52 protein-coding genes and 2 pseudogenes (2 of these 54 cut by a window edge) are annotated in these 57671 nt (G+C 47.2%); 38 read left to right on the plus strand and 16 right to left on the minus strand.

The window, feature by feature from the left end; all coding sequences use genetic code 11:
- The 4 genes and pseudogenes from EHQ17_RS16560 to EHQ17_RS16570 all read right to left on the minus strand — a co-directional run.
- Positions 1–1191, minus strand: the 5' portion of a protein-coding gene (locus EHQ17_RS16560; protein WP_135589914.1) for an ABC1 kinase family protein. Its footprint begins 531 nt before the window's first position; the window shows 1191 of its 1722 coding nt (coding positions 1–1191); the start codon lies at positions 1189–1191; its stop codon lies off the left edge, out of view.
- 11 nt (positions 1192–1202) lie between these two features.
- Positions 1203–2021, minus strand: a pseudogene (locus EHQ17_RS16565) (Gfo/Idh/MocA family protein); the annotation flags it as partial.
- 164 nt (positions 2022–2185) lie between these two features.
- Positions 2186–2411 (minus strand): annotated as a pseudogene (locus EHQ17_RS20445) (gfo/Idh/MocA family oxidoreductase); the annotation flags it as partial.
- Between the two features lie 404 nt (positions 2412–2815).
- The gene (locus EHQ17_RS16570) at positions 2816–4297 is read right to left on the minus strand and encodes an amidase (protein ID WP_135589912.1); all 1482 of its coding nucleotides are present in this window, start codon (positions 4295–4297) and stop codon (positions 2816–2818) included.
- Between the two features lie 162 nt (positions 4298–4459).
- Here EHQ17_RS16570 and EHQ17_RS16575 point away from each other — a divergent pair, with 162 nt between their 5' ends.
- From EHQ17_RS16575 to EHQ17_RS16585, 3 genes are all read left to right on the plus strand, one after another.
- A complete protein-coding gene (locus EHQ17_RS16575) occupies positions 4460–5431 on the plus strand; it encodes an ankyrin repeat domain-containing protein (RefSeq protein ID WP_135589968.1) in 972 nt (323 codons plus the stop codon).
- Between the two features lie 521 nt (positions 5432–5952).
- The gene (locus EHQ17_RS16580) at positions 5953–7590 is read left to right on the plus strand and encodes an HsdM family class I SAM-dependent methyltransferase (protein ID WP_135589911.1); all 1638 of its coding nucleotides are present in this window, start codon (positions 5953–5955) and stop codon (positions 7588–7590) included.
- Positions 7591–7654: 64 nt separating this feature from the next.
- The gene (locus EHQ17_RS16585; protein WP_135589910.1) at positions 7655–8317 is read left to right on the plus strand and encodes a DUF2461 domain-containing protein; all 663 of its coding nucleotides are present in this window, start codon (positions 7655–7657) and stop codon (positions 8315–8317) included.
- Here the strand turns inward: EHQ17_RS16585 and EHQ17_RS16590 are convergent.
- The 6 genes from EHQ17_RS16590 to EHQ17_RS16615 form a co-directional block, all read right to left on the minus strand.
- Positions 8310–9245: a hypothetical protein gene (locus EHQ17_RS16590; protein ID WP_135589909.1), complete on the minus strand. Its 936-nt coding sequence runs from the start codon at positions 9243–9245 to the stop codon at positions 8310–8312. The genes EHQ17_RS16585 and EHQ17_RS16590 overlap by 8 nt on opposite strands.
- 233 nt (positions 9246–9478) lie before the next feature.
- Positions 9479–11437 carry a CASTOR/POLLUX-related putative ion channel gene (locus EHQ17_RS16595; protein WP_210414557.1) on the minus strand — a complete coding sequence of 653 codons (1959 nt, stop codon included), beginning with the start codon at positions 11435–11437 and terminating at the stop codon, positions 9479–9481.
- A gap of 238 nt (positions 11438–11675) precedes the next feature.
- Positions 11676–12122: a DUF3995 domain-containing protein gene (locus tag EHQ17_RS16600; RefSeq protein ID WP_135589908.1), complete on the minus strand. Its 447-nt coding sequence runs from the start codon at positions 12120–12122 to the stop codon at positions 11676–11678.
- Positions 12119–12574, minus strand: coding sequence for a MarR family winged helix-turn-helix transcriptional regulator (locus EHQ17_RS16605; RefSeq protein ID WP_135589907.1), 456 nt, complete (start codon positions 12572–12574; stop codon positions 12119–12121). The genes EHQ17_RS16600 and EHQ17_RS16605 overlap by 4 nt, the downstream gene beginning before the upstream one ends.
- Before the next feature lie 30 nt (positions 12575–12604).
- On the minus strand, positions 12605–13069 hold the full coding sequence (locus EHQ17_RS16610) for a MaoC family dehydratase (RefSeq protein ID WP_135589906.1): 465 nt from the start codon (positions 13067–13069) through the stop codon (positions 12605–12607).
- 12 nt (positions 13070–13081) lie between these two features.
- Complete coding sequence (locus tag EHQ17_RS16615; RefSeq protein WP_425460721.1) at positions 13082–13741, minus strand: hypothetical protein; 660 nt, start codon at positions 13739–13741, stop codon at positions 13082–13084.
- A 381-nt stretch (positions 13742–14122) separates the two neighbouring features.
- On the opposite strand from EHQ17_RS16615, the gene EHQ17_RS16620 reads away from it, so the two are divergent.
- The 17 genes from EHQ17_RS16620 to EHQ17_RS16700 all read left to right on the plus strand — a co-directional run bounded on the left by EHQ17_RS16620 (position 14123) and on the right by EHQ17_RS16700 (position 30587).
- On the plus strand, positions 14123–14500 hold the full coding sequence (locus EHQ17_RS16620; protein WP_135589905.1) for an NADH-quinone oxidoreductase subunit A: 378 nt from the start codon (positions 14123–14125) through the stop codon (positions 14498–14500).
- Positions 14491–15051, plus strand: a complete 561-nt coding sequence (locus EHQ17_RS16625; RefSeq protein WP_135589904.1) for an NADH-quinone oxidoreductase subunit B — start codon at positions 14491–14493, stop codon at positions 15049–15051. Before EHQ17_RS16620 ends, EHQ17_RS16625 begins: the two co-directional genes overlap by 10 nt.
- Entirely contained in the window at positions 15048–15581 is a 534-nt protein-coding gene (locus tag EHQ17_RS16630; RefSeq protein ID WP_135589903.1) for an NADH-quinone oxidoreductase subunit C, read from the plus strand. The genes EHQ17_RS16625 and EHQ17_RS16630 overlap by 4 nt, the downstream gene beginning before the upstream one ends.
- Before the next feature lie 4 nt (positions 15582–15585).
- Positions 15586–16800 (plus strand): NADH-quinone oxidoreductase subunit D, encoded by a 1215-nt coding sequence (locus EHQ17_RS16635; protein ID WP_135589902.1) that lies wholly within the window; start codon positions 15586–15588, stop codon positions 16798–16800.
- The gene (gene nuoE, locus EHQ17_RS16640) at positions 16797–17276 is read left to right on the plus strand and encodes an NADH-quinone oxidoreductase subunit NuoE (protein WP_135589965.1); all 480 of its coding nucleotides are present in this window, start codon (positions 16797–16799) and stop codon (positions 17274–17276) included. Before EHQ17_RS16635 ends, nuoE begins: the two co-directional genes overlap by 4 nt.
- Positions 17277–17290: 14 nt before the next feature.
- Positions 17291–18628: an NADH-quinone oxidoreductase subunit NuoF gene (gene nuoF, locus EHQ17_RS16645; RefSeq protein WP_135589901.1), complete on the plus strand. Its 1338-nt coding sequence runs from the start codon at positions 17291–17293 to the stop codon at positions 18626–18628.
- On the plus strand, positions 18625–19665 hold the full coding sequence (gene nuoH, locus EHQ17_RS16650) for an NADH-quinone oxidoreductase subunit NuoH (protein ID WP_135589900.1): 1041 nt from the start codon (positions 18625–18627) through the stop codon (positions 19663–19665). The genes nuoF and nuoH overlap by 4 nt, the downstream gene beginning before the upstream one ends.
- A gap of 13 nt (positions 19666–19678) precedes the next feature.
- On the plus strand, positions 19679–20392 hold the full coding sequence (locus EHQ17_RS16655) for an NADH-quinone oxidoreductase subunit J family protein (protein ID WP_135589899.1): 714 nt from the start codon (positions 19679–19681) through the stop codon (positions 20390–20392).
- Complete coding sequence (nuoK, locus tag EHQ17_RS16660; protein WP_135589898.1) at positions 20389–20709, plus strand: NADH-quinone oxidoreductase subunit NuoK; 321 nt, start codon at positions 20389–20391, stop codon at positions 20707–20709. The genes EHQ17_RS16655 and nuoK overlap by 4 nt, the downstream gene beginning before the upstream one ends.
- A gap of 5 nt (positions 20710–20714) precedes the next feature.
- Positions 20715–22658, plus strand: coding sequence for an NADH-quinone oxidoreductase subunit L (gene nuoL, locus EHQ17_RS16665; protein ID WP_167881244.1), 1944 nt, complete (start codon positions 20715–20717; stop codon positions 22656–22658).
- A 1-nt stretch (position 22659) separates the two neighbouring features.
- Positions 22660–24342, plus strand: coding sequence for an NADH-quinone oxidoreductase subunit M (locus EHQ17_RS16670; RefSeq protein WP_135589896.1), 1683 nt, complete (start codon positions 22660–22662; stop codon positions 24340–24342).
- Positions 24339–25811, plus strand: a complete 1473-nt coding sequence (locus tag EHQ17_RS16675) for an NADH-quinone oxidoreductase subunit N (RefSeq protein WP_135589895.1) — start codon at positions 24339–24341, stop codon at positions 25809–25811. The genes EHQ17_RS16670 and EHQ17_RS16675 overlap by 4 nt, the downstream gene beginning before the upstream one ends.
- An 825-nt stretch (positions 25812–26636) precedes the next feature.
- The gene (locus EHQ17_RS16680) at positions 26637–27119 is read left to right on the plus strand and encodes a hypothetical protein (protein ID WP_135589894.1); all 483 of its coding nucleotides are present in this window, start codon (positions 26637–26639) and stop codon (positions 27117–27119) included.
- Between the two features lie 147 nt (positions 27120–27266).
- Positions 27267–27662: a TIGR04452 family lipoprotein gene (locus EHQ17_RS16685; RefSeq protein ID WP_135589893.1), complete on the plus strand. Its 396-nt coding sequence runs from the start codon at positions 27267–27269 to the stop codon at positions 27660–27662.
- Positions 27663–27956: 294 nt separating this feature from the next.
- On the plus strand, positions 27957–28667 hold the full coding sequence (gene srp, locus EHQ17_RS16690; RefSeq protein WP_135589892.1) for a sigma factor SigX-regulated lipoprotein: 711 nt from the start codon (positions 27957–27959) through the stop codon (positions 28665–28667).
- A gap of 158 nt (positions 28668–28825) precedes the next feature.
- A complete protein-coding gene (locus tag EHQ17_RS16695; protein ID WP_135589891.1) occupies positions 28826–29962 on the plus strand; it encodes a nitrilase-related carbon-nitrogen hydrolase in 1137 nt (378 codons plus the stop codon).
- Between the two features lie 49 nt (positions 29963–30011).
- The gene (locus EHQ17_RS16700) at positions 30012–30587 is read left to right on the plus strand and encodes a DUF773 domain-containing protein (RefSeq protein WP_135589890.1); all 576 of its coding nucleotides are present in this window, start codon (positions 30012–30014) and stop codon (positions 30585–30587) included.
- A gap of 79 nt (positions 30588–30666) precedes the next feature.
- Here the strand turns inward: EHQ17_RS16700 and EHQ17_RS16705 are convergent, their stop codons facing one another.
- Positions 30667–31659: an alpha/beta hydrolase gene (locus EHQ17_RS16705; protein WP_135589889.1), complete on the minus strand. Its 993-nt coding sequence runs from the start codon at positions 31657–31659 to the stop codon at positions 30667–30669.
- Positions 31660–32423: 764 nt separating this feature from the next.
- Between EHQ17_RS16705 and EHQ17_RS16710 the strand changes: the two genes are divergently transcribed.
- Complete coding sequence (locus EHQ17_RS16710) at positions 32424–32984, plus strand: DUF2878 family protein (protein ID WP_135590292.1); 561 nt, start codon at positions 32424–32426, stop codon at positions 32982–32984.
- 181 nt (positions 32985–33165) lie between these two features.
- Here EHQ17_RS16710 and thiL read toward each other — a convergent pair whose 3' ends face one another.
- Positions 33166–34092: a thiamine-phosphate kinase gene (gene thiL, locus EHQ17_RS16715; protein WP_167881243.1), complete on the minus strand. Its 927-nt coding sequence runs from the start codon at positions 34090–34092 to the stop codon at positions 33166–33168.
- 41 nt (positions 34093–34133) lie between these two features.
- Between thiL and EHQ17_RS16720 the strand changes: the two genes are divergently transcribed.
- The 6 genes from EHQ17_RS16720 to mpl17 all read left to right on the plus strand — a co-directional run bounded on the left by EHQ17_RS16720 (position 34134) and on the right by mpl17 (position 40248).
- Positions 34134–34763: a YceI family protein gene (locus EHQ17_RS16720; RefSeq protein WP_135590294.1), complete on the plus strand. Its 630-nt coding sequence runs from the start codon at positions 34134–34136 to the stop codon at positions 34761–34763.
- A gap of 560 nt (positions 34764–35323) precedes the next feature.
- On the plus strand, positions 35324–35773 hold the full coding sequence (rplM, locus tag EHQ17_RS16725) for a 50S ribosomal protein L13 (RefSeq protein ID WP_135590295.1): 450 nt from the start codon (positions 35324–35326) through the stop codon (positions 35771–35773).
- A gap of 10 nt (positions 35774–35783) precedes the next feature.
- Positions 35784–36182: a 30S ribosomal protein S9 gene (rpsI, locus tag EHQ17_RS16730; protein ID WP_135590296.1), complete on the plus strand. Its 399-nt coding sequence runs from the start codon at positions 35784–35786 to the stop codon at positions 36180–36182.
- A gap of 87 nt (positions 36183–36269) precedes the next feature.
- On the plus strand, positions 36270–39092 hold the full coding sequence (gene alaS / locus EHQ17_RS16735) for an alanine--tRNA ligase (protein WP_135590297.1): 2823 nt from the start codon (positions 36270–36272) through the stop codon (positions 39090–39092).
- The gene (locus EHQ17_RS16740; protein WP_020986223.1) at positions 39089–39580 is read left to right on the plus strand and encodes a YajQ family cyclic di-GMP-binding protein; all 492 of its coding nucleotides are present in this window, start codon (positions 39089–39091) and stop codon (positions 39578–39580) included. Before alaS ends, EHQ17_RS16740 begins: the two co-directional genes overlap by 4 nt.
- Before the next feature lie 272 nt (positions 39581–39852).
- Positions 39853–40248 (plus strand): cell surface protein MPL17, encoded by a 396-nt coding sequence (gene mpl17 / locus EHQ17_RS16745; protein WP_135590298.1) that lies wholly within the window; start codon positions 39853–39855, stop codon positions 40246–40248.
- A 198-nt stretch (positions 40249–40446) separates the two neighbouring features.
- Here the strand turns inward: mpl17 and EHQ17_RS16750 are convergent, their stop codons facing one another.
- The 3 genes from EHQ17_RS16750 to EHQ17_RS16760 all read right to left on the minus strand — a co-directional run bounded on the left by EHQ17_RS16750 (position 40447) and on the right by EHQ17_RS16760 (position 42285).
- Positions 40447–40974, minus strand: a complete 528-nt coding sequence (locus EHQ17_RS16750; protein WP_135590299.1) for a GNAT family N-acetyltransferase — start codon at positions 40972–40974, stop codon at positions 40447–40449.
- Between the two features lie 85 nt (positions 40975–41059).
- The gene (locus tag EHQ17_RS16755) at positions 41060–41497 is read right to left on the minus strand and encodes a lipoprotein (protein WP_135590300.1); all 438 of its coding nucleotides are present in this window, start codon (positions 41495–41497) and stop codon (positions 41060–41062) included.
- Entirely contained in the window at positions 41494–42285 is a 792-nt protein-coding gene (locus EHQ17_RS16760) for a hypothetical protein (protein ID WP_135590301.1), read from the minus strand. Before EHQ17_RS16760 ends, EHQ17_RS16755 begins: the two co-directional genes overlap by 4 nt.
- 29 nt (positions 42286–42314) lie before the next feature.
- Here EHQ17_RS16760 and EHQ17_RS16765 point away from each other — a divergent pair, with 29 nt between their 5' ends.
- The 8 genes from EHQ17_RS16765 (at position 42315) to EHQ17_RS16800 (ending at position 51132) form a co-directional block, all read left to right on the plus strand.
- Positions 42315–43883, plus strand: coding sequence for a M16 family metallopeptidase (locus EHQ17_RS16765; protein WP_135590302.1), 1569 nt, complete (start codon positions 42315–42317; stop codon positions 43881–43883).
- A gap of 29 nt (positions 43884–43912) precedes the next feature.
- Positions 43913–45349, plus strand: a complete 1437-nt coding sequence (locus tag EHQ17_RS16770) for a M16 family metallopeptidase (RefSeq protein WP_342776143.1) — start codon at positions 43913–43915, stop codon at positions 45347–45349.
- Positions 45350–46177, plus strand: a complete 828-nt coding sequence (locus EHQ17_RS16775) for an MBL fold metallo-hydrolase (RefSeq protein ID WP_135590304.1) — start codon at positions 45350–45352, stop codon at positions 46175–46177.
- Positions 46174–46881: an O-methyltransferase gene (locus EHQ17_RS16780; RefSeq protein ID WP_135590305.1), complete on the plus strand. Its 708-nt coding sequence runs from the start codon at positions 46174–46176 to the stop codon at positions 46879–46881. The genes EHQ17_RS16775 and EHQ17_RS16780 overlap by 4 nt, the downstream gene beginning before the upstream one ends.
- Before the next feature lie 53 nt (positions 46882–46934).
- A complete protein-coding gene (locus EHQ17_RS16785) occupies positions 46935–47708 on the plus strand; it encodes a hypothetical protein (protein WP_135590306.1) in 774 nt (257 codons plus the stop codon).
- A complete protein-coding gene (locus tag EHQ17_RS16790) occupies positions 47708–49117 on the plus strand; it encodes an N-acetylmuramoyl-L-alanine amidase (RefSeq protein WP_135590307.1) in 1410 nt (469 codons plus the stop codon). Before EHQ17_RS16785 ends, EHQ17_RS16790 begins: the two co-directional genes overlap by 1 nt.
- A gap of 497 nt (positions 49118–49614) precedes the next feature.
- Positions 49615–50223, plus strand: coding sequence for a hypothetical protein (locus tag EHQ17_RS16795; protein ID WP_135736214.1), 609 nt, complete (start codon positions 49615–49617; stop codon positions 50221–50223).
- Positions 50224–50394: 171 nt separating this feature from the next.
- Positions 50395–51132, plus strand: coding sequence for a hypothetical protein (locus EHQ17_RS16800; RefSeq protein WP_246057599.1), 738 nt, complete (start codon positions 50395–50397; stop codon positions 51130–51132).
- A gap of 78 nt (positions 51133–51210) precedes the next feature.
- Here EHQ17_RS16800 and EHQ17_RS16805 read toward each other — a convergent pair whose 3' ends face one another.
- Positions 51211–52794 (minus strand): phytoene desaturase family protein, encoded by a 1584-nt coding sequence (locus EHQ17_RS16805; RefSeq protein WP_135590309.1) that lies wholly within the window; start codon positions 52792–52794, stop codon positions 51211–51213.
- 83 nt (positions 52795–52877) lie between these two features.
- On the opposite strand from EHQ17_RS16805, the gene EHQ17_RS16810 reads away from it, so the two are divergent.
- From EHQ17_RS16810 to EHQ17_RS16820, 3 genes are all read left to right on the plus strand, one after another.
- Complete coding sequence (locus EHQ17_RS16810; RefSeq protein ID WP_135590310.1) at positions 52878–53510, plus strand: TetR/AcrR family transcriptional regulator; 633 nt, start codon at positions 52878–52880, stop codon at positions 53508–53510.
- Between the two features lie 97 nt (positions 53511–53607).
- Positions 53608–55995, plus strand: coding sequence for a sigma 54-interacting transcriptional regulator (locus tag EHQ17_RS16815; RefSeq protein WP_135590311.1), 2388 nt, complete (start codon positions 53608–53610; stop codon positions 55993–55995).
- Between the two features lie 359 nt (positions 55996–56354).
- On the plus strand, positions 56355–57671 hold the 5' portion of the coding sequence (locus EHQ17_RS16820; RefSeq protein WP_135590312.1) for a PAS domain-containing sensor histidine kinase. 1371 nt of this gene lie beyond the right edge of the window; only the first 1317 of its 2688 coding nucleotides appear in the window; the start codon lies at positions 56355–56357; the stop codon falls past the right edge of the window.

Consider the following 57671-nt stretch of genomic DNA (forward strand, 5'->3'; position numbering starts at 1 on the left):
GTCCTCTCTCGTATGTATTTGTTCCAGGGAAAGGTTCCGGAAATAATCCGTATCCGATACGAAACGGCCCAACTTTTCGAGGGAATAGCGGACCACTTCCTCGAGTTTATCGCGATCGGCGCTCGAAGATAGGGCTCCGATCTCCTCCAATCCGGTCACGACTCCATAGTAGTCTTTGGCGATTCCCGAAAGAAGGATTTTTTTGAGAGCATACACTCCGCCGGAAGGCATTTCTCCGACCGCCCCGAAATCGATAAAACATAACTTTTCATCGGGAGTATAGATCAGATTTCCCGGATGAGGATCCGCGTGGTAAAATCGATATTGAAAGAGCATCAATACGTAGGCGCGGACCAATAATTCCACGGGTCGGGATTTGGCCTGCCCTTTGAGAACGGGTTGCGCTTTCGTGATTTTTACTCCTTCCACAAACTCGGTGACCAGCACGCTCTTTCCGGAAAATTGTCGGATCACCTTGGGAAATACGTAGTCCGGTTCTTCCGCGAAAAACTGTCGCATTCGATCGTAGGAATCGGCTTCGAGTTGAAGATCGGTTTCCCTCGTGACAAGATGTGTGATTTCGTCGTGAATTTTGCCGTATTCGAATCGAAAGAGATATCGGTTGATCCGTTTGAGAAAGGAGCGTATGTTTTTGAGATCGTTGGCGATGAGTGTTTCGATTCCGGGATACAAAACCTTGATCGCGACTTTTTGTCCTCCGACGGATGCGACGTGGACCTGCGCGGTGGAGGCGCTTGCCTCCGGTACGCTTTGGATGTCCGGAAATACTTTGGTGATTTCCTTTCCGAATTCGGTGCGGAATCGTTCCTCGATTTCGGAAAACGGATGCGGGGGAACTCTGTCCTGCAGTTCTTGTAGGGATTCCGTAAACGAATCCGGAAATACGTGCGATAGATTTCCGAGATATTGTCCGAGTTTGATGTAAACTCCTCCCATGGATAGGAAGAAGTTCCTACAATCTTCGCCTAACGAATGAAAATACGCTTCTTGACGATTCGGTTTTCGGTAGGAAGGGAATACGATTCTTCCTAATTTAAAAAACCAGACTATGGACCAGATTTTTTTCCAAACGAAGGAGCTCGCGTTCCAAAAACGCCAGGAGCTTCCGTGACGTTTGTAAGAAGGAAGGTCCTGAGGTTCGGTTGTTCCTGTCGTGGAAGAAACGAGCATGGTCGGAATTTCTAAACCTCTAGGATTCTTTTTTCGGCTCCTCTCCGGATCTTGTCCAAAAGAACGAGGATTTGCAGATTCTCCTCCATATCTCCCGTAATCGCGGAAGTTTTTCCGGTCATATTCCGAAAGAGTGAATCATAGAGGTTCAAAAACGGATTCGAGCCTGCGGAAGATTTTTCCGAAATCGGAACCGGAGTCAAACTATTAAATCCTTTGTATTTGCGGGAAGGTTTGGATTTCCAAAAAGAAATTCCGTCGTTTCCGACCAAAATCCGGGCGAATTCGGTTTGGATGTCCAACTCGAACTGAAAGTAATTCCGCATTCCTCCCGCCTCCAAGAATACCGTTGTTCCGTCCGGGTAGGTCATCAGAGCCAAGGCTTGTTCTTCCACGGGGGAATTCGGATACGATCTTGTAACCGAACGGATCGATTCCGGCATTCCGAGATACCAAGTCAATAGATCCACGGCGTGTGTTCCGTCGTGGAAGAGCGGGCCGGTTTTGTCCAGAATCGCCCGGCCCGGTGCACGAGCCGATGTGAGGACGGAAGCGCGGATGGTTCGTACCGGACCGTAGGTTTTGTTTTGAATCCATCGGCGAACCCGAGCATACATCGGATGATAGCGGCGCTCGTGATTGACGCGAAGATCGGCGCCGGTGTTACGACAAAGTTCGGCGAGTTTTCGGGCGTGAGAGACCGTATGACAGACCGGTTTTTCCACGAGCAAATGTCGGAACCCGAACCGTATCGCATCGCGGGAAAGTTCGTAGTGGGTTTCGGACGGGGTCGCAATGACGACGAGACAAGAGGGAAGGTCGATTTTATCGGAAAGTTTGTGGGAACTCCCCCGCAGAGACGGAGATTTTTTCCGGAGTTCGTAGGAACTCCCCGTCTCCGGAATCGGAACGGCCACGATTTTATTTTTTGAGTTTTGTGCATCGGGGGAGTTCCTACGTTTTACGTTTCTGTCGGAGGACCGGACTCGCTCGGTCCATTCCCGGAAGTCGGAAAAACATTCCGTTTTCGGAATATTCCAATCTTTGCAAAACCGATCCCGTTTTTCCGGAGAAGGATCGATCGCTCCGATCAGTCGGAACTTTTTTCTTCCCCAAGGAGAGAAGATCGTTCCCGCGTGTGTGCAGGGATGTTTGCGTAACGGGTCCTTTTCGAGCAGAGAGGAAATTCTTCCGAGACCGATCAATAAAACGGGAATCATAGAACGTCCTTCAGAGTCGCGAACTGGAGCGGCGGAAGCAAGAGTTATTTTCGTCTTCCTTTCGAGGAGATCCTACATCCGAATCAAAACCGAATTCCTTCTCTGCGGGGGAGTTCCCACACTTTTCAAAGAACACTCGTGTACCGTTTGCAAAACGAAAGTGACGGCGATTCTTTTTCTCACGCGAAGGATCGTTTCTCCGTAGGATCTCCTTCCGGACGGATCTACGTTCCGAAATCTTCCCGAAAATGGAGATCGGAAAATGGAACCGTTTCACTCAGAATACTATTTTCCGCCCCGAATCGCACATCGCAAAAAAACCACGCGCAAATCGTATACGGAGATCCGACATCCCACGACATCCCACAAACAACGCAGAACAAACCGACTAAAATCGGTTTTCCTTATTTGTGATTGGACCAAGGCGCCGCCTTTTCCAGTTGGGCGCTGAGACGAAAGAGAATGTCCTCCCTTCTTTTTGCAGCGGTGAACTGTAATCCCAAAGGAAGTTGATCCGCGGTTTGGCCGATCGGGATCGAAACCGAAGGTTGGCCCGTAAGATTGGCGAGTTGTGTGAACGGAGTTCTCGAAAGACTTTGTTCTACAAGTTGATCCACCAACCCCGAGGCGAGCAACATTCTCCCCAAACCCAATCGACCGACGATCTGCATCGCGATCGTTTCTCCGACCTTCGGTTCCAGTTCTCCGATTTTTGCGGGAGGCATTGCGGTCGTAGGTGTGAGATAAACGTCGTACGTTTCGTGAAAGGTTTCCATCGCGATCGCCGCCTTGTCCCATTCCTGAAGATTGAGAACGAATTCTCCGGCAGAAACCGTTCTTCCCAAAAGTCCGAGAATCCAAGAAACGGATTCGACGTCTCCCATTCTCGCTTTTCGTCCTAAAATCGCTTCCAGATTTTTGATCTGCGCGGCGACTTCTCCGAAATACATCGTGATAAACGCGCGACCGATCGCCTTACCGTCCACGGGCGCTTCTTTTTCTTCCACTTTGTGACCGAGAGAATGGAGAAGTTTTGCGGTGTGGAGAACCGACTCGATACAATCCGGATGCACCGGCGTTCCGATCGGAGACTGCGTCGAAAATGCGATCCTCAGTTTTCCGGGCGGTTTTTTGATCTCGGAGAGATATCCGGTTTTTGCGTCGAAAGAAAACGCGCCCCCCGATTCGATTCCGGAAAGCGCATCCAAAAACGCCGCGCTATCGCGGACGGTTCTCGTAAGAACGTGATCCACGGACGCTCCTTGCCAATATCTTCCGACATAGGGCCCTACCGGAGTTCTCCCCCGTGTAGGTTTGAGACCGTATAACCCGCAATAGGCGGCCGGAATTCGGATCGATCCTCCTCCATCCGAACCCGTTGCTACGGGAACCATTCCGGAGGCAACCGCGGCCGCCGCTCCTCCGGAAGAACCTCCCGGAGTCCGTTCCAGGTTCCAAGGATTTCGAGTGGGTCCGTGAAATTTCGGCTCGGTGATCCCCATCAGCGCGAATTCCGGCGTGTTCGTCTGACCTAAAAAAATCGTTCCCGCATTGCGCAGACGTTTGACGAATTCGGAATCCTGGGGAGAAATATAATTTCGAAACGCTTTCGACCCGGAAGTCAAAGGAGCACCTTCGATCGCATGGATGAGGTCCTTGACTAACGTAGGAACTCCTCGAAACGGTCCTTCGGGAAGTTTGGATTTCGCGGTTTTTCTCGCTTCGTCGTAAAAACGACTGATGACAGCGTTGAGACCGGGGTTGATGGATTCAATTCGTTCGATCGCGGACTCCACGAGTTCGGAAGGATGAACCGATTTTTTCCGTACAAGCTCCGCTAAGCCGATTGCGTCATAATACGTATATTCTGAAAAGGGGCGAGACATCGTTGCACTCCGAAATCAAAGAGGGAACTCCCTCCCGAACTTCGGGTCAAGATATAAAAAAGGACTTTTTCGGATTCCTGGAAAATCAGGATTGAAAAAATGTGGATCAGGATCCGGAACGGTGATCCGATCCTTAAAGAAAGACGGTCTTACACAACGAAAATGGTTTCCAAACTCAATCTACTCCCATCGATTCTATTCTTTTTTCCCGTCTTTCTGTTCGCCGATCCGGTTTTGGATAGCGAGTTTCTCAGAGCGGTTCAGGAAGGAGATCCTAAAAAAACGGAGATCTTGCTCCAGGCGGGGGCCAACGTGGACGCGGCGGATTCGAGAGGGAAAACCGCGCTGATGATCGCCGATCATCGACCCGAGGTGGCGGAAGTGCTGATTCGCGCAGGGGCCAACGTGAACATCCAGGACAAGGATGGAATTTCCGTTCTTATGGAAAGTTTATCGGGGCTTTTGGATGTGAAGGTTTTGGACATCGACGATCTCGCGGTCCCAAAACGATTGATCGAATCCGGGGCGAAACTGGAATACGTTTCCAAAACCTCGACCTCCGAAAAACCGACCTCGCTTTTGAACCTCGCTATTCGTCATTCCAATCTTGTCCTCGTTCAGTTTCTCGTGAACAATCGTGCCGACGTGAATTTCGACAAGGGAAATCCGGAAGAATTTCCCCTCTTTCTGGCGAGCGGTGCTGGAAATTCCTCCGCAAGTTTTTCGATCGTGGAGTTCCTACTCAAGAATCAGGCCAAACCGGATTATACCAGTCGCCTTCACGAAAAGACGGTGGAAGGTAAAACGATACAAGCCGGAGCCGACAACGCACTCCACTATTTATCCGAAGAGCCCAATCCCGATCTGAGAATCGCCGAACTCCTGGTGAAATCGGGCACCAATCTCAATCACAGAAACGTGGAAGGAATCACTCCTCTGTTACAGGCGATCGTCAGAAAAAGATCGGCTCTGGCCGAAAAACTCCTGGAGCTGGGAGCCGATCCTTCCATCGCGGACGTTCAAGGACGCACTTGTCTGGAAGAGGCCCGCAAACACAAGTTAGACGGATTAGAAAGTCTCATATTAAAACGAATCGGCGGCTCCAAGGACAATTCGGACAAATCCGGGCTTTAAGTTCTTAGCCCCGTATTCTCCGCGTTAGTCGCCGAAAAGGAAACGGAAATTCCTTTCCGATTTCCCATTCCTAATAATTTCCTTTTTTTTAAAAAGACATTCAAGATCAAAGCCCTCTTGCGACGAAGTATACGTTATCGCACGTTGTTTGTTGAAATTATGAAATTTATAAACGGAGAAACTCATATAACATAGGATTATCGCAACATGAGGTCGTCGCGAAAGAATGAACACGTGTACGACGAAGAAGCGGAATATGATTCCTTTTCGGGACTTCGTTTAATCTTATCGTATACGAATCATTTTATAAATTTTAACAAGAGAAGAATATTTCGACAGCAGGTAGTATACTCGAACGTCGCCTAACACGGGTAATTTTCGCTTAATAAATTACTGGTTGTTAGGTTCTCAGGATCTGAAATTTTTGCCATTGAACGGCTGTTAGCTTGTAAGCAATCCGTTCTACATCAGAAAAATCGAATTCGTTGGAACGACGAATGATTCGGATTTGTACGGTATAAATGTCTCAAGAGGCCAATCGAAAAATAAAAAATAAATTTTTAGGTCAGTTTTTTACTCCCGAAAAAGTTGCGGACTTCCTAGTGGATTGGGTTCTTGGAGCGAAACGTCTCGAAGGTTTTTCGGGAGAACGCAAACGTATACTCGATCCCGCGATCGGAAACGGAGTTTTTTTTAAAAGCCTACTTGATAAACGACCCGAGATCGAAGCGGATTGGGTAGGATTCGATTTAGACGTTCAGTGTCTGGAAGCAAGTCGTTCCACTTTGGAAAACGGCATCTCCGCTAAAAGTTCGCTTCAATTTCACGACAGGGATTTTTTGCTCGAAAACTCCGAACAAAAATTCGACGTCATTTTATGCAACCCTCCTTATAGAAAGATCAGCGATAAGGAATATTCTCGCGAATTGAATTTTCGTTTCGGAAGACATTTGGATCGAAGACTTCCGGGAACCGCCAACCTTTACGTTTTTTTTCTTCTGAAATGTTTGGATCTGATCGAGGTCGGTGGAAGAGGGGCCTTTTTGGTTCCGCAGGATTTTTTCAATTCCGGTTACGGAGTATTCATCAAAACGGCGCTACAAAAGTCGGGACTGATTCATTCTTTATTTTTGCTTTCTCCCCAAGACAGTCTCTTTGACGAAGCCGTAACGAGTTCCTGTATTCTTCTTCTGGAGAATTCGGGTAAAACGGGAACATCGGGTTTTTTATGGACGAGGTTGAAACCTGGTTTTTTTTCCGATAAATCGGAAAGGCTTTCCGTTTCGATCGATTCCATAAAAACCGAATGGATCGAATTTCCCGATCCGGAGGCGAAGTGGAGTCCTATCTTTCATCGTCTCGAATCGAGAATGGACGTCGCCCTCGGTGCGGAAAAATCGGAAACGACCGGTCCAAAAATTCCTTTGTTGGAGTTCGGAAAATTCACGCGAGGGATCGCCACGGGAGACAACGATTTCTTTCTTTTCACCGAAACCATGGTCCGCGAAACCGGGATTCCGGAAAAATACTTCAAGCCATGTATTCCAAAATCTCAATATGCAAGAAATAGAATATTCCTTCGATCCGATTGGGAGGAGTTGAGTCGTAAGGGTGCGAAGGTCTGGCTTTTGGACGTTAAAAACGAACTCAATCCGGACGATTCACCCGAACTGCGCAGGTATCTCGAACAAGGGCTGAAACGCGGAGTGAATAGGAGATTTTTGCCTTCCCGAAGAAAAAATTGGTACACCCAGGAAGCGAAGGGCTCTTGTCCGATTCTGGCGTCCAGCTTTCATCGAACCGAAATCAGGATTCTTCGGAATTTCAGCGACGTCGCGCACTTGACCTGCTTTCACGGATTTAATCCCGCGCCCGGGATGGACGAATGGGTCGATCTCGTTTACGCGTATCTGATTTCCTCCCGATCCAAACTCGATCTTGAAACGAGAAGACGCGAATACGCGAGAGGATTGTGGAAAGCCGAGCCGGGAGACTTGAATTCGCTTTTGGTTCCGGACTTTAGAAATCTCCGACCCGAGGTGCGCGAGGAACTGAAAAAATCGGTCGCCGATCTTGGGCGGGCACATTCCAATTCCCTGCACGAACTTCCGATTGTATCCGCGATCGATTCCATCTTCGAACAAACGTTTCCCGTTTGATCTCAGTCAATTTTGACTTGATCGTAAGTGCGGAGAAATCGATGCTTCCCAGTCGAAGGTTGTCATGTTGCAAAAATCCACTCTCGATTTTCTCAAAAAACTGGCCAAGAACAACGATAAGGTTTGGCTCGATTCCCATAAGGATCTTTACACGACCGCTAAAAACGATTTCGAAAACGTCGTTGCGGAATTGATCGTGGGACTTGCAAAAGTTAACCCCGATTTGGCGGGAGTTGATCCTAAAAAATGTATCTTTCGGATCCATCGGGACGTGCGTTTTTCCAAAAATAAGGAGCCGTATAAGACCAATTTCGGAGCGAGTATCGGCTCTTCCGGCAAGGACCTCGGTCGTCCGTTGTTTTACGCGCACGTTCAACCCGGCGGAGAATCCTTTCTCGCCGGCGGTCTTTATATGCCCGATTCGCAGACTTTGCGTAAAGTGCGCGAGTATATATTAGAAGATTCTAAAAAACTAAAGAAGATCGTTTCCGAAAAACGGTTCGCCTCGGAGTTCGGCGGTCTTTCCGATATGAAATTAAAGACGGCTCCCAAAGGTTTCGCTAAAGATCATCCCGATCTGGAGTGGATCCAATTTACGAGTTATATCGTTGAGAAAAAACTGAAGGACGAAGACGTTCTTTCCAAAAATTTCGTCAAAAACGCGGTGGAGTCGTATAAAATTCTACAACCGTTGTTAAACTATCTGAATACGGCGATCCTTAGATAGAATCCGTTCCGTATATTTTGTCGAGATTTTCGAAACCGGAGTGTTTGAGTTTACACGAGGAATACAACAGTAAAATCCGAGCGTATTCGTACGAGTTTACGTCCGTTATACAACGTTCCGTCATTTGTACGTTGTAATTCCAAGCCGCCAAAACGTATCCCGAGTCATGGATCTCTTCCACACAAATGTCCAGCGAGTTTCGAGTGTATTTTGCGTCGGGTTCCAATTTTAGGGCCGTCGTAAAGTTTACCGGAGCCGCTAAGGCGTTCAAAAAACGAAGATTGGCGGCAAAAGCGCGGTCCATTTCCACATAACTCGCTTCTGCCAGAGAAATACGATAACTTTGACCGGGCATTCCTTCGCAACCTATATAAGCGAAATTGAATGTTTCGCTTCCGACCTCCAGTGTTTGCGGGGAATTCGGAGGTAGGTCCGAAAAAAATCCGGAAGGAAAACCGGATCCGTTCGCGCTTTCATCGGTTCCAGTGCTCAGTCTGCAAATCGTTTGTTCGACTTGGTCCGGATCGTTTCTTTCGAATCGGATCGATACGGTTCCTACGGTTGCGTTCGTTCGTATTTGAAATACGTCGATGTCTCCGTTCGCTTCTATGGAACCGGTTATTTCCGCGAAGGGGTTTCGGGAGGGATTGAAATCGAACGTTTGTGGTGTTGCGTAGAGGTCGTTCGGTTCCGTGTCATCCAAACGTTCCGGCGGATTTGTCGCGGTTCCGTATCCCGTATTGCAAGAGGAGTTTTGAACAAGAGACGGAAGTCCGACCGTTTCATAGGTCGAAATGATCCGGATCTCTTCCTGAATTTTTTGAATCGCTTCGTTTCCAAACACGAAATCATTCCCCGTGTTTTTACAATTTAGGATTCCCAAGAAGAGGTAGAAGACGATAAGAGGAGAAGTCTTAGTTGATTTCATATTCGCTTGTTGAACCTGAACCAGTTGTTCTTCGGATTTCTTTCTATGATCGATTTAATATGGTTACAATTCGAAAAACGTAATGTCTTATTATAATTATATGAAGATTGGCGGGATACGGTCAGGGATTCGAACCGATTTTCGATTTTTTTTTTCGAAAAACCGAAAATCGGCGCGCTTTGGTTTACGGATGATTTGTGCCGTGATCGGAGCGAGATCGATCGTTTCCGATTTTACGTTTGATCTTCCGCCAATACGATCAGCGCATCCTCCGCCGTGATTCGGAAGGAATCACCTTTTTCCGGGATGAGATGGACGCCGTATCCGCATTCTTCGTTTTTTTCCTCGGACGCGATACGAATTCCGAAACAGGTTTCTCCCCGTTTGAGCGCGGCTCCGACCAGATCGGCGAAGCTGAGTGTGATCGGTAGATTTTCGAAATATAAGGTGGCCGGTTTAAGATAGATTTCGCTTCCTTCCGGGCTGAATAGATTTTCGTAAACGCGCATAACGTCGGGTTCCTGCGAAACCTGCGCCATCATTTTCGATACGAACTGGTTGGAGATCAGAAAATCCTTTACGCCGGTTTCAAGAACGATTTCCGTATTTTCGGAATTCATGATTTCGGTGATGAGTTGTGTGTTCGGTTGATTGCCGGATTTGAACGCGTATCGTTTGAAATATTGTCTAAAGCGTAATAGTAACGATATCGTCTGTGCGTCCACTTCCTCGATATTCTCCTTTTCTTCGGCGAGGAATATTACGGAATCGTAAGATTCGGGAGCGAGTCGTTTCATCACCGATTCCTGCGAGAGGTCCGCTTGAAAGGAGCGTAACGTGATCTTCGGATATTTTTTCTTAAGTCTGACCATGGAGGATTTGAATTCGTCGTCGATCTGTTTTACGAGAACGTCGATGGTGGATCCGGGGGAAACGAATTTCGCGTATTCTTCCACGATCAGAGGGCTTTTGGAGTTCCAACCTACGATGAGTTGTTTGTCTACCGGGTTGTTCCGTTTTTTCTTCGGCTGAGGAAAGTCTTTGGGCGACGCAACGGCCGAACTTAAATAGCGGATTTTGGAATCGTCTTCCGCGAGCAATACGGCGTCCTCCGAATTTTCCGGTACGTAATCGGAGGAAGGATTGAGCAGAATTTCACCGTCCTCCTTTCTAAATCCGAGAGGGACCGATTCGTTAAACCGAAATGAAATTTCCCGAAAGTTCAGTCCACCCCATCCGGATGTCGGCTTATAAAAGTATATTTCATCCCCTTCGAATCCCACGAGATTGGAATATACGACCGCGAGTCCGGAGGTTCTGGATGTTTGAACCAACAACTTGGAGAGAATCGTTCTTTCGTCCATTACCTGGATCGAATCGGATAATTCCTGCGCGATTCTTCGATTGTCTTCGCTATATAATTCCGCTACGATCGGAGGTAGTTCGCGTTCGGATCCGCCTAACGCGACTAAGGCCATCAAGGTCTTTAAAACCTTGGCGTCGCCGATGTTTCTTCCTTCTTTGGAATCTTCGTCTCCGGACGAATTGAGGACCAATACCGATTTCGCTTTTCCGGCGTTGACTTTTCTCAGTGAGTGTAGGCTGGACGGCGTTCCCGATCTGGTTATGATCTTGGTGGTTTTTCTTTCCTGAAGATTTTCCGCGAGGTAGTCGTCCATTTCCTCCTTATCCTCTTCGGCGAGAATCGTTACGACCGCTCTTGACTCCGACTCGTTGGCTTCTATCAGCTCCTTTACGATTTCCACGACTCGAATTCCGAATCCAAGAATGATCGTATGATCATTTTCTAATACGTCGCTTTTGCCCTTACGTAGATCCTGGATTTTTTGGTCGAATTGATTGGTGATGAACGCGACCAAACTCGAAAAAAGAACCAATCCTAAAAACACGGTGAGTATTCCGGTCGTTTTGTTGAACCAATTGGATTCTCCGTCTTCCGCCACGGCACCCGCGTCGGAGATCTGTAAAAACACCCTCCACAGAAATTCACCCGATCCGTGTACGGATTCGTCCGGGAAAATCAGTCCGCCGATTAGACGAACGATCGATAACAGTAAAAATGCGACCAGAAACAGCGTGATCAAGGCGATGAATACGGAACCTCCTCCTCTGGACATAAAGTTGTCGAAGTGGTAGCGGAGTTTGTCGGAGAATTTTGGATTGGATTTCATGCGTGGAGAATGGAATTTTATCCCTGCAATTTATCAAATGGAAAATAAATTCTTAGTAAAAATTCGAAATGTAGGAACTCCTGAAAAAACTGGGATTCGGGAAAGTTCTCCCGGGTCCGTGTGGGAACTCACACGATTTCGCGTAAAACGGGCGGATGCAGGCCGATGTTATCGGGGAGAATTTCGTGAAAAACGTAGGAGATCCCATCCCGACTTCCTAATATCGTTTCGTTTTCGATTAACGCGTCGATAAAAACAAACAAACGGAAAGAAACAGACACAGGGGGGAATAAAATATAGAGTCCGCTTCCGCAAAATCGGTCCCGGAAACGCTCTTAAAAAAACCGACAAAACGAAAGTCGCCGATCGCTCTCAAAAGAAAAACAAAGGATAAAAAATAAATTCCGTATCGAACGACGTGTTCCGGAATCGGAAGAAACAAGCGCAGTTTCCAGCCGATCGGAAGAACGGAAGCGACAAACAAGAGTAAGGCGACCGCAAGCGTGGAAATTTTTCCGGGAACGAACGCAGGCTTCCCCTTCCACTCGGGAACGGCACGGTTTTTTCCGTAGTTCCCTCCCGCGGCCCAATAAAAATGCAATGAGGAAAGAGAGAAGAGAATCCATCCTCCCGTCCAAGAAGCGATCCAAGAAATCCAATCCCAACGAATCTCCGGTTCGGTCATTGGATCAAATCGGCGTTGGCCCCATCCGGATTTTGATTGTTGTAGAGTTTCACCAAAAGACGGACCAATTCCTTTTTTTCCGTTTCCGAAAATCCCTTATACAAGTTGTTGACCAACGATCGGGAAATTCCGAGCAGAACGGGGCGTACGGTGAATGCTTTTTGAGTCAATTCCAGATGTACGATTCTTTGGTCTTCCGGATCCCGAATCCGTTCTACGTAACCGAGGGACTCCAGTTTATCAACAAGAGCGGTTAACGTGGACTTGTCCCGGTTGATCATCTTGGCGATTTCCTGCATCTGGGCCCGTTTCTTCTTGATCAAAGCGAAAAGAATATCCGCGTGTGTCGTCGAAATGGCACCCAGGCCTTTTTCCTTCAGTTCCGCGTTGAGATGTTTGTGGAACTCGTCTCGAATTCTCGAGACAACATAGATGATCAGTCTAGGACTCATAGTTTACCTAATTTAAAAAGAATTTTTTAATCAGGCAAATTGATACAGGTAGATAACCTCTCCGATTGCGGCCGCTTTTGCGGAACCTTCGGTTTCGAAGGTCATTTTTAGGGTCATCCGTGCGGTTCCTCTCAAGTCCTTTAACTCGATCAGTTCCGCTTTCAGTCTCAATTTGCTTCCTACCTTTACGGGTTCCAGAAACCGGAGTTTCTCCATCCCGTAATTTATCCCCATTTTAATATTCTTTAATTCTAATATTTGTGAAAGTAGATAGGGAGCCATGGATAAAGTAAGATATCCGTGCGCGATGGTTCCTCCGAACGGGGATTCCTTGGCGGCTCTCGCCGGATCCGTATGGATCCACTGATGATCCAAGGTCGCTTCCGCGAATTTGTTCACCTGTTCCTGGGAAATCGTATGATACTCGGAAACACCGATTTCCTTACCCGTATACGCCTCGAGTTCCGCAAAGCTGGATAATACTACCTTTGCCATGACATTCTCCTTTTACTCCGTTTTTTGTATCAATCTGTTTGTCAGCTGTTCGAATATCTCGGATTCCAGAATGGATAAGTCGATGTTGTCTTGATGACCGAACGCTTTTCCCGAAAAGATTCCTTTCCAAAGAATCGATCCGCTGTCCACGTCCATCGCCTTGACGGTCAATTCGAGAATGGAATTCCCCGATGCCGTTCCGTAATCCGTCATTTCCGTGAACACGGCCACTTCGCCTTTGAGTTGTTTGGCGATCTTGATCCCTGTTTCTTCGGTGAAGTTTTTTTCGGTCTCTAATACGTTACGGAACTGCCTTTCCGCATTGTATTTTTCCTGGATATTTCCTCCGTAATTGAGAATCGCCAATTCCAGTTTTTCGAAACTTCTGGATTCGACGAACTTTTTCTGGTCCGCACTTTGTTCTTTCATTAACCAACCGGAACGCACTTGCACCGGAAAGACTACGTGTTTGGATTTTTTTTGAGGAGTGAATCCTCTGCGTACGAAGACGGTTCCTAAGATCGTATTTTTGGAAGTGGAACAATCCGTAAAAACGAAAAACAGAAAAAGAAAAAAGATCCAAATCCGCGGAGAAGAAAAACGAGACGAAGGATTCGTTTTCAGGGAAAAGTAATTTTTAACACAGACCGATAGCAATTCGCTTCCCCTCACGGCTCGATTCCAAGAGAAGTCAGTGCTTCCTTTTGTCCATCCGTTTTTTCGCGGATCGATTTCTAATTTTGAAACAAAAATCGAATATCCCAAAATGGAATAGTTTCTTGTGCGAACCGATTCGAAGTCGTCCGGATGATTCTTACATTTTTGTTTTGAGCGGAAGGAAAGAAAGGTTCTCGACGTCTCGTTCGAGGTATGTTCGAGCGACCTCGTTGAATTAGAAATTTCTGAAATGTCACAAAGCGGATCGAGATACATTCTCCCGTCGTGGAGGTCGTTTTATTGAGAGATCTTCTCAGTCGGAACTCGATCCTGAAGCCTCTTTCGTTCGAATTTCAGGTTGACAGGCTATGTGCGGAACGGAGTCTAATAGGAGCTATGGACAGCGCTCCCGAGCATCTTGGCCCCTTATTAATTCAGTTCTTACTCGGAGTCGGATTCTCCGCTCTGATTCTTACCCTTGCCATACTCATCGGTCCTAAGAAAAAGTCGAAGCCGCAAGACGCATTCGAATGCGGGGTTCAGTACTATGGGGACGCGAGAGGGCTCTTCAACATCAAATTTTATTTGGTCGCGGTGCTTTTTATTCTCTTCGATATCGAAGCCGTCTTTTTGTTTCCCTATGCGGTCAATCTGATCGGATTCAAAAACGCCGGAATCGGTCTTTTTCTCGTCTTCGAGATGTTTGTGTTTGTCCTGACCTTGGTCGTGGGTTTATACTATATCTGGAAGAAAGGAGCGCTGGAATGGGATTGAGCGATTTGAATAGAACTCCGGGCCAAGCCTTGGGAGATATGGTTCAACTGGGAAGCGTGGAATCCGTGATCCAATGGGGGCGGAGCCATTCCCTTTGGCCGTATCCGTTTGCGACCGCTTGTTGCGGAATCGAATACATGAGCACGGCTTGTTCCGACTACGACATCGCCCGCTTCGGAGCCGAACGACCTTCGTTTTCCCCTCGTCAGGCGGATATGATTCTCGTATTGGGAACCATTACCTACAAGATGGCTCCGGTCCTCCGACAAATTTACGATCAGATGGCCGAGCCTAAATTCGTAATCAGCGTCGGAGCCTGTGCTTCTTCCGGGGGAATGTTTCACACCTACGGAGTGTTGCAGGGTGTGGACCGGATTCTTCCCGTGGACGTGTATGTACCGGGCTGCCCGCCGAGACCGGAAGCGATTTTGGACGCGCTCGTCAAACTCCAGGAAAAACTCAAAACCCAGGGTTTGGAAGCGAGACGTCAGGAAGTGATGCAAAAGATCCAGGAATTAAACGAAAGAAATAAACCCCTGGTCGTACGATGAAAGAAGAAGTAGAACGGTTTCTCAAAGAAAAATTTTCCCACTTTTTGGATGCGCCGGAAGAGACGGTCTCCAACGTCCCGGTGATCTATATTAAAGCCGAAGGGGTCGTGCCCGTGTTGACTGCTTTGAAAAACGATCCCACTCTTCATTATAATTTTCTAAACGACTTAACCGCGGTGGATTGGCTCGGAAAAAAAGAGCCCAGGTTCGAAGTCAATTATCTGCTCCGGTCTGCGAACAAGTCTTCGAGCCGGATCCGGATCAAGGTTCGACTCGAAGAAGGAGAAGCGGTTCCAAGCGTGACTAACGTGTTCAAAGGAGCCGACTGGCCCGAACGCGAGGTTTACGATCTTTTCGGAATTTCCTTTATCGGTCATCCCAATCTGGATCGGATTCTGATGCCCGACAACTTTCAAGGACATCCGTTGCGGAAGGATTTTCCGCTGGAAGGTTTCGGTCAGGATTATCTCATCGAGGATCTGCTTCATATTCACGTGAACGAAGACATCGTCCAGGAAGGAGGAAAGTAGAAGTATGTACGAAAAAACGGCCGAACACTTCGAACAGAAATATAAGAATCTTCCCGAAGGTCATCTTCTCGTAAACCTCGGTCCTTCCCATCCCGCGACACACGGAATTCTCCAAAACGTGATTCAAATCGACGGAGAAAGAATCGTGGAAGCCGAGTCCGTAATCGGATATGTGCATCGTTGTTTTGAAAAATTAGGGGAACGTTATACGTACAATCAGTTTTTGGTCTGCACCGATCGTATGAACTACGTTTCCACTCCGCTGAACAATATCGGTTGGATTCTCGCCGTGGAAAAGATGATGCAGGTGGAAGTTCCCGATCGGGTTACCTACGTTCGGATGATCATTTCCGAACTTTCCAGAATCATCGATCATATCATCTGCACCGGTATTTTAGGCGTGGACTTGGGAGCGTTTTCCGGACTTCTGCATCTTTTTCATCATAGGGAAAATATCTATCAGGTCATAGAAAAATTGACCGGAGCCAGATTGACGACCACCTTCTGCAGGATCGGAGGACTGGAACGTGATATCTATCCGGATTTCGTAAAGGAAGTCAAATTGGTCTGCAAGGGATTGAAACCCGCGATCGAAGAATTCAACGATCTTCTTTTAAAGAATAAAATTTTTCTCGGACGCACCGAAGGTATCGGCGGAATCTCCGCGGAAAACGCGATCGCATACGGATACACCGGACCCAATCTCCGCGCGGCGGGAGTGGATTGGGACGTTCGTAAGGATGAACCGTATATGTTGTATGATAAGGTGGACTTCGACGTTCCCGTCGGCGAAGACGGAAGCGTGCTTCATCGTTCTCTTGTGAGAATGGAGGAGATGCGTCAGTCCATTCGTATCATCGAACAACTCGTAGACGGAATTCCCGAAGGTCCTTGGCACGCGGATCTTCCTCACGCTTATCTTCCCGAAAAGAAAAAAGTCTACAACAACATGGAAGAGTTGATCTATCACTTCAAAATCATCATGCACGGAGTAAAGGTTCCTCCGGGAGAATATTATATGGGGACCGAGGCCGCCAACGGAGAACTCGGATATTATATCGTTTCCGAAGGAGAAAAGTCGCCTTGGAGGGTTCACGTTAGACGTCCTTGTTTTTGGTATTATCAATCCTTTGCCGAATTGGTCCGGGGAGGACTTCTTGCGGATTCAGTCGCGACGATGAGTTCCTTAAACGTGATCGCGGGGGAGTTGGATTGTTGATGTATAAGTTCAGCGAAGCCGCGGAAAAAAGATTCCAAAGAATGCTTGAGGCGTTTCCGGACAAACGTTCCTTGATCCTTCCTTGCCTTTACATTCTTCAGAGAGAAAACGGATTTGTGGATCAGGACGGTATGAATTACATCGCCGAAAGATTGGGAGATCCGATTTCGCTCGCGCAAGTTTACGGAGTCGCCACGTTTTACACCCTCTACAACAAAAAACCGGTGGGTAAATATCATATCCAAATCTGCGGAACTTCCAGTTGTTATCTTCGCGGAAGCGACGAGATCGAGGAACATATCTGCAACCGGCTCGGAATCCATACCGGTCAAACCACTCCCGATCGTAAGTTCACTTTGGAAGAAGTGGAATGTTTAGGGGCCTGCGGATACGCTCCCATGGTGCAGATCAACGACGATTTTTACGAACATCTGACTCCCGAAAAAGTGGATCAGATCTTGGACAGCCTGAACTGACGAAGGAACTCCTTATGGCAGAAATGAAACTTCTCACGAAATACATAGACAATCCTCAGTCCGCCAAACTCGAGTTTTACGAATCGGTGCACGGATACGAAGGAATGAAAAAGGCGCTTGCGATGAAGCCGGACGATATCGTCGCCGAGGTCAAAAAATCGGGTCTCAGAGGGCGGGGAGGCGCGGGTTTTCCCACCGGTCTCAAATGGTCCTTTATCCCGAAAGACATTCCAAAACCGAAATATATCATCTGCAACGCAGACGAAGGTGAGCCTGGAACATTCAAAGATCGTAAACTGATTGAAAACCTTCCGCATCAGATCATAGAAGGGATGATCATCGGAGCGAAAGCGATCGGATCCAACAAAGGTTTTTTTTATATTCGAGGCGAATTTCAAAAGGGTGCCAAAGCCATGCAGAACGCGATCGACGAGGCGTATGCAAAAGGATATTTGGGAAAAAATATCCTGGATAGCGGTTTCGACTTCGATCTCATTCTTTATGAAGGTGCGGGCGCGTATATCTGCGGAGAAGAAACCGCGCTCATCAATTCTCTCGAAGGCAGAAGAGGTCATCCAAGATTAAAACCTCCTTTCCCCGCAGTATCGGGTTTGTATCGTTCACCGACCGTGGTCAACAACGTGGAAACGTTTTCCGCGATTCCTCATATCATGGACAAAGGCGCGGATTGGTATTCCAAAATCGGAACCGAAAAATCTCCCGGAACGAGACTTTTCAGCGTATCGGGCCACGTAAAAAGACCCGGCGTGTACGAAATCGAATTAGGAACTCCTTTATTAGAACTTGTGAATGATCTTTGCGGTGGAATCGTTGACGACAAACCGCTAAAAGCGGTCATTCCGGGCGGATCCTCGGTTCCGATTCTCACCGCGGAAGAATGCAAAACCGCTACTATGGATTTCGAATCCATGGCCGCGCACAAAACGATGTTGGGCTCCGGCGCGGTGATCGTTCTTGCGGAAGGAACCGACATCGTGGAAACCACGTATCGATTCGCGAGATTTTACGCACACGAATCCTGCGGTCAGTGTACTCCTTGTAGAGAAGGCACACACTGGGTCGCGGATCTACTCCATAAAATTCGGGAAGGGGAAGGAACGGTCCAGGATATCGATCTCATTCTTTCCTTATCCAGAAATATGGAAGGCGGAACCACGATTTGTCCTTTGTCCGACGCTTGTGTGGGAGCGGTACGTCCCGCCTTGCAGAAGTTTCGTTCCGAGTTCGACGCAAGATTAAAAGACAAACCTGCGGCTCCCGATCATCCTCGTAGAAGAAAAGAGGATCTGATCGTTACCGAATCCCCTGCGGGAGGAAAGGCGACTCCATGAATTGGAACGAGATTCTATTTTGGCTTTTAAAGAGCGGCCTTTTCTTTTTTATCCTGATCACGGCCTGCGCGTATTATACTCTCGCGGAAAGAAAGGTCGCGGGTTTTATCCAGGACCGTAAAGGTCCGAACCGCGCCGGGTTCTGGGGTTTGTTACAACCTCTTGCGGATGGAATTAAATTCTTAACCAAAGAGGAAGTGTTTCCTACGCAGGTCAATAAGGTCATGTATCTGATCGCTCCCGCGATTTCGATGACCTGTGCGATCATGGCTTGGTCTATCGTCCCTTTCGGTGGACAGATTCCTCTTCCTTCCTGGTTACAGGAGGCCACCGGTCTCGGAGTTTTGGATCTGCAGATCGCCAATCCGGATACGGGAATTCTCTTTCTGTTCGCGATCTCTTCTCTTGCGGTTTACGGAATCATCATCGCGGGTTGGGCGAGTAATAACAAATATTCGTTGTTAGGCGCCATTCGTTCCACGGCGCAGATGATCAGTTACGAACTACCTCTGGGCATGAGCGTTGTATCGATCGTAATCCTTACCGGATCGCTCAAACTCACCGATATCAGCGCTTCGCAAGCCGGACTTTGGAACGTTTTCAAACTTCCCGGATTTATCGCGTTCTGTTTATTCGTTGTGGCGATGTTCGCCGAAACCAACCGTCTTCCTTTCGATTTGGCCGAGGCGGAATCCGAACTCGTCGTAGGATTTCACACCGAATACGGGGCCTTTAAGTTCGCGCTCTTTTTTATCGCCGAATACATGAACATGATCACGATGAGTTGTGTGGTCACACTTTTGTTTTTCGGAGGTTATCAGGTTCCGTTCGGAATTCTCGAGGGGAACGTTTTACAACCCTTGCTCGGACTCGCGTTCTTTTTGGGGAAAGTTCTGTTTTTTACGTTCCTGTTTCTTTGGGTCAGGTGGACGCTGCCCCGTTTTCGTTACGACCAACTCATGTCTTTGGGCTGGAAAAAGCTCATTCCCTGGGCGATTCTGAACATTCTGATCGCAAGCATCTATATACAATTTTAAGAATATAACAAATATGCCATTTACAGACCAACCTCAACTGCTTTTGTTTTTTCTATTCGCCTCGGTTATGGTGCTCAGTTCGTTGGGGGTGATCTTTCATCCGAACGCCATCTCGGCCGCGGTTTTGCTCGTATTGAGTTTTTTTTCGTTGGCCGCGATTTACGCGGTGATGAACGCGATTTTTATCGCCACGATGCAGATCCTGGTTTACGCGGGAGCGATCATGGTTCTGGTCGTGTTCGTACTTATGTTGTTGTCTCTTCGTGACGAAACACAAAGACTATTTTTCTTCGAAAAACCTATTAAGAAATTCTTATATTTATCCTTGGTCGCTTTCCTGGGGGTGCTCCTGGTCACGGCGGTTCAAGACGGAATTCCTTCCAGAACCGCCGCCTCCGTCGGTTACGCTCAAACGAAGGACGGGGAATTCGCCGGTTATTCCTTTCGAATTTCGAAATACGAGATCGTTAAGAATCAAAAAGGAGTCAAAGAATCCGGTTCGAATCCGGCGGAACGCGCGACGATTCCGAACGTTTCGGCAGAAGGTTCGACGAATCCGGATCCGGTTCACGTTAGCGGAAACACCGCGGTCGTTGGAAGTGCGATGTTTTTGCGGTATCTCCTCCCTTTCGAGCTGATCTCTGTCCTTTTACTTACGGCCGTCCTCGGTGTGGTCGTGCTCGGTAAAAAAAATCCCGGTAAAAACGAAAACGGAGGCGCACTATGAATCTTTGGATCTCCGGGATTCCGGTGGAATATTTCCTTATTTTGGCGATGATCATCTTTGCGATCGGCGTGGCCGGAGTGATGATTCGAAGAAGCGCAGTCCTTATCTTTATGTCCATCGAACTCATCCTGAACTCGGTCAATCTCGTCTTTGTCACCTTCTCCAAAGCACTTCATCAAGTGGACGGGGAAGTCGCGGTTTTTTTCGTAATGGCGATCGCCGCCGCCGAAGCCGCGATCGGACTTGCGATCGTGATCGCAATCCATCGGCTCAAAAAAACGAGCTACGTTGACGAAATGAATCTGATGAAATGGTAGAAAGAATGGAATTCTCTTCGTTAATACCTGCGTTAGTCGCTCTTCCCTTGGCGGGATTTTTAATTTCCGGGATTTTCGGTAACAGGCTGAAATCCGCGGCGGGATTCGTCTCCACGGGGGCGGTGTTTCTTTCTTTCCTTTTGGCGGTCGTTTCTTTGGCTGCGTTCCATCCTATGGAACGTTCCGTTCCTGAGATCGTGACAGTGTTTCCTTGGATTTCCGCGGGGGGAATCCAGATTTCGATCGCGTATCAAGTGGATCAACTTTCGCTTTATATGATTTTGATCATTACCGGAATCGGTTCTTTGATTCATCTATACAGCATCGCATATATGAAAGGCGATCCCGGTTATGCGCGTTACTTTGCGTATCTCAACCTGTTCGTCTTTTCCATGCTCAATCTGGTACTTGCAGAAAATCTAATTCTCCTTTTTCTCGGATGGGAGGGAGTGGGTCTTTGTTCGTATCTTTTGATCGGTTTCGACTATCATAAGGATTCGGCGGCCGACGCGGGGATGAAGGCGTTTATCACGAATCGGATCGGGGATTTGGGGATGCTCTTGGGAATCGCACTCGTGTTCTGGTATACTGGTTCGGTTTCTTTCGTGGAAATCACCGAGGCGATTCCGGAAACTCCCACGTTCCGTTACGTTTTACCTTTGGCGGCGTTTTGTTTTTTCATCGGAGCCATGGGAAAATCGGCGCAATTGCCGTTGCACGTTTGGCTTCCGGACGCGATGGCGGGTCCTACTCCCGTTTCCGCTTTGATTCACGCGGCAACGATGGTAACCGCTGGAATTTTTCTGATCGCAAGACTCAATCCCATCTTTTTATCCGCGCCGCAAGTAGGTCACTGGATCGCGGTCGTGGGATCGGTGACCGCGTTATTCGCCGCGACGATCGGGCTTTTTCAAAACGACATCAAAAAGGTCTTGGCTTATTCCACGGTTTCCCAACTCGGATATATGTTCGTCGCCATGGGAACGGGTGCATACGTGGCCGGCTTGTTTCATCTGATGACACACGCGTTCTTTAAGGCGCTTTTGTTTTTGGGATCCGGTTCGGTGATCCACGCGCTTCATCACGAACAGGACCTTCGCAACATGGGCGGTCTTAAAAATCATATGAGGATCACTTGGGTTACGTTCGTAATCGGTTCCCTCGCTATTTCCGGAATTCCCCCCTTTAGCGGATTCTTTTCAAAAGATCTAATATTAGAAAAAACGTATGCGTATGGAACCTTGTTTTACGGAATCGGGTTATTGACCGCGCTATTGACCGCGTTTTATATGTTCCGCACCGTTTATCTTACGTTTTACGGGAGTTCCCGCGTGGAAGGATCCAAGGCTTCTCATCTCCACGAATCCCCTGCGGTGATGACTATTCCGCTCGTTATTCTGGCGGTCGGCGCAGCGGTTACTGGATTTTTGGAGGTTCCGCATATCCTTTTCGGAGGGTCGAACGTACTTACCCGTTACTTCGCGCCGGTATTACAAAGAGGAACCGAAATTTCCTCGATGATCGTCAAACACTCGTTAGATGGGCACGCGTCTTCGGATCCATCGACGGAATGGATTTTATTGGCGGTCGGAGTTTCGGTCGGCGTCGCGGGAATTTTCGCGGCGGGGGTCGTGTTTCTACGAAACCGAAATATTCCCCGGGATGAAGAAAGCCTTACCGGGATCCAACGAATTCTTGCAAAAAAATATTACATCGACGAGTTTTATAAAAATTTCATCGTGGAACCGATCCTGTTATTGGGAAAATTTTTCGCGGATCACGTGGAAAGAAATTTCCTGGATTTCATGTTGCGTGGAACGGGACGGGTTGCGGTGGCAATCTCCCTCGTGTTGCGCAGGATTCAAACGGGCGTAGTGGTCGATTACGCGATTCTGATCGTTTTCGGGACGATCGTCATACTTTCCTTTTTCCTAATGAGGGGGCTATAACTTGGAATTCCCGCCGTTTATACTGAGCATTTTTTTATTTCTACCGCTCGCAGGCGTTCCGTTTTTATTTCTGTCGAATCGTGTCGTTTGGCTGCGGTTCGTCGCCGGGGCTTTCACCTTCGTACCGTTTTTGATCCTGGTAGGATTGTATTTCCGTTACGATCCTTCGAACGCTTCGCTTCAATTCGTGGATCGAGTCCGGGATCTGGTCGTGTCCGGAAATTTACGAGTGGATTATCATGTCGGTCTGGACGGATTCAGCTTGCTGCTCTGCGGAATGTCTTCCTTGCTGTTTTTTCTTTCCACGCTCGCGACCTGGTCGAGCATCACCAATCGAATCCGGGAATTTTACGTTTATCTAATGGTCGTCGAGATGAGCGTCCACGGGGTTTTTCTTTCGGGGAATCTCGTTCAGTTTTACATCTTTTGGGAAGCGATGGTCTCGCCGATGGTTTTGATGGTGGGAATTTGGGGAGAGGATCAGCGCGTTAAGGCAGCGATCAAATATCTGATCTTTTCGTTCACAGGTTCCGTGTTGATGCTTGCGGGAATTCTAATATTGTATTTTAAAACGGGAACCATCGTCATCGAGGAACTGTCCACCGGAGTTTTGCCCGAAATTCCGAAAAACATCCGTCTGTTTATGTTTTTTGCGTTCGTGTTGGCCTTTGCGATCAAGGTGCCTTTGTTTCCTGTTCATACTTGGATGCCCGACGTTCACTCGCAAGCGCCGACCGTGGGTTCGGTGGATCTTTCCGGAATTCTTCTTAAGATCGGATTGTACGGATTCGTTCGTCTTGCGATCCCGATTTTTCCGGAAGAAATGTTGGAATACAGGGAACTCCTCGGAGGACTTGCCGTCGCGGGAATTTTATACGGAGCCGTCATCGCGATGGCCCAGGAAAATTCCAAACGTGTGGTAGCGTTCTCTTCTTTGTCGCATATGAGTTTTTGTATGTTGGGAATTTTGAGTTTCACCGAGGAAGGAATGGCGGGCGGTTTGATTCAGATGATCAATCACGGATTTACGGCCGGAATGCTTTTCTTTATGTTAGGAATGTTGCATGAACGGATCGGGAACAACGAAATCGCGAAAGCCGGCGGGTTGTCCAAACTGCTTCCCGTATTTTCCGTGTTTTTCGCAATCGCTGTGTTTTCGTCCCTCGGCGTTCCCGGAACCAACGGGTTTATCGGGGAGTTTTTGATCATTCTCGGAAGTCTAAAGGCGAACTTCGTCTATGGCGCGTTAGCCGCAACCGGCGTCGTGTTCGCAGCGGGTTATCTTCTATTGTTCGCAAAACGGATGATCTTCGGAGAACCGACCAAACATCTCGTAGAGGTTCACGATCTGAGCGTCAAGGAATGGGCGATTCTCGTTCCTACGGTGATTATGATCTTTTGGATCGGAATTTATCCGAAGCCGTTTTTAGAAGTGTTAAAACCTTCGGTGAAAGTGGCGCTTAATTCGGCTTCGTTGCGAGTCATTCAAGATCGCGAAAAAAAGGAAAAGGACCTGAGCGAAAGACCTTTCGAACGGAAATACACTTCCTATAAAACTTTGGGAGAGGATCCCGACCGTTACGAGGAAAGATTGAAGGGATCTCCGAGCAAGTTCGCGCTTCCGGAATCGATCCGAAAAGGAAAGGAAGTCGCACCCGAAGAGGACGAGGAGGCGCGTCCATGAATATGATCCCGAATCTGCTCGATATATTTTCCGTGCTGCCCGCTCTGTTGTTGGCCGGAGGCGGAGTTGTTGTGATCTGTTTTTCGGTGTTGTTTAAGACGAAGGACTTCCTGATCGTACGGTATGTTTCCGGTTTCATTCTACTGATCGCGTTCGCGTCCGTGTTTTATACTGCGTTTCGATTTCCCGGGAACGGGGTTTATTTCGCCGGGCAGATCGAAAATTCGCTCCTGACTTTCTGGTTAAACCTGTTGTATGTTTCGATGGCGATCGGAACGGCCGCCGTAGCTCCGAGAATATTAAGAAATCATAAAATTGAATTTCCTGAATTTTATCCTCTGTTGTTGTTCGCCACGTCGGGAATGATGCTCATGACCGCCGCCCAGGATTTTATTCTCATATTTACCGCTCTCGAACTGATGAGCCTTTGTCTTTATATCCTGGTAGGTATCTCGAAAAACGACCATTTTTCCCTCGAGGCGACGTTGAAGTATTTTCTTCTCGGTAGTTTTTCGTCCGGTTTTATGTTGATGGGGATCGCGTTCCTTTTCGGAGGAAGCGGTTCCACGAATGTGTCCGCTTGTTTGCAGCCTTTATCCGTAGCGGGGTATCAGGGGAATTTTGCCAAGATAGGTTTGGTTTTATTTCTAACGGGAGTATCGTTTAAGATCGCTCTGTTTCCGTATCACGCTTGGACACCCGATGCGTATGAAGGCGCTCTGACTCCGGTTACCGGATATATGGCTACGGCGGCAAAGGCAGCGTCCATGGGACTTCTTCTTATATTGTATACGAAACTTCCCATCCGATTGGAGGATAGCGTTTGGGCTTGGCTCACGGGCATACTCGCGTTATGCTCTATGATCTACGGAAACCTGCTCGCATTAAAACAGGAAAATTTAAAACGAATGCTCGCGTATTCTTCGATCGCGCACGCGGGTTATATCGTCGCCGGGATTTCCGCGGGGATTCGGGAAGAGGTTCTGTTTTATCTGATCGTTTATTCGTTCATGAGTTTGGGAGCGTTCGCGATTCTTGCGTATCTCGAAGAGGGAACGAGGCAGGTCACTTTTTTTGCGGTTCAGTCCTTGTCCGGTGTCAAACCGTTGACCGCGATCGCGATCAATATTTTCTTTATGTCTTTGGCCGGTGTTCCTCCTTTCGGGGGATTTTGGGCGAAGCTGTTTCTCTTTCAAAAACTTGCGGAATCGGATTCGTTGATGAATCGAATTCTCCTCATCGGAGGTGTCACCAACTCCGCATTGGCGCTCTATTATTATTTAAGAATCGGAATCGCTACGTTTATGAGCAGTGACGAGGGAGAAATTTCGCGGAATCATTCCGCGCCGAAGAGCGTGGGCGTTATCGCGGTTGTTGTGGTTTGTTTTTTTATGGTGGCCCTCGGGTGGTTGTTGCTCGTTCCGGGAAATCTTTTGGCGATCGGCGCCGGTCAATCTTTGAGTTATTGAAGAGAGACGTTTTCGTCGGAGGTATTTTTGCGCCTCCTGCGCGCGCGTGTGTGCTGTTATGGTTTCGGCTTTTTTAGGATTGTTTTTTCGTTTCGGATCGAGTTGTTTTCGTAGTTCCGACCAATGTTTGTAAACGTGCGCAGGACCGAGCTCTTTCGCGACTTCGCGTTCGCTTCGGTCCGCTCGATGTTTCTCCGATTTTTGGATGTTTTTTTTGGGGGGGGTCGGAACTTCGTCCTTGGTACTTCGATCGGGACCGCGTTCCGCGTCGCTCCGATCTCTGGCGCGGTAGTTCCCGCACTTTCCTCACGCGGAAGGCTCCGTGAGAAAAACGTGGGAGTTCCCGCACTTTCCCCCGCGGAAGGCTCCGTGAGAAAAACGTGAGAGTTCCCGCACTTTCCTCCGCGGAAGGCTCCGTGTGAAAAACGCGGTAGTTCCCGCACTTCCACCGCGGAAGGCTCCGTGTGAAAAACGCGGTAGTTCCCGCACTTTCCCCACGCGGAAGGCTCCGTGTGAAAAACGCGGTAGTTCCCGCACTTCCACCGCGGAAGGCTCCGTGAGAAAAACGTGAGAGTTCCCACACTTCCCGCGCGGAAGGCTCCGTGAGAAAAACGTGAGAGTTCCCGCACTTTCCTCCGCGGAAGGCTCCTTGAGAAAAACGTGAGAGTTCCCGCACTTTCCCCGCGGAGCGAAGCCAGAGACGAATCACGAACCCTTCGAAATAAAAATCCGTTTTAAGAGGTTGTCAAGACGAACCGACCGCAAGAGTTTGTGAATTCATCGGAAACGGAGATCGGCAACGACCACGGATTCGAAGGAGGAACAATGGAAATCGAAATCGGAAAAGGATTGGGCGGGCTATACTTCGGAATGTCCATGGAGGACGTGACCGCGAAATTGGGAGAACCCGACGAAGTTTACGATTACGACTACGAAGGTTCCCTCTCCACAGGCTATGAGTATTTCGATCGCGAGACCGAATATGAGTTCGATCACGAAGAGGAGAAAAAACTCTATTCCATAACTAGCTCCGATCCTTCGATCCGACTTTACGGAAAACCGATCATCGGAGAATCCATCGAAACGATCCGGGCCATTCTATCACAAAACGGAATCGACGATTTGGAAGAAGACGACGAAAGCCACGAGGATCACGAAGAACACGATCACGACGAAGAGGAAAGCGCAGGGGTGACCGCTTTTTCCGACAAACTCAACGCGATCTTTCAATTCGAAGAAGACGAGCTCGTATTCTTCGGATTTAGTCCCTTGTTCAAGGACGATTCCATCGATTGGCCTAAGTATTAAAACAAACTGCCGCTACTACTGCGACGACTATCACTGCCGTTAACTAAAGCGCCGCTTCCGCAATCGGAGAAACTTTTTTTGAAAATTTTGTCCGGCTTCGTCTCGTTTCGGTATATTCTATTATAAATCCAACGGAACGTTTCGGACATGGAAATTCGCGGTATCTTCGCTCGCATTTTATTTTTGAGTGGAAGTTTTTACTTCCACCATTGCGCTTATTTAAACGTCAACGAAGGATTGGTTTCCGGAACGGAAGCGAAAGCCATCATATCGGATCGACTTCTACTCAACCAAACGATTTATCTCATAGGTTCGACCCAACCGGAGCCGATCCGCTCCAACGCGGTCGTCGGCCTGGGAATCACGATCCTCACCCCTGACCTCATAGGCATCGACGAGAAAAACATGTATCAAAAAGAAGCGGTGGAGGAATGCGCCGACCAGATTTTCTTCGTTTCCCTGATTTCCACACCTTTGTCGGCGTTCGTATGTAAAGCCACCGATCCTCCCTTAAGTATTCCTCTCATTAGTAGAAAATTATAAAATACTAATGTAATTAAATTTTTCTTCCTCGCGTCCGATTCCTGAAATTTCCGCGTTTCTGAGTATTGAAATCGTTCTCATTCCGGAATGGGGAAAACGGATTTTTTGCTTTTTTGAAAAAGTCGATCCGCTCTCTACGTAAGATTCCCGGTTTTCACCCACATTTTTCTTTCCTGATGGAGAAATTTCGCGCGTCATTTGCGCCGTTTCCTTTCCGAAATCGATTTTTTTACATCTTCGGCGGCGCAGATTCGAATCCGTTCCGTATTTAAAAACGATTTTCAGGAGGATGAAATGAATATAAAAAAAATGGCCCTAATGGGTTTGATCATCTTAGCGATCCAGTGCGGCTCTAAATCCGGAGACGGTTCTAAAGACGCTTTGACGTTACTCGCGCTTGCCGGCCAGGGGCAAAGTCCCGGCATCTCCGGCATTTATGCGTCCGTGATCGGAGGCGGCGGAGGCGGTGGCGGTGGAGCAGGCGCTCTGACTTCTTCGGGAGTTTCGTCTCCGTTTCAGCTTTTGGAACAAACCTATCCGTGTAAAAAGGGAGGAACTTTCGAAATCAAGGGAGACGTGGAAATCGTCGCTTTGACGACCATAGTTTATAACGGCGTAAACCAGATCTACAATTCCTGCTCGAGAACTATGCCTGTGCTCGGAACGGGAACCACAAGTTCCGTCGATATGACGATCAACGGAACTATCTTGATGGACGGAGAATCAACCACCACGGTCGATCCCGATTCCACTCTGCAGAATCCGAAATTTACGATGAATCAAGTGGCTCGTCTTCGATCCAGTTCCTACACCGTGAACGGTTTTACCTATCCTACCTTTGATCTTACGTTTACGAGAACCAATTCGAAAGTTTCCATCGAAAATATGGGGGACATCGAAAAGGCGACCATATCCGTATCCGAAACGGTGCTCGTAGTCGGTACGATCGGAGAAGAAGTCGTAAATTCCACCTTTACCTATAGCGCAAAATACGACGCGTTCTGATCGAAGACATCGAACGTTAGCCGGGAGAGTTCCTCCCGGTTTTTGCGAAACGTAAACCTTCCTTTCGAAAAATGATTTTTCGAGCGGGAGGTTTATCCGCGTTATTTTCGCGAAATAAGTGTTGAAGAAAATAATTTTCCGCGATCCTTGGACGCGAGGTGAACTCCGTGAAACGTTATTCGCTCTTTGCTCTGATCGTATTGATCGTGTCTTATATCCTTTGGTCCGTATCGGATCGAAATTCCGTTTATTCCATTTCGGAAACCCGTTTAGATCGGATCGTCTCGGAAGGGAAGGATCAAAAAAAAGGAAACCTATTGGGGATTTCGCCTTGGATGATTCCATCCGATTACTCGAGCGAAACCGCGTTTCGGGAAAAACTGGAATTTTATTTTCGAAAGGCGGAGGAAAAAGGTTGGCTCGACACGAAGACAGTCGCGGTTCTTCCCGAATATTTGGGAACTTGGCTCGTGGTCGCAAACGAAAAAAGTTCCGTATATCGTTCGGCCTCGATCGAGGAAGCGATGCAGACCTTGGTGCTTTCCAACTTGGGTTCGTTTACGGGAAACTTAGTCTCTGCAAAAGGAAAGGATAAGATTCGGGACGCGGTTTTTAGGATGAAAGCCGAAACGATGTTAACGATATACCGGAGGACATTTTCGAATCTTGCAAAACGTTACGGAATCACGATCGTAGCAGGATCCATTCTACTTCCCGAACCGACGGTCACCGAAGGAGTTTTGAAGATCGGAACGGGAGAACTGCGGAACGGTTCGTTCGTATTTTTCGCGGATGGGACCGTTTCCGGAAATTCTCCTCATAAACTTTATCCGATCGAAGAGGAGAAATCGTTCGTTTCGGGAGCTTCTCCCGAATCCTTACAGGCAGTAGAAACCCCGGTCGGAAACATAGGCGTTCTCGTGTGCGCAGATTCCTGGTATCCCGGCGTTTATAAAACATTCAAAAAACAGAATATAAAATACGTTTTGGTTCCGTCTTTCGTTTCGCCTAACGGAGCCATGAGCGGAATCTGGAAAGGATACAACGGCTCGGAAACTCCTAAGGACGTAAATCCGAAAGATATCGGCGTTATCACGGAAGGGAAGGCTTGGTTGAAATACGCGCTCGCGGGTAGAATGACGGATTCCGGCGCGAGTTACGGTATCAACGTTTTTTTACGGGGTTCTCTGTGGGATTTAGGAAGCGACGGAGAAACGATTCTCGTGCGAGGCGCGGATGTAAAAACCTTTCCGAAAAGCGAGTCGGGAAGCCTGGTAAACGTCTGGATCGATTAAATCGGAAATTATTTCTTGATAAGAGTTGTCGCTAAATTCTTTTTGATGTATGTCTAAGACCGAATTCGAAATCCTTCAAGAAACGTTTCTCGCAAAACAAAATGATACGACCTCAGGAAAGTGGTTCGGTTTGTATTCCTTAAATCTGAACGGGAAGCCGTTCGCCGCGTCCTATGAAGGACAGTTGGTTTTAAAACTCGGCGCCGAGACGATCTCCGCTTTGGTTTCCCGTTATCCCGGTTCTAAATTGTTCGATCCTTCGGGAATGAATCGGGCGATGAAGGATTGGCTTCAGATTCCCGAAGAGTTTTCCGGGGATTGGTTGGAACTCGCGCAAAAGGCGTTGGTGTTCGCTTCCTCCGGCGTCTTGCAGGCGGATACAAAGGCGAATGTAGGAAAGAAATTCTCCGAAACGTCTCGCAAAACAATCAGAAAAAAAAACTCCGCCGCGGCAAAGAAGAAGACGTTGCAAAAGAAAAAGTACGTTAACGTCCCGGTTTCGAAACCGAATTCGGGAACTGCGCCTAAAAAAAAGATCGGAATCGTTCCCAAAAAAAATGCGGGAACCGCGTCCAAACGGAAGGCCGTGAAAAAAAAGGCTGCTCCGAAAAAGAAAAGAAAATAAGAATTTTCTAAAGTTCCCGCGAACTTTCTTTTTTACGATTCGAAGTCGCGGGATCGAGGATAGAAACGGAGATTTCCGTTTAATTTTTTCGGGAGAAAACCTGAGAGAGGAAGGATTCCGTTTCTTTGAGAATCAGCTCTTTATCGCTTTTCATGTATTTCGATAAAAGCACGTGATTTCCCAGTTCCACTTTTACGGCCCTATTCAAAGGACTCGCTTTTCCGTTGTTTTGGATTCGATCGAATGCGTTTAACATCGATTTGACGGAAGCGGAAGAATCCTGTTCCTTTTCGTCTTTGTAAAAATACAAAAGGAGGACGGGGGAGGAAATTTTGGAAAAAGGATCCGTTCCTAAAATGAATTCCCGCAAATCGGACAGATTTTGAACGGCGGCGAGGTATTGATCCCGATACCAAAACCCGCTCGCAGGATCCCGTTTTTGCTCTTCCGTTGACTTACGGATTTTCCCCATCAAAAGATGCGCGAAGTCCTTGCCCCAGGAAAATTGATAAATACTTCCGAAAGGATTCGTAAAATCGTAAAAGGGAGAAGCTAAGATCAACGCTTGGACTTTATCCGGATATTTGGACGCGAGGTATGTGGCGATCAAACCTCCCATGCTCGTGCCGATGAGGATCGTTTTTTTTCCGAGTTTTTCCGATTCGAGAAATGCCGTTTCCGCATCCTGGAGAATGACGTCGAAGGTAGTATCGCGGTGATCTTCTACGTTCGTTCCGTGACCGGGCAAACGGAGGTAGTAAAGATTCGCCTTTAGATCTTTGGCGAGTTTGTCGGTCACTTCTTCTCCTTCCGCTCTCGAAGCGCCGAAACCGTGGATGTAGATAATCGATAGATCCGTTTGTCCGGGTAGAAAACGGATCAGTTTTTCTTCGTTTGCCGGACGCGCTTTTTTTTCGGCACTTAGTTTGAGTTTGTCACGGTAATACGAGTCAAAATCGGAGTGGAGTGAAACCGGCTTGTATTCGTAGGTAGGAGTTCCCGCATAAAAGGTGATCCCGAGAAATAGGGCCAATGCGGCCACAACCCCGAGGATCCATTTGAGTAACTTCATGTATCTATTCCCTCTCAGTTCGAATGGAACAATTCAATCGATTCGAACCCTTCCTGCAAGAAAAAAGTTTCCTAACAGAAAAGTACCTCCGTCGGAGGTATTTTTGCGCCTCCTGCGCGCTTGTATGTGCTGTTATGGTTTCGGCTTTTTTAGGATTGTTTTTTCGTTTCGGATCGAGTTGTTTTCGTAGTTCCGACCAATGTTTGTAAACGTGCGCAGGACCGAGCTCTTTCGCGACTCCGCGTTCGCTTCGGTCCGCTCGATGTTTCTCCGATTTTTGGATGTTTTTTTTGGGGGGTCGGAACTTCGTCCTTGGTACTTCGATCGGGACCGCGTTCCGCGTCGCTCCGATCTCTGGCGCGGTAGTTCCCGCACTTTCCCCGCGGAAGGCTCCGTGTGAAAAACGTGAGAGCTCCCGCACTTTCCTCCGCGGAAGGCTCCGTGAGAAAAACGTGAGAGTTCCCGCACTTTCCTCCGCGGAAGGCTCCGTGAGAAAAACGTGAGAGTTCCCGCACTTTCCCCGCGGAAGGCTCCGTGAGAAAGCGTGAGAGTTCCCACATTTTCCCCCGCGGAAGGCTCCGTGAGAAAAACGTGAGAGTTCCCGCACTTTCCCGCGCGGAAGGCTCCGTAAGAAAAACGTGAGAGTTCCCGCACTTTCCGCGCAAGAAAACAGATTGCCATTTCCGTAATCTTCTGTAACGATCGCTACGGAGCAGGGTGTTTCTCAGCCCTTCTTTACGAAAAATTCCCCGGAGAAATCGCTCATGTCATCGGCTCTTTTCAACTTAATACAGAATCCGAAAAAAATACTTCTGCTGGTCGTTTTCGGAGGAATCGGCTTGGCGGCTTGCGATCAGATTCACGTTCAATTCGACGTACTGAAATACTTTCACAAGGGGCCTTGGGGGCAGGCATGGTGGGTCGCTCCGCAATTCGTTCTTGCAACTTTCTTAATGTATGTCGGTGCCGTTCTGCTGAAAAAGGAAAAAGAGAATTTCGAAATTCGAAACCTCTTTTACGGAATTCTCTGGTTCGGAGGGGCGTATTTCGCGAGCGGGCTGTTTTCCACTCGTCCTTACTTTTTAGCGTTCTCATATTCGATCGTTTGGGTATTTCGAATTTTCGCGGCCCGAGAAAAAAGAACGTTAGTCGTCTTTTCCCTTCTTCTTGCGATTGCGGGCACAACGGTGGAAACTCTGATTTCGTACGCGGGTTTTTTCGCCTACAGTAAACCCGACGTATTTTTGGTTCCGATCTGGCTTCCGGGATTGTATCTTCACGGCGCGCCTTTGATCTGGAACTTGGTCGCCTGGACCAAAAAGTAAACGATCGAAAAGAATACGTTTTTTTAAAGACGACTAACGTATCACGTATTCGGATCTTATTGCGGGGATTCCCGCAAAATCTCGAAACGATCGTTTCGAGAAAACCGATTTCGTGATCTGCGACTATACGAGGTTCGAAAACGAAAGATCCGATTTTTTAGAGTTTGTTCGGACGGCTCGCCTAAAAGTGTTCGAAACCCAGGTCGGAAAAACTACGTTCGTCTCCCGCTTCCAAAAATATGACTCCGGAAGCCCGATCAACGGCCTCTCCGATTTTCGTAATCGGAATTTCGTCTAACGTGTTCGGAAGGATGTCGGGACTCAAAAAGAGAAGTTCCAATTCTTCTCCGGAGCCGAGGGCCTCTTCCAAGAGCAAAAACGGAGAGACGTCTTTCGGTACAGGTACGGATTTCAGATCGATTCGCAGGCCGACCTCGGAAGAAGCGGCAAGTTTCGGAAGATCCTGTAATAAACCGTCGGTCAAATCCATACATGCAGAAATTCTAAACTTCTTACGTAATTCCGACGCAAGTTCGAGTCTGGCCGTCGGGGTAAGATGTCGTTCCAATGCCTTGTTTCGAATCGGTTCCGGAACTTCGACCGATCGGCCGAGGATTTTGTAACCCAACCGGGAAAGTCCTACGGTGCCGGAAAGATAGAGATATTCTCCTTTTTTTCCGCCCGAACGTTTCCAGGGAGAGTTCGCAGTTCCGACCAGTGTGAGCGTAAGATTGAGGGTTGGAGAGCGATATGTGTCTCCTCCGCAGAGTAAAATTCCGTAGGAGGAAAGTCGGCTTTGGAGGGAGACGGCGAACGGCAAAAGCCATTCTTGTCCGGAACAGGATGGACTGAGTCCAAAGTTGAAGAAGGCCTTTGTAGGAACTCCCCCCGCAGCCGCGATGTCGGAAACATTGACCTCTACGAGTTTTCGGGCGATTTCGGAAGGGCCGCTCCAATCGAGTCTAAAATGGGTTCCTTCGCAGATCGTATCGGTCGTGTAGATCCGACCTTCCTTGGCGTCGAAATAACAGTCGTCCGTTTGAATGTTCGCCGTAGAATAGAGCGCACGGATGATTTCCGATTCTTTCAAATTCGAATTTTCCTTCAAAAACCTTGACTTTACCCGAGTTTCGACCAGTCTGAACGACTATGAAACGAAGCATTGTATTCTATACTTTGATCTTACTTCCTTTTGTCGCCGGATTTTCGCAGAGCTCCGATAAAAACCAAACTTGCACGTATTCCTATGAACACGCTTCCACGAAATTCGAATGGAAGGCGTTTAAGTTTACGGAGAAAACCGGAGTCGCAGGTAGTTTCGATACGATTACGACGTTTGGAACGAAACCGGCTTCTTCTCCAGAAAAAGTGTTTGTCGGAATGAAATTCCGAATCGATCCGAATACGATTCAATCCGGAAATCCGGAGCGCGACGGGAAAATCAAAGGCTCCTTCTTCTATCCTCTGAAAAAAAACGGAACGATCGAAGGCAAAGTCGTTTCTGTGGAATTGAATTCCGACAAAAACGGCGGGAAAGGAGCGATCCAACTTAGCTTCAACGGGATCACAAAAAACCTGGACGTAAATTTCAGTCTCAAAGAAGGAAGTGTTCTCGAAGCAAAGGCGGTTTTGAACCTCGGAGAATGGAAGGCACTTTCCGCAGTAGAAGCGCTCAATCATGTATGCAAAGAGTTGCATAAAGGAAAAGACGGCGTTTCCAAACTTTGGCCCGAGGTTGAGTTGAACATTTCCACGAAACTCAAAACGAATTGCCCGTGATTGGGAAAAGTAGGAACACCCCGTTTTTCCGGCGGAGGTTTTTCAACGGGGCGCCTCCTGCGCGATTCATTTCCTAACTGGATTTTCTTTTAGAGGAAAACTCGTTTTGTGGTAAGGAAGAAATTCGTGTAGTTCCGACCTCATTTTGTAAATGGGCGCAGGACCGAGCTCTTTCGCGGCTTCGCGTTCGCTTCGGTCCGATCGAAACAGCCGAAAGAACCGGGTCGGGGGACGGTAAAGTCGGAACATCGTCCGTTCCAAGCTCGATCGGGACCGCGTTCCGCGCCGCTCCGATCTCTGGCGCGTGGGAACTCACACGAAGTGGATGAATCGACCGAAAGGTGAGCGATTTATTTTCCGATAAAATTGGAAAAAATGCGAATTCACCGAGGAGATCCTACAAATTTCCTCCCTCGACGAGGACTCCGGAACTTTTACCGACAAAGTGTGCGGGAACTCCCGCCCAATCAACGGAAGGCTTGGCTTTCCGGCAGCATCGGCTCTTTTTTCTTGACTTTGGGGGTTAAACCGAAATTCTGGCACCTACAGGACGATTTTTCATGTCAGTATTATCAAAAGCGCATAAAACTCCTTCTCTTACGAAAGAAAATGCCGCCAAGGGCTGGTTCGTAGTAGACGCAGAAGGAAAAACTCTGGGAAGACTCGCTTCCGGGATCGCCGCAAGACTTCGCGGAAAACACAAAGCAACGTTTACTCCGAATCAAGATTGCGGAGACAATATCATCGTTATCAACGCTTCCAAAGTGAAAGTGACCGGTAACAAAGAAACTCAGAAGATCTACTATCATCACTCCCGTTATCCGGGCGGGATGACCGAAACCGTTTTCAAAGACTTAATCGCAAAACAACCTGAAAAGGTGATCTACGAGGCCGTGAAAGGAATGCTTCCTAAGAGCAAACTCGGAGATAAAATGCTCACCCATTGCAAAATTTTCTCGGGTGCTGAACACAACCTCCAGGCGCAAAAGCCTGTGAAACTGGAAATCTAAGGAGACCTGAATGGCACCCGCAAAGGAAATCTGGGCCGTAGGAAGAAGAAAAACCTCCGTCGCTCGCGCAAAAATCAAAGAAGGTTCCGGTAAAATCACCGTAAACCACAAAGATATCAAAGAGTATCTTCAAAACCGCAAAGCAATCATTGACGAAGCGATTCGTCCTCTCTCTCTTCTGAACGTTCAAGACAAGTACGATCTGAATCTGAACGTGTCAGGCGGTGGAATTACCGGACAAGTGGGAGCAATCCGTCACGCAGTTGCAAGAGCGATCTGCAGAATCAAACCGGAGTTCCGACCTGCCGTGAAAAAAGAAGGATTCTTAACGAGAGATCCAAGAATGGTGGAAAGAAAGAAATACGGTCTTCACAAAGCGAGAAGAGGAACTCAGTTTTCCAAACGTTAAGTTTCTTTTTCATTTCATTTCGTTTTTTGAAATGCCTGAATCTCTTTCGTCCGAGAGCTTCAGGCATTTTTTGATTTTAGAGGTATCATGAAACGCCAATCCGTAGCGGAAATCCGCGAAATCTTTTTAAACTACTTCCAAGACAAATCTCACAGAGTAGTTCCGTCTTCTTCCCTTCTACCCGCGGGAGATCCCACACTTCTTTTTACGACAGCCGGAATGGTTCAGTTCAAACCTTTCTTTACCGGGGCCGTGGAACTACCGTATACGAGAGCGACCTCTTGTCAAAAATGTCTACGGACCACCGACCTAGAAGTTGTCGGAAGAACGGAAAGACATTGCACGTTCTTCGAGATGCTCGGGAACTTCAGCTTCGGAGATTATTTCAAGGAAGAAGCGATTTCCTATGCGCTCGATTGTTCCGTCAATCATCTCGGTTTCGACAAGGAAAAGATCTGGGTCACGGTTTATTCCGACGACGACGAAGCCGAAAAAATCTGGTTGTCCAAAGGAATTCCAAAAGAGCGCATAACGCGTCTCGGAAAAAAAGATAACTTCTGGGGACCTGCCGGAGACAGCGGGGCCTGCGGGCCTTGTTCCGAACTTTATCTCGATCGTGGAATCGAAAAGGGGGGACCGGATTGTGCTACGAGCGGGACCTGCAGACCGGGTTGTGACTGCGATCGTTTTTTAGAATTTTGGAATATAGTTTTCAATCAGTTCAACCAGGACACCGAAGGCAATCTGCATCCTCTCAAACAAACCGGAATCGATACGGGTTCCGGTCTCGAAAGAGTCGCCTTATTGCTGCAAGGCGCCGATTCGGTTTATGACACGGACGAACTCCGCAAAATCATTTCCTTTTACGAGGAATTATCCGGAATCAAGTATGACGAGGCCGTCGCCTTATCTAAACTTCCGGATCAAAAAAGCGAGCGAGCGCGGACTGCCGCAAATCAAAAGGCCGCGTTCCGCGTAGTCACCGATCATATTCGTTCCGTTCTTTTTTCGATCGGAGACGGGATTTATCCGGATAGAACCGGAAGGGGTTACGTAATCCGTCGTTTGATCCGCCGCGCGACTCTTTTCGGAAGAAAGTTGAATTTCAGAGAACCGTTTCTTTACAAACTCGTGGACCGGGTCGTCGAGATTTATAAATCACGTTATCCGGAACTGGGAAGGAACGCGATTGCGATCGCGAAAACGATTCACGCGGAAGAGGAACTTTTCCTAAAAACCCTCGAACTCGGTCTCGAAAAGATCGAAACCCTGGTCGCAAAAACGAAAGCAGAAGGAAAAAAGACCTTCTCCGGAGCGGACGCATTCCTACTTTACGGAACCTACGGTTTTCCGGCCGAGATGACCGAAGAAATCGTAGCAGAACAAGGATTCGATTTCGACAAACAAGGATTTCAAGAGGAACTGGAAAAAGACAGGCAATTTTCCAGAGAATCCTGGAAGGCCAACAAGGTTTCTCTGATGACCGGTCAATCCGCTGAAAAGACGGAGTTTCTCGGTTATTCTTCTTTATTAGGAAAAGGGAATATTATATATTTATTTAGTGATAATAAACCTGCAAAGGTTTTGAAAGAAGGTCAAGCCGGCGCGATCGTCCTCGACAAAACTCCTTTCTATCCTGAAGGCGGAGGGCAGGTCGGCGACACGGGTTTTTTGCGTCAGGGCAAAAACGTATTCAAGGTTTCCGATACACAAAAGGAAAACGACGTCATTCTTCATTTTGGAGAAATGCTCAGCGGAGAATTTTCCGTCGCGCAGGAACTCGAAGCCGAAGTCGAAGCGGTTCGTAGGGAAAGACTTCGTTTTCATCACTCCGGAACACACTTGTTAAACGGAGCGCTTCGTAGTTTGCTCGGGGATCACGTCTTACAAAAAGGTTCGATCGTTTCTGCGGAATATCTTCGTTTCGATTTTTCACATCCTTCCGCGTTGACTTCCGATGAAATCCGCAAAATCGAATCCTGGGTCAACGAATCGATCCGCAAGGATTTCCAAGTTTCTACCAAGGAGCTCGGGATCGACGACGCAAAAAAAACGGGAGCGGTCGCCACCTTCGGAGAAAAATACGGAGATAAGGTTCGTGTCGTTCAGATGGGAGACGCGTCCGTCGAATTCTGCGGTGGAACGCACGTTTCTCATACGGGCGAGATCGGTTACTTCTTCATCAAAAAGGAATCTTCGCCCGGTGCCGGGAACCGTCGTATCGAAGGCGTTTGCGGTCCAGCGGTGATCGAAACGTTCCAGAACCGTTTTGCGGAACTCACCGAATCCGTACAAAACTTAAATCTCAAAATCAAATCGGAGTTAGGCGAAGAAGGAGCCAAACTTCTCATCACTTCTCCCGTGCCCGGGCCGGATGAGATCCGCGAAAAACTCGAAAAAGAAGGTGCGACCGCCGTTACGTTCTTTCGTGATCTTTCCGAAAACGTCGCCGCAAAAATCGAAGAAAGCGCTTCTTCCTTTTTGAAAACGAAGAGGAGTTTGGAATCCCGCGACTTCGAAAACAACGCTTCCATCATCGAGAAAGTGTTCGCTTCTTCCGTCGAGACCGGAGTCGGAAAAATCGTCTCCGCGATTTTCGAAGACAAGGACCCGAATTCCCTCAAAGGGCTTTCCGACAATCTAAAAGTGCGCGAAAAAAATCTCCTTGTGATTCTCGGCAGCAAAAACCCGGAGAACGCGAGCGTCGTAATCACCTGTTCTTCCGACTTGGTCGCAAAAGGGATTCACTGCGGTAATCTCGTGAAGACCGCCTGCGAAGTGTTAGGCGGAAAGGGCGGCGGAAAACCCGATATGGCTCAAGGCGGCGGTAAGGAAAAACAAAATCTCGAATCCGCGATCGCGGGCGCCGTGAACGAAGCAAAACAAATCTTAACCGGAGAAAGAGTATGAGCGATCCTTCCTTTGACGTCGTTTCCGAAATCAGCAGACCAGAGTTGACGAACGCGGTCACTCAGGCTCTCGGCGAAATCAAGAATCGTTTCGATTTTAAGGGTTCCAAATCCGACATTCAACTCGAAGACGAACAACTCGTTTTGACTTCCGACAACGAAGCGAAGTTGGAAAGTGTGATCGACGTTCTCGTTTCTAAAATGGCGAAACGCGGAATCGGTTTAAAAAATTTCGACTTCAAATCCAAGATCGAACCAGCGACCGGCGGCACCGTTCGAATGAAGGTGAAGATCCGCAAAGGGATGGAAAAGGAACAAACCAAAGAAGTGACAAAACTCATCAAGGATTCCAAACTCAAGGTCAACGTCACGATCATGGGGGAATCCGTTCGTGTGACCGGTAAGAAAAAGGACGATCTTCAGGAAGTGATTCATCTTTTGAAAACGTCGGATCTTCCGTTCGACGTGCAATTTACGAACTACAAATAGGTTTTGTGATTTTTGTAGGAATTCCTACGGAGCTTTTTCGCGCACTTGCCTTGACAGGATGTGAATTTTCTGATAGGGAGGGTTTGCCGTAGTTTTCTCCCACGGACCCGCCTCCTCCACCCAAATTCGGGGCGGGGCGCGCGCGTTTGACGGGGGATTGTCGTAAGATTCGGACAGATTCAGATCGGTTGGAATCTGTGGAAGGGCGTTTTCCTCCCGCGGCAAAGATTTCTTTTCTTAAACAAATCCGAGCTTATCTTGGTCAAATTAGTATGAAAAAAATATTCCTCCTTTCGGTTTTAGCGACTCTCGTCTCGTTCTCGGTTTCCGCAGAAGAAGAAAGTCCGGTTAAGTTCAAATTGGAAAAAAGTTTCGGCAACGCGTATCTTCTTAAAATCGTTCACCCTTCCAATTACGGGATTCAAAAAGACGCCCCGCATAAAATCCTTCTGAACGCTGGTAAAGGCGTAAAGGTGGAACAAGCCGATCTGACGGTGAAGGGAAAAATTTCCCCAAAAAAAAAGGAATACTTCGCTTCGGTCGATCCGATCCAACTCACCGTATCCGGCAAAGGAGACCTTGAAATTCACGGCAAAATCTATTATTGCAATTTCGACAAAAACATCTGTATTCCGGGCAAAATTCAACAAGTCGAAATCATACAATAGATTCGGAGGAGTTTGACCGGTCCTTTTTGAAACGGTCAAACTGTCCTACGTTTTGCCCGTTCCTCTTTATCCGATTCGGCTTCTGTCAAAAACGTTCCCGAAACGTTTCCCGGAAAAAAGGATCGAACGGCTTACGGATTGCGGGGAAAATGCGGGATGAAAAATCCCGTTTCGAATTTCTCGGAAAGAAAAAATAGTTTATATAGTTTGAATATTCCATTTTTCGCGAGTGATTTCGAATTCGAAGTAGGGACGACCTTCCCGCTCGACGGAGCCGATCCGTATTCCGCCGATTTTTTCCAGAGCCTTTTGCGATCGTTTGTTGTCGATCCCGATGTGGAATAAAACCGTTTCGATTCCGTTTCGAAAACAATGGTCTAAAAGTAAGGCCTTCATCGCCTTATTGAAAACCCCTCCCCAATACTTTCTTTCGAGAAAAGTATAACCGATCGCAATCGATTTTGCGGAAGGATTCCAATCGTAAAACCTAGTATTGCCGATGAGACGACCTGTTTCGTTATCGATCACGGCGAAACCGCTCTTTGATCGAACCGCCTCCAGAAAATACGGGGTGAAATTCTCTTTGAGATACCGATCGGGAACAGGATGTTGCTCCCAAATGAGAGGGTCGGACGCAGCCGAACTTAGTTCCTCCAAGTCGCTTTCGCGTATGGGGCGAAGAGTGATCCGTTCGTCCTTTAAGATCGGTTGTAAGTCGATATTCATCGTTAAACAAGGTTGATCGTCGCGAAGATGTTCATCAAATCGGATCGTTTCCGACGTAATCCACCCGAACTCTACGCGATTTCGGCTAACGTTTTAGAGAGGACTTTAAACCGGGAGAGTTCACCTGAAATAAGAAATATGTTTTTCCTTGAATCGATCCCGAAGACTTTACGATTTTTCCCTTGGTTTCCACGATCTCTTTGAGAATCGCCTTATCTCCCGGACGAAAGGTTTCCCCTTTTTCCGCGATGAGAAGATTTACGGCGCGTTTTTTCGCAAGTTCCTGAGCGCCCTCCGGACTTCCTTCAAGAGATGAAATGACCACTTGGAAAACGTCCCCGCTCAAAAATCCTTCCGTGGCTTTGACGAATTCGTCGTCGGGATTCGGACTCGTGGATTCCTCTTGCACGGATTTATGTTCCGGGTTTTGCAAAGGAGTTTCTACGGGCGTTCGTTTGGGAGTAGAACAATGAAGAACGGAAAAAACGGAAATCACGAACGAAATAATCAAAACGAATTTCATGGAGCCTCCGGAGTCTCTTGTTTCGAGAGAGGTTGTATTCCTTTTCGAATCACATTCGCATACAAGTCTTTCTGAATATTTCTATAAATGAAAGTACAATTCACGGGGTCGGAATAGTCTTCGCGAAAAAGAAACAAGGAATTGAGAAACCAGGAAAACGCGCCTCGATACACCAAAGCGTCTTGGCTCAATTGTTTGGCGGCTTTTTCCTTCGATTTGGCGTTTGCCTGAACGTCCGTCTGTACATTCGGTGTTCCGACCGATCCGGTAGAATAGGAGGTTGCGTTATTCGTCGTTGCGGTTTGTGTCGTAGTCGTTGTGGTGTTGGAAACCGTTCCCGTGGAAAGAGCCATTCCTCCGGGAGCGGATGTGATCGCTCCCGCACTCGCGATTTGAGGAGGAAGGGTCGGTCCCGAATACGAACCGGGATTCGCGCGAAGGGGAGAGAATAAAAAATCGCTTTCGCGAATCGTAGTCAATAAAATGGAAACCGCGATTTCGTCCCGTTTGGTTTCGGCGATTTTTCTGCATTGTTTTCTGAGTTCTAAAATTCCCGCGTCTTTGGAAGGCAAAGGGACCTTCACCAAAATTTGAAAAAATTCCCGGGATATAAATCCGGTGTCCTTTACGTTTTCCAAAACCTTTTGTCTATATTCCGGATCGGCGGGCACACAGAATCCGCAGAGAAAAAATGCCGCCGTCAGAATCGTGTACGTGATCCGCATGAGACAATCATTTCCCGAACTCCGCGAAAAGGAAGCAGGATTTTTCCGGGAACTTCTCGACAACAGGTTCGGACGAGGAAAGGCTGTACGCTATGCGTTCGATACAATCGATTCTTTTTGCGGGATTGTTTTTTTTCGGTTCCGCGTTTTCCCTTTCCGCGGACGGTTCCGTTTTCGCCGGATTAAAAAGTTCCCTGGAAGAAAGGACCAAAACCTTTCGGATGGAAAACGGACTGCGCGTCCTTATGATGAAACGAGAGGATTCTCCGACCGTCGCGATTTATACAAAATTTCTCGTTGGTTCCGCGGATGAAACTCCGGAGATCGCGGGCACGGCGCATCTTTTGGAACACATGCTCTTTAAGGGAACGAAGAACATAGGAACCACCAACTTCGAAAAAGAAAAACCGTATCTGGAGCAGATCGCCGTTTGGGGAAAACGTTTGGATGCGATGAGAATCCGCGAAGCCGAATGGAAGGCCAACGGAGAGGAGCCGACTCAGGCTTTCAAATCCGAACTGGAGACGCTTCGAAAAAGATTCCAAACACTTTTGGAATTACATCGTAAGTTCATCGTTTCCAACGAAGACAACTTCATCTATTCCCAAAACGGAGGAGTGGGATTCAACGCGTATACGAGCAACGACGTGACCAATTATCAGATTCTGCTTCCCGCAAACCGTTTGGAAATTTGGGCTAAACTCGAATCGGACCGTCTCAAAAATCCTATATTACGAGAATATTATACGGAACGGGAAGTCGTTCTTGAGGAAAGAAGGATGCGCGTCGAAAACCGCGGGCTCGGTATCCTCCGCGAAAAATACATGGACGCTGCGTTTCCGGAAGGTCATCCGTACCGTATGCCGGTGATCGGTTACGAAAAAAATCTGGGTTTTCTGGATCTGGAAAAAACGGAAACCTTCTTCCGGACCTATTACGATCCACGACGAATGGTGATCGCCGTCGTCGGCTCTTTGGATTTCGACAATACGGAAAAAATCCTGAGATCGTATTTCGGAGATCTGAAACCGGGCAAATCACATCCTCAAAAAAAAATCCCTTCCGCGGGTTTCGGCGGAGCCAAGTTCGTTTCGGTCGTTCACCCGAGCGCACCTTCCAAAATCATAGGCTTTCATAAACCGGCGTTTCCGCATCCGGACGACGCGGTGTTCGGGATCATCGATACGCTGTTAGCCGAAGGTGAATCCGGTCGTCTGTACAAACGACTCGTTTTGGAGGAGCAGTTGGCGCAGGGGGTTTATTGTTGGAACGGGGATCCGGGCGACCGTCTGTCCAATCTGTTTTCCGTCTACGTGACCAACAATCAAAACGCGGATCAGAAAAAAGTGGAATCGATCGTTCAAGAGGAATTGGATCGCCTGAAAAATACGCCGGTCACCTCCGAGGAACTATTTAAGATCAAAAATCAGATCGTAGCCGGTTATCTTCGCGCTTTGGACGACAACGGTAAACTCGCCGACGTACTTTCGTTGTATCAGCTTTTATACGGGGATTGGAAGGAGCTGCTGCGGGGTTACGAGGAATTGGATGCGGTGACTCCGGAGGACATACAAAGGGTGGCGAACAAATACTTCGTTCCCGAAAACCGTACGATCGCGGAATTGAACCCGCCGTCCGGAAACGGAGCCGAAAAAAAATGAAAACACCCTCGGTTCGAAAAAACATATCTATGAAACTGAATATTCAAACATTAAAATATTTAACAATTATAATCCTTTTCGGGATTCTACCGCTTTCCGGCGCTCCGGGGGATTTCGTCAAAAACGTGAAAATCCCCCCTTTGGCTTTTGAATTTCCGGAAATCCAAACCTTTACTTCCGGAAAGGGGACCGAAGTTTTCTTTTTACCCGGCGAAGAATTCCCGCTCAGAAATCTGGAAATCCATATCTACGCCGGAATTTTATCCGATTCGGATTTGCCTCCCGAAATTCCGGAGTTGTTTGCGGAAGCGTGGAAACACGGAGGCGTTCCTTCCGCGCCGGGAAGCGCGTTTTTGGAAACCTTGGAGGGTTACGGGGCAAAGTTGGAAACCGACGCGAATTCTAACAAGATCGTTCTTTCTGTCTCGTATCTCTCCCGTTTCGAAAAGGAAATCCTTCCGCTTTTGTCCGAATTTTTAACCAAACCGTTGTTAAACGAAGAGGGATTCGCGGTGGCGAAACTCAAATTGGAGGAAGCGATCAAACGTAGGAACGATAAAATCCCTGACATCGCCTATCGTAAAACCGCGGAGTTGGTCTATAAGGGAACGGTTTTGGGAAAGACGGTTCAATTGGATTCCCTTTCGAAACTCAAAGCGGAGGACGTCCGCGACTATTTCCGCGATTCGGTTTCGGTTTCGAGAAGGACGGTACTTTTGACGGGCGACCTTCAAAAAAAGGAAGCCGTTTCCTTGGTCTCTTTTCTTCTTCCCGATCGGGAGACGGTCCGAACGGAAAAACGCCCGACGATCGACGCACAAACTTTGAAAAAGAATCTGGATTCCCTTTCCTATCGGATCTTGGGAGTGGATAAGGAAGCGACGCAGAGTATCGTGATGATGGCGGGAATTCTTCCTCCGCACAAGGATCCGGATTTTTACGCGATCCAAGTGCTCAACTACATCGTAGGTGGTGGCGGATTTAATTCTTATTTTATGCAGAAGATCCGCTCGGATCGGGGACTCGCGTATTCTTCGAGCAGCGCCGCGTATTTCGAGCGCGACTACGGAGTGATTTATTTCACGACGCAGACTAAAATCTCCACGACCAAAGAAGTCTTCGATTTAATGAAAGAAATATTAAGCGAAGAGACGATTTATAAGATACGCGAGGACGAGCTGGAATCCGCGAAACAATCCATAGTCAACCGTTTCATCTTTCAATTCGCGGATAAGATGGGGATTCTACACAACACTCTCCGTTTTAAGGAACACGATATGCCCGCGGATTATCTGAAACGATATCGGGATCGTATCCAAGCGGTCACACTTTCCGATCTTCGTCGTGTGGGAAAAAAATACTTCTTACATTCCTCCGCGAAAACGATCCTTACGGGACCGAAGTCGCTTTATAAGGATTGGGGCGACGGCGTGAAAACGGTCGCTCCCGAGGACGGGATCCCGTAAGTGTATTGTAAGTTTCAGCACAAACAATATCATTTCGAAGGAATTTCGGAAGGAGGAATCCGCACCTCGATTTATCTTCCTTCCTTGAGTTTGATGTTCGATATCGGAGCGCAAAATCCGAACCGGATCCACTTGGAGAATCTTCTTCTTACACATTCGCATCTGGATCATTCTTCGGGAATCCCGTACTACATCTCGCAAAGGTCCCTGCGAAAGTTAAAACCTCCTAAGATCTATCTTCCTTCCGCGGTCGAAGAGCCTATGCGGAAAATTCTCGAACTCTATTCCCAAATCGAGGATTTCCCGTATCGTTACGAAATGTTCGGCGTGAATCCGGGAGATAGGATAGACTTGGACGCTCATCATTTTTTTTCTCCCCACAAAACGTTTCATCGGGTTCCTTCGCAGGGTTATACGATCTATGAACGGCGTAAAAAATTGAAGGAACGATTTCGGTCTCTGGATAAGGAAGAATTGAACAAAGCCCTAAAGGAAAACGAGGAGGTTTCGGAACCGAGCGAAACTCCGGTCATCAGTTTTTCCGGAGACACTAAGATAGAATACGTTCTAGAAAACGAAGATGCGGCGAATTCTAATATTCTATTTATTGAATGTACTTACATCGACAAGGAACGAGACGTCGCTAAGGCGCGGGAATGGGGGCACACACATCTCGACGAAATTCTCGGCAATTTGTCCGCGTTTAAAAACGAGAAGATCGTCCTGATTCATTTTTCGAAACGTTATTCCATTTCTTATATCCGGGAAACGTTGGCGAAACGGATTCCGGAAAACGAAAAACATAGGTTCCATCTTTTTCTACCATGAGCAAAGGAAGTCCTCCCGGCAAATACGGGACCTCAGTGTTTCGGGAAGGTCTGGAGGAAAAAATAGACGACGATCTCGTGGTTCGTCCGATTTCGATCCTTTACGAGATGGAGAACGACGCGGCAAAGGAAGGAGTTCCCGTTTTGACTCCGGCGTCCGGATCCGTTTTGAAGTTTCTCGTGGAAGCCGAACAACCCGACGAAATTCTCGAGTTGGGAACCGGATACGGCATCTCCCTTTTTTGGATGGCCTGCGGTTTAAAAAAAACGGCGAAGATCGTTTCCTTAGAACGGGAAATTTTTTATATCGCGAAGGTGCGATCGTATCTGGAAAAACATCCCTTCGGAGATCTGGACGTTCATCTGATTAAAACACATTGTCTTCAGTTCCTCAAGGAATCCGAAGAGAACGAAAAAACCTCGTGGTCCGGAAAATTCGTTTTTATAGATTGTGACAAGGTTTTGTATCCGGAAATTTTTAGAATCCTTTCCCGTTTGAAACCGGCAGTTGCTGTGTTCGACAACGTGCTTTGGCACGGAAGAATTTTCGAATCAGACAGACAAGCTCCTTCCGATCTCGCCGTGCGGGAATTTTGGGACGAGTTAAAACGCTCTGGATTTTCTCACACACTTTTTCCTGTCGGGGACGGTCTTCTTCATATCCGTTTCGTTGAGTCCGCGGACTCCGATCATAACCGAGATTAAAATACTAGTTGCGTTTTATGACGCTGTGTTATACTTCCGCGTAGGAGATTCCAATGTCATTAAAAAGTTTCCAGAGTGTTTTCGCGATCCTGTTCCTCGTTTCGGTTTCGGTTTCGGTTTCCGCTCAATCGGCACCATCCAAGGACGAAGTCAAAGGAAGCGAACTCGCAAGCGCAGCCGCCGATCCTAAATACCAAGGCGATTATCTGGAGGAATTTCACTACGCGAGAACCTTGGATTCTCTGAAAGAAAGAGTGAAAAACGACATTCACGCGCTTGCCACCGTGACCAAAAATTTCGGTTCGAGCGTTCAGGGATCCAACGAAGAGTTGAATTCGATCTGGAAACAATACAACGACGCGCTTCATTATTATTACCGAAGACAATACGTCGTCGCGGGAAGAAAAATGCGCGAAACGACGGAAACGATGGATAAACTCTACAACAAATTCTCCGACCAATACAACAAACGTACGGATCAACTTCTGGGCGAATGTGCGGATACGATCGTAGGAATCGAACAAAGTCAAGGAACTCAGGTGAACAATTCGGCGGCGAGAAGTCGGGAGATATCGGCCAACCACCATAAACTTCAGATCGCCTATTATCAGATGATCCAGGCGGATCGTATGCGTAGGGATTCGAGGTATAAGGATTCCCTAATTCATTTCCGTTTGGCGAAGGAATACGGAATCTCCATCCTAAGCAAATTGAAATCGGATGAGGAAAGCAAAAATATCCGCGAAAAATACAAGGTGGATTTAAGCGACAATAGAAATATGGTTTTCGCGGAAGGCGGAGAAAATAAGGACCCGCAGAAAAAATAGTGAGTCTTTTTCGGAATCTTCTTTATTATTCAATTTTTATAATATTCTTAATTTCCGTTTCCGGGACCGTGGTGACGGCCGGACCGGAACGGACAACCGACTCGGAACTTCCACCTCCGGAAACTCCGGTCAAAATTTTCAAAGTCGTTTTGGATCCGGGGCACGGAGGAGTGGATCTAAAACCCAAAGAGGATCACGGGGACAAATACGATCCGATTTCGGACAAATATCTGGAACTTTATAAGTCTGGCGCTTCCGCAAGGGGAAGAAAGGAACGCTCCGTCGTATTAGAACTTTCTAAAGAGCTTAAGGAAATTTTGGATCTTACCAAAACGCCCGAGGGATTTTCCACGTTTCGCTCGTATATGAAATCGTTTACGAACGAGGAAATTCCGTGGGTGCGTATCGACTCCGTGATGACTCGTACCGAAAACGCGGAGGAGAGGGATTATTCCGCAAACGAAGATCCGAACGCGGCGTATCGTCTTTTCGATTATCCCGATAAAAAGACTAAAAAGATCAGACCGGGAAGGATTTCGTTTATCAATCGGGAGAAGCCGCATCTCGTCGTGTCGCTTCACCTGAATCCTAGTTATAAGGAACATCCTGGAGGTATGGCCGCGGTTCTTTCTCCGTCGTATCGCACCTTCTACGTGTTGAAGGGTATTTCCGAAGGTCGATTTTCCGAAGAAAAATTCACGAGTTCCCCTTGGAGTGAATGGATGGTCTTTAAAGAAGGTTGGTCCAAATTGCAGAACGCGGTCGCGGACGCTTGGATTTATTTTCACGGTTATTGGCCCACTCGTTCCGGAAAAAAAACGGATCTTTCCGCCTTCGAAGGTTATCGTCAGAATATGATTACTTGGAAGTATAAGGACCTTCCCGGCTGGGAGGAATTAGCGAAGTTGGGAGGTAAAGGACCCTATTCCAAAACTCACAAAAGTTTTTCTGCGGAAGGGAAGTTTTGGGAAAGGGAAAAAAGCGATCCGGAACTCTGGAGAAGAGAGGATGGCCGAGAAGGTTTCGGCGGAGACAATCATTACGCATCCGCAGAATTGATGCGTTTCGTTCAATACGGGTTGAGAAAAAGAAAAACCGAAGAGGAATATCCGGAACCGGGACCCATCAACAAACCGTATCTTTCTACATACGCTTTACCCACCTTCATCAACGCGATTTCGGCTTATCTTGAAATCGGTTATATCGACAAGGAAAAGGATATGACTTTGATGACTAAGCGTAAAAAAGACGTCGCTATTTCTTTGGCAGCGGGAATTTATTCTTTGGCGCAGGGGATCAAGATCAGGCAGCAGGATTATCCGTATGTTCCGGCGGGTAAAAAAATCAACTGGAAACGTTACGAAAATCTTAAAGACGGAACGAATTACTTTCAGATAGTGAGCGAGTGATTCCCATTCGTTCCTACAATTCCTTAAATTACCTTTCCATCCTTTTTCTTTCACACTTTCCTAATATGCGGTAGCCAATTCGCAAGATAGTCGTCCCGGTTTTTTCCGAAAAACTCGTAGCGTAAGAATCCGTTTAACGTGCGATGTTTCCCGCTGCTTTTAGACAAACTTTCTTGGATTATCTCCGTGTGTTTTCTATCTTTATATTCCAAAATTGTCATGTAGAAATTGAAGTTTTTTGACAATTTAAACGTAGCGTAATCGTTCAAATTCATCGTTTTATCCCAAGATTTCCGTTTGTGATGAAAATCAAATCGCTCCTCAAACTATGACTTTCGAATTCGAAAATTCGCATATACTCATAGATTTTTACAACGATTCCGCCATCAGGGTTTTTATCCCGCCCTTTCCATCTATCCATTTTTCGGGAAGGAGAAGGATCTCTTATGTTTTGATGCGTGAGTGCGCGGAATTTCGCTCGTAAGAAAAGGAGTCGTTTGGTATATGTCGTTTTAAAAAATATGATTCACTATAAAACCGTATTCGCGCTGATTTTCGTTTTTTGTTCCTGCAAGGGAAGTTTTTTATACTGGAAAACGATTCCTCACGAAATAAAAACTTTACAAAAGAATTATATACGTTTCCGTCTCCCGCGCAACATAGTGGACGGAAAGGAAGGGATCATCTCCGATAAATATTACGTGAAAGTGTTCTGGGAGGAAGCCGACGGTCCCTTTCACCGTTTTTTATTGATCAATCCGGATCGGGGTTCGGGTCTTTGGGATAAATGGTTCGGCGAAGACCACTTCGTTTTTTATCCGGACTGCGATTATAGGATCGATATTCCCGGAGGCGAGAATAGTTTCAAGATCGAGATCGCAAAAGTAAGATCGTATAACGGCTTTCATACGGAAAAAGAAGTTCGACTTTTTATTCCTTACGATCATTCGATTTTCGTTTCTCTGCTGATCGAACCGAATTTATCTTCCGCCGATACGATCGCTCGGAAGGAAGTGCGTCCTCTTAATTCCCGAATCAGGATTCACGCGGAGGTCGGGCCTAACCCGAATCCAGATGCCGATTTTTCGTGCGAAGTTGCGGAATGAAATATTTCCCGTAAGGAATGAAATCCGAAATCTTCGTAAAATCATTGTTTTGCGATTCCTTTTCCGTTTTGAAGTTGTGGCGGACGTATTCAGGGATTCTTTTGGAATGAAAGCTGTATTTACTTTTTCATTTTGAATGTTTTCGGCCGCTTAAAATTCTCGGAGAATGATATGGATCGATTTTTTAAAAACTCTGGTTTGTTTTTACTGATACAAGTTTTTTCGACATTTTGTCTTTCCGCTTTGCCGAAAGAAATGCCCGAGGATTTTTATCTGGAATTCCACAGGGACGGCGGTATGCGTCCGGATCATACGGAAATTTATTTCAATCGTGGGATTTCGCATATCAAAGAAAGAAAGGACGGAAAGGAAAAGATCGTTTATTTTAACACAGACCTATCCCTGTTGAAAAGTCTGTACGAATCCCTTTTGGAGAATCGTTTCGACCGGATCGGAACGAGAACGGAAACGATTTATGATCGCGGCGGTGAAAGCGTTCAAGTTCGCGCCGACCGTAAAACGTATAACAAGTCCGATTCTGGTATGACGCTGATTCAACCTTATTGGAGAAAAAACTTTAAGAACGTGCTCGATGCAGTACAGAATTCGAAACGATCCGTGATGGACGGAGCGTTTAAAGTTCCTTTCGCGCTTACGTGGAAGGAGTTTAAAGAGCCGCTTTCGTTACAGATCGATTCCGAGACGAGGAGCGTCTTTTACCGGTATCACGTTTCTCCTTTTGAGATTCGAAACGTCGAATTTTTCTTCCTACCCGGAAAATACAAACTAGAGTTCGAATTTCACGAAGACAAAGCCAAATTTCACAGACATGTCTTCGAGTTCGAAGTCGTTCCGGATTCGGGTCCTTTGTCCCTGATTTGTAGTCCGGAAGGCTGCGTCCGAGGTTAATAAAAATTCGGGCGGATAAATTCCGTTTTTTAATGTAATAAGTTTAAAATATTCAAATATTCTATTTTAAAAATATTCTCAATTTCTTAATTCCTTGAGGATGTCCGCCGACCCGGAAACGGCCAGGGCGGCCGCGAGTCCTCCCATCATCGCCCCGGCAACACCGGGAGAAGCGGCGTCGGCCCCCGTAAGATATAGACCTTCGATAGGAGTTTTCACGTTAAACCACGGACATCGTTCGCGTTGGTATCGTTCCGGTACACAAGCCATTCCGTAGATGGCCCCGTCCGGGTGAGAGGTGAAATGTTCGTTCGTGACGGGGGTCGATAGTTCCGAGTATTCGACGGTTGCGCGGATGCCCGGAAATCTGGATTCCAAAGTGGAAAGAATCCTTTCGGTAATTTTCTCCTTTAGTAATTTATAATCTTCTCCCCTTTTTTTCCAGGGTTCCGATTTCCATTTGGAAAAGTTTTCGTAATCGGTGAAAGTGATTACGTCCATCGTATGACTTTTTGCCTCGGGATTTTTAAGACTAGGAAAGGACAGATACAGATTGGGGATTTCACCTTCGTTTCCTAACCAATCGTTTCTTTCCGAAAAATTCCGGTCGTGGTCGCTGGAAGAGAAGATCCAATAATTTTCTCCTTTGAAACCGAAACGGGCGGGGCTTTCGGTTAAACCCAGATAAAGACAGACGCTCGTGGTCATTTTTTCTTTATTATAAAATTCTTTTATACGTTCTCGAAAAGGGATCGGATAACTTTCCGGAATCAATTTCGTATACGTAGGATAAGCTCCAGCGCAGGAGACGATTACCGGCGCGTAAAAATCCCTTTGCGATCCGCTTCCTCTCAACGCTTGAGCTTTGACCCCGACGACTTTCCCTTCGCTTATCAAAATCTCTTTCGCTTCTACGGAGGAAAGAACCACTCCGCCTTGTTCTTCCAAAATAGGCTCGATCGCTTCGAAAATCTTTCCGGCGCCCCCAATCGGATAATAACCGCCGTTTAGATAATGTTGAACCAAAGTGGCGTGCATCGCGAACGCGACCTTACCGGGAGGCAAACCGTAATCTCCCCATTGTGCAGCGAGAATCCCTTTCAGGTTTTGGTCTTTGAAGTTTGCGTCGAGATAATCCTTTAAAGTGATTCCGTTTTCTTTTCCTAAAAGACCGGATACTGAATCCAAAGGAGGAGGGGACAATCTCATCATGATGGACTTTCCGAAGAGATTAGAGGTCTTTTTTATATCTCGAAAATAACGTTCGATCGCTTCGTTTTCTTCCGGAAATTTTTGTTTGAGATCTTGTTTGAACGTTTCGGGATTTCCGTAGATATCGAAAGCCCCGGAAGGAAAGATGAGTCTTTCGAAAGGTTCGGGCATACGCTTCCATTGAACTTTTTTTCTCGTAATTTTATCCGAAATTTTTCGGCAAAGACCGTCTTCTTGCATATCTCCCACATAGTGGATTCCGACGTCCCAATGATACTTACCTTGTTTCCTCTGGAATTCGTGCGTAAAGCCGCCCGGTTGAAAATGTTTTTCCAATACCAGAACTTTTTTGCCGTAGGACTGGGCGAGTAGGCTCGCAGTGCATAAACTTCCCATTCCGGAACCTATAAATATTACGTCGAATTCGTTCCCTATCTGATCTATATTCATTGACAAAATTTCCCCCGGGCAATAATGTTAACGGTTATTACATTTGTGTATTAACTAAATACTTTTATGTGATAATCGTCAACATGAAAAATGTCCCGGAAAAAAATTCATATCACCACGGCGATCTCAAGCGGGCGCTTTTGGACGCTTCTTTGCGGATTCTTAAGGAAGAAGGTTACAAAGCCTTGAGTCTGCGAAAGGCCGCGGCGACGGCCGGAGTCAGTCAATCCGCGCCTTATCGGCATTATGCGGATTTAGAGGCGTTGTATGCCGATATCGCCGAGGAGGGCTTTCGATCCCTTTCCGAGCGCCAAAGAAAATTACAAGCCAGGTATAGAAAAAAACCTCTGCTTCTGTTTCGGGAGTCGGGAGTGTGTTACGTGGAATTCGCGCTCGAATTTCCGGATCTGTTTCGGATCATGTACGGAAATCAGATAGAAAGTCATTCCAAATATAAATCCTTAGTCAAAACGGAAGACGACTCTTTCCAGATTATCGTGGAAATAATACGCGATTGTCAGCGCGCCGGCGTACTACATACCGAAGACGTACTCGCTTCCGCTATGTCTGCTTGGACCATGGTTCACGGTATCGCTGTCCTTCTTGCGGGAAAACAAGTGATGTTCCGCTCCGTCGATCTTAAGAAGGCGAGAAAGATCACGAAAGAGCTGATTCATTTTCTTTATACCGGGATGAAAGCCGGAACTTCCCTTTAAACGAAAAAACTTTAATCGGAATCGAATTTTCCGAATCCTTAAATTAGTTTTCCATTTGCAAATCGTGCGGCGTCCTTCATTCTGTCGGGACAGATTCATGCTCGAACTCACGATTCATTCCGTAGGGAGGTTGGCTCCCACATTGTTGTGCCTTTCGATCGCGATACATCTTTGGCTGCGCGAAACCAAAGATAAATCGACTTTTTGGTTGGGTTGTTATTTCAGTTTTCTATTCCTTTTTAATCTGGGATATTTTTTAGGTTATAGCGTTTCTTCCGAAGACGGAATTTATCTTTGGATTCTTGCATCGGCGATTTGTCTGGCCTCCGCTTCGCGTTTACAGTTGTCGTATCACTTTTTCGAAACAGTTTTCGAAAAAGAATCCAAACGGGCGGCTTCGATTTTTTTCGTGGTCGCCGTGCTTGCCATCGCGGAAACTTTCTTCTGGTTTCACGGAGGAAAAAAATGGCTTCCGTCGATTCACACATACGGACCTATTTATTTTTCCTTTTCCGTTCCGGTGTTATCCCTGTTCGGTTATCTGGCAAGTCTTATCGTCGGAATGCGTAAGTTGTCAGCCATCCGCAAAAAGGAGGGAATTCGGGCTCAGGGATGGACCGGTTTAAAACGTATCTGGAGGGAAAACATCGGATTTCGGATCAATTTTCAACTTACGACGATTACTTTTTTTGAAGTCGGATTAAATTTTATATTTTTAATTGGAAATAAATTTTGGGTAGCGAACTCGGCTTTGGCCGAATGGATGAACGTCGCTTTGCTTCTCGTTTTTTCGTCATACGTCCTGATCTATTCGCTCTCACCCGCTGGTAGGACCGGTTTTACACCTCGTCTAACAGGCGTTACGTTGGTTTTCTGTCTTTTATTACTTGGAATTCCGGCCAGAGCGTATCAGGAAAAAAATCTGGACGCGTTTCGGACGCAATTGGAAGCGGAACCTTCCGTCCCCCTTTCCTCCTACGAAACGAAGATCGTTTCGGCCACACACTTCGTATTAGAAGAATCTAATCCGAATTCTCTTCCGTTGACTACCTCGATCGAACGAGGTTATCGGGACGGACGGTTCGTATTTTTCGAATTCCAGTCCGTTCCGCTTTTTGGTTTCGCTCGAAACGAGGGAAAAAATACGGTCTGGAAGGTTTTTCCGTATTCACGTTTCCGTAAGAAAGCGGACGAAGGAGCTCGATTCGTTTCGTTTTGGTATCTTGTCTCCGTATTCGGGTGTATGATGATTCTTCCTTTCTTATACCGTACGAGTCTGATCCTTCCTTTGCGTCATCTTAAGGAAGACATCGAAAAATTCGCGCTTAAGGAGGATCCCAACTTCGACGGCTCTTGGAAAGGAAAAAGGGAAGTGGATTCGTTCCGCTTTTCCTTTAAGGAAATATTATCAGTATTAGAAAAAGCTAAACAACAAATGCCGGAGGTTTTTGCGGAAATACAGAATCTTTCGGAGGTTCTCACTTCGAGGGTAAAAATCACCGAACTCGGAAACCGTGTGATGATTTACAAAAGCGCTTCGATGTTTCGTGTTTTGGAAGAGGCGGAACGTGCGAAGTTTTTTAAGTCGCCGGTTTTATTGATCGGAGAAAACGGAACGGGCAAGGAATCGATCGCCCGATTTTTCCATGGAGCGAACAACATCAATCCGTTCGTTGTCGTGCCTTGTGCGAGCGTTCCTTCGGAATTTTGGAGATCGGAAATTTTCGGTCATACCAAGAAAGCGTTTCGCGACGCGTTGTCGGATCGTGCGGGCCGTTTGGTCGAGGCGAAGGAGGGAACTCTTTTCTTCGACGAAGTCGGAGATATACCTCTCTACTTTCAGGCCGAATTGAGCAATCTTTTGGAAGAGAATCGTTTTTCGCAGACGGGTTCCGATTCCGTTCTTACTTATGATTGTCGTTTTATATTCGCCACACGTAAAAATTTGGAGGATGAAGTCGCGAAAAAAAAATTCAACGAAGATCTTTGGAACCGGATCCGTACGTTTACAATTTCGATTCCCGCGCTTAGAGAACGACCGGAAGATATTCCGTATTTGGTCCGTTATTTTCTTGACCGTTATTCCTCCGAAATAGGACGCAAATCCCCCGAACTTCCGTTTTCTGTTTTAGGTATGTTGATGAGCGATTTATGGCCGGGGAATATTAGAGAATTAGAAAATACTATTTTGCGCGCCGTGGTTTCCAATTCGGAAAAGACGCTTCAGATTTCCTCTTTCCCTGAGATAGCCGCACGTTCCCGACATTTGCCTTCCTGGAAAAACGTTCCTTCGATTTCCTCCTCTAAGCGGATCGATTTGGACGAGGAGATCAAAAAATTCGCCAAGGATCTCGTGGAGACCGCGTTGCGCGTAAGCGGAGGAAATAAGACGAAGGCGGCGCAGTATTTAGGAATCAAACGGACGACGTTGACGTATCGCATCAAAGAGCTCGGAATTCGGGAAGAAAAACTTCTCGATTCATAACAGAAACTTCCGTTTTACGAATCGTTTTCGTTGCCGCGTTGAGGACGTCTTATGTCGAGTCGGGCTCCGTTTTCTCGTAGATCGTCTTACGATGTGTTCGCTCTCGACGCGACCTCCGAATCGTTTTCCGGAAAACCTCGGGTTTGAAAGGCAACAATTTCTTATCTTGTCGTCCAACGTCCGTCCGCGTGTAGGCGAACGTTCGCTTCGAATTTACTCGGCAAGTTGTGCGAAATCGTACTAAGAAAGTGCGGTCCCATAAGTGAGAACTTTAGAAAAGGGTAATTTCATAATTTTTGTTTTTTTAATTGAAATACTCCTACCGTAGAAGTTAATATTGTCGTTCTTCGGACACGAGTATGCAACATTCCAAAACCGTATCCTTGGAAGAATTGGTATCGGAAATCGATTTTTTCCATTCGAAAATATGCGCGTTGGAGGAACGTTCCTCCGGGAGAATTTTATACTCAAAAGGATACGGAACGTTCTGGGGATTGGATCCTGTATCCGGAGGGTCGAAGGATCTTGCCTCGCTCTTATCCCATCTATACGGTAAAATCAGGAATTATTCCGCGTTCGCGGAGCCGATCCTTTTAATCTATATTCACGATCCTGAATATTTTGATACGCTTTTTTCCATCGACGGAACGATCCTGCGTTTTTTCTGGAAACCCTTGTCCGTAAACGATACATCGATCCGCGTTTACTTCTTCGAGGTTTTGGGAACGAAAGAGGAAACGGGCGTCTCTTTTTCCCATCCCTACGTCGGTCCCCTGTTTTACGAATTGCCCGAGCCGGCTTTCGTATTCGATCCCGATTCTCTCCGATTTTTAGCGGTAAACGACGCCGCCGTTTTCGTCTACGGTTACTCCAGGAAAGAATTTTTTTCCATGACCTTGATCGATATCCGTCCGGAAGACGATCGTGTGGTTTTAGAAGCGGCGGTTCGCAGTTTTGTCGAGGCGCCCGGAATTCGTTCGGCGGGAATTTGGAGACACTGGAGAAAGGATCGCAAACTTCTTTATATGAAACTTACGGCGAACCGCATTTCTTTCGGAGATTCTTACGCCGTTCTCGCGCTTTTGCGGGACGTTTCCGAGTTCGTCGATACTTCTTATTCTCTCAAACAGAGTCTCACCGAAAAACAATCGATCATAGAAAGTATGTCCGATCGTTATTTTTCCCTATCCAGAGATTGGAGATTCATTTCGGTGAACCGTAATTCCGAAATAATATTAGGAAAACCTAAAGAAGAATTGATCGGAAGAAATCTATGGGGATTGTTTCCCGGACCGAATCAGGGATTCTTTAAGGACAAATACGAAACCGCCCTGAGAACGGGTAAACCCGTTTCGTTCGAATACAAGAGCGATCGCAGCGGCGAAATTTTGGAATTCAGGATCATTCCTTTCGGAGAAGGTCTTTCCGTTTTTTTCCAGGACGTTACCGAGAAAAAAAGAAGGGAGAAAGAGCAGGAGATCCTGAAGGAAATCCTGTTTCGTATCCCGAAGGCCGCGACGGTCAAGGACTCCTTCGGAATTCTTTTCGAAATCGTTTGCACACGAACATTGTGGAGTTTCGCTCAGCTCTGGAAATTTCGCGACGGTGAATTGATTCTCGAAGAAGGTTCCCCCTGGTATGCGTCCCCCGACTTGGAGGCCGAATTCGGGAAATAC

Source organism: Leptospira gomenensis (assembly GCF_004770155.1).
GTDB classification, from domain to species: Bacteria; Spirochaetota; Leptospiria; order Leptospirales; family Leptospiraceae; genus Leptospira; species Leptospira gomenensis.

Bases quoted from the DNA above. Each gene is read 5' to 3' on its own strand.
- EHQ17_RS16570 (WP_135589912.1), bottom strand. From the start codon at position 4,297: ATGTCTCGCCCCTTTTCAGAATATACGTATTATGACGCAATCGGCTTA.
- EHQ17_RS16575 (WP_135589968.1), top strand. From the start codon at position 4,460: ATGGTTTCCAAACTCAATCTACTCCCATCGATTCTATTCTTTTTTCCC.
- EHQ17_RS16580 (WP_135589911.1), top strand. From the start codon at position 5,953: ATGTCTCAAGAGGCCAATCGAAAAATAAAAAATAAATTTTTAGGTCAG.
- EHQ17_RS16585 (WP_135589910.1), top strand. From the start codon at position 7,655: ATGTTGCAAAAATCCACTCTCGATTTTCTCAAAAAACTGGCCAAGAAC.
- EHQ17_RS16590 (WP_135589909.1), bottom strand. From the start codon at position 9,245: ATGAAATCAACTAAGACTTCTCCTCTTATCGTCTTCTACCTCTTCTTG.
- EHQ17_RS16595 (WP_210414557.1), bottom strand. From the start codon at position 11,437: ATGAAATCCAATCCAAAATTCTCCGACAAACTCCGCTACCACTTCGAC.
- EHQ17_RS16600 (WP_135589908.1), bottom strand. From the start codon at position 12,122: ATGACCGAACCGGAGATTCGTTGGGATTGGATTTCTTGGATCGCTTCT.
- EHQ17_RS16605 (WP_135589907.1), bottom strand. From the start codon at position 12,574: ATGAGTCCTAGACTGATCATCTATGTTGTCTCGAGAATTCGAGACGAG.
- EHQ17_RS16610 (WP_135589906.1), bottom strand. From the start codon at position 13,069: ATGGCAAAGGTAGTATTATCCAGCTTTGCGGAACTCGAGGCGTATACG.
- EHQ17_RS16620 (WP_135589905.1), top strand. From the start codon at position 14,123: ATGGACAGCGCTCCCGAGCATCTTGGCCCCTTATTAATTCAGTTCTTA.
- EHQ17_RS16625 (WP_135589904.1), top strand. From the start codon at position 14,491: ATGGGATTGAGCGATTTGAATAGAACTCCGGGCCAAGCCTTGGGAGAT.
- EHQ17_RS16630 (WP_135589903.1), top strand. From the start codon at position 15,048: ATGAAAGAAGAAGTAGAACGGTTTCTCAAAGAAAAATTTTCCCACTTT.
- EHQ17_RS16635 (WP_135589902.1), top strand. From the start codon at position 15,586: ATGTACGAAAAAACGGCCGAACACTTCGAACAGAAATATAAGAATCTT.
- nuoF (WP_135589901.1), top strand. From the start codon at position 17,291: ATGGCAGAAATGAAACTTCTCACGAAATACATAGACAATCCTCAGTCC.
- nuoH (WP_135589900.1), top strand. From the start codon at position 18,625: ATGAATTGGAACGAGATTCTATTTTGGCTTTTAAAGAGCGGCCTTTTC.
- EHQ17_RS16655 (WP_135589899.1), top strand. From the start codon at position 19,679: ATGCCATTTACAGACCAACCTCAACTGCTTTTGTTTTTTCTATTCGCC.
- nuoK (WP_135589898.1), top strand. From the start codon at position 20,389: ATGAATCTTTGGATCTCCGGGATTCCGGTGGAATATTTCCTTATTTTG.
- nuoL (WP_167881244.1), top strand. From the start codon at position 20,715: ATGGAATTCTCTTCGTTAATACCTGCGTTAGTCGCTCTTCCCTTGGCG.
- EHQ17_RS16675 (WP_135589895.1), top strand. From the start codon at position 24,339: ATGAATATGATCCCGAATCTGCTCGATATATTTTCCGTGCTGCCCGCT.
- EHQ17_RS16680 (WP_135589894.1), top strand. From the start codon at position 26,637: ATGGAAATCGAAATCGGAAAAGGATTGGGCGGGCTATACTTCGGAATG.
- EHQ17_RS16685 (WP_135589893.1), top strand. From the start codon at position 27,267: ATGGAAATTCGCGGTATCTTCGCTCGCATTTTATTTTTGAGTGGAAGT.
- srp (WP_135589892.1), top strand. From the start codon at position 27,957: ATGAATATAAAAAAAATGGCCCTAATGGGTTTGATCATCTTAGCGATC.
- EHQ17_RS16700 (WP_135589890.1), top strand. From the start codon at position 30,012: ATGTCTAAGACCGAATTCGAAATCCTTCAAGAAACGTTTCTCGCAAAA.
- EHQ17_RS16705 (WP_135589889.1), bottom strand. From the start codon at position 31,659: ATGAAGTTACTCAAATGGATCCTCGGGGTTGTGGCCGCATTGGCCCTA.
- EHQ17_RS16710 (WP_135590292.1), top strand. From the start codon at position 32,424: ATGTCATCGGCTCTTTTCAACTTAATACAGAATCCGAAAAAAATACTT.
- EHQ17_RS16720 (WP_135590294.1), top strand. From the start codon at position 34,134: ATGAAACGAAGCATTGTATTCTATACTTTGATCTTACTTCCTTTTGTC.
- rplM (WP_135590295.1), top strand. From the start codon at position 35,324: ATGTCAGTATTATCAAAAGCGCATAAAACTCCTTCTCTTACGAAAGAA.
- rpsI (WP_135590296.1), top strand. From the start codon at position 35,784: ATGGCACCCGCAAAGGAAATCTGGGCCGTAGGAAGAAGAAAAACCTCC.
- alaS (WP_135590297.1), top strand. From the start codon at position 36,270: ATGAAACGCCAATCCGTAGCGGAAATCCGCGAAATCTTTTTAAACTAC.
- EHQ17_RS16740 (WP_020986223.1), top strand. From the start codon at position 39,089: ATGAGCGATCCTTCCTTTGACGTCGTTTCCGAAATCAGCAGACCAGAG.
- mpl17 (WP_135590298.1), top strand. From the start codon at position 39,853: ATGAAAAAAATATTCCTCCTTTCGGTTTTAGCGACTCTCGTCTCGTTC.
- EHQ17_RS16750 (WP_135590299.1), bottom strand. From the start codon at position 40,974: ATGAATATCGACTTACAACCGATCTTAAAGGACGAACGGATCACTCTT.
- EHQ17_RS16755 (WP_135590300.1), bottom strand. From the start codon at position 41,497: ATGAAATTCGTTTTGATTATTTCGTTCGTGATTTCCGTTTTTTCCGTT.
- EHQ17_RS16765 (WP_135590302.1), top strand. From the start codon at position 42,315: ATGCGTTCGATACAATCGATTCTTTTTGCGGGATTGTTTTTTTTCGGT.
- EHQ17_RS16770 (WP_342776143.1), top strand. From the start codon at position 43,913: ATGAAACTGAATATTCAAACATTAAAATATTTAACAATTATAATCCTT.
- EHQ17_RS16780 (WP_135590305.1), top strand. From the start codon at position 46,174: ATGAGCAAAGGAAGTCCTCCCGGCAAATACGGGACCTCAGTGTTTCGG.
- EHQ17_RS16785 (WP_135590306.1), top strand. From the start codon at position 46,935: ATGTCATTAAAAAGTTTCCAGAGTGTTTTCGCGATCCTGTTCCTCGTT.
- EHQ17_RS16800 (WP_246057599.1), top strand. From the start codon at position 50,395: ATGGATCGATTTTTTAAAAACTCTGGTTTGTTTTTACTGATACAAGTT.
- EHQ17_RS16805 (WP_135590309.1), bottom strand. From the start codon at position 52,794: ATGAATATAGATCAGATAGGGAACGAATTCGACGTAATATTTATAGGT.
- EHQ17_RS16810 (WP_135590310.1), top strand. From the start codon at position 52,878: ATGAAAAATGTCCCGGAAAAAAATTCATATCACCACGGCGATCTCAAG.
- EHQ17_RS16815 (WP_135590311.1), top strand. From the start codon at position 53,608: ATGCTCGAACTCACGATTCATTCCGTAGGGAGGTTGGCTCCCACATTG.